Raw genomic sequence first — 57,671 nt, 5'->3', positions numbered from 1 at the left:
CCAATAATCCTGGTGCCGCTAATCTATTGCCACCCCGCATTTGTCCATCGCCCGCACTCGCCACTTTAACTAACGTCATTCGCTTAGGCTCATGCCTACACTCATATCGCTCTTGAATAGCTTGTAAAATAGCATCGGCTGTACCAAATTTACCATACCCACTCATGGCAACAACATCCCCGTCATGTAACAAACTCGCTGCTTGTTTTGCCGTAATAAACTGAACCATACCATACCCCCTCCTGTCTGTCTCCCCTTCATTATAATACAACTCTTACTAATAAGAAAAATATTTCTACGTTCTATCCCCCATAAACAGAAGAGAAAGAATATAACAAAATAGTTATATTCTTTCTCTTTTTACCCCTACATCTTCCTACATCTTATAATATATAAAATAGCTACTTTTATAAACTAACATGAAACAAAAAACAACTCCACATAACATTATTTATCACGAGAATGAACAAACACCAAATCATAAATCGTTAATGTTTTTAAATATGCTTCAATATGGTCTTGCACTTCACACAACGATTCATGCATCACACAATTATCATAAGTATCCCGATACATACAAACAAAGGAATCATTCAAACAGGAGGTAACCATATTTTCACGATCCATCACATGAATAACTTCCCATAACGTAATTTCATGCAAATCTTTTTTTAACCGGCAGCCCCCTTGGGCTCCTCGAATAACCTCAATCAACCCAGCAATTTCTAATTTTTTTGCTATTTTATAGGCAAATTGTTGTGGCATATATTCAGTTTCACATATTTCTCGAATACTTTTTAAATCTGACCTAGCCAGAGCACGTAAAATGCGAATTGCATAGTCCGTTTCTCTAGTAATAATCACAATATCCCTCCTCAAATAGACGTTATCGGTATAAATACCAATATACTGTATCTACTCTTTATCTATTATACACAATCACATACATTTTTCCACTTTTTTCTTTTTTAAGCTAAAATATATCCGATATAACCTTAATCTTGCATAAGATAAAAAAAACTTATATAATTACCTATGTATATTTTGCTTTTATTCATAAATTGAGGTGTAATATGTCTTTTCTTGATGCAATAAATTCACGTCGTACCTTTGCTATTATTTCCCATCCCGATGCAGGGAAAACGACCTTAACAGAAAAACTACTTTTATATGGTGGTGCTATTCATTTAGCTGGTTCCGTAAAAGCACGCAAAACGACAAAACACGCCGTTTCAGACTGGATGGAAATCGAAAAACAACGTGGCATATCTGTTACCAGCTCGGTGCTTCAATTTGATTATAACGGTCATCATGTAAATATTTTAGATACCCCAGGACATCAAGACTTCAGTGAAGATACGTACCGTACACTCATGGCTGCAGATAGTGCGGTAATGCTCATTGATGTTGCAAAAGGGGTAGAAGCCCAAACAAAAAAACTATTCAAAGTATGCAAAGAACGACACATTCCTATTTTTACATTTATCAATAAGATAGATCACTTTGGACGAAATCCTTTTGATTTAATGGATGAAATTGAATCTATTTTAGGCATTCACGCCTATCCTATCAATTGGCCCATTGGGTTAAATGGTAATTACCAAGGAATTTACGATCGTGCTACCGCTTCAATCGAATTATTTGAAAAAGATACCACACATGGTCAACGTAAACTCGCTTCTACCAAAGGTTCTGCCGCCGATCCCATCTTCAAAGAATTACTTGACGAAGAAGTTCATCAAGGACTCATCGACGACATTGAATTATTAGACATGGCTGGTGATAGTTTTGATATGGAAAAAGTAAAAAAAGGCGAACTTACGCCACTATTTTTTGGCTCAGCAATGACCAATTTTGGCGTAAAACCCTTTTTGGAATCGTTTCTATCCATGGCACCTAAACCCCAACCTCGACATGCTTTAGAAGGGGATGTTATGCCTGAATCAGAAGAATTTACTTCTTTCGTTTTTAAAATTCAAGCCAATATGAATCCTCATCACCATGATCGGATTGTGTTTATGCGTATTTGCTCAGGCATGTTCCAAAAAAACATGACCGTCACCCATAGACAATCAGGTAAATCAATCCGTTTAACACAGCCCCAACAATTTTTAGCAACCGAACGAACCTTAGTAGAAAATGCCTATCCCGGGGATATTATCGGCGTATTCGATACGGGGACCTTAGGGGTCGGCGATACCTTGTATAGCGGAAAGAAAAAAGTAACATTCAAAGATTTCCCTACTTTCCCGCCCGAATTATTTTCCCGTATCCGTGCCAAAGACTCTATGAAAAAGAAACAATTTCTAAAAGGTATGACTCAACTCGCACAAGAAGGTGCTGTCCAAATTTATGAAAACCTTGCATCGATGGATAGTTATATTGTCGGTGCCGTAGGTCAATTACAATTTGAAGTGCTGTCCTATCGGCTAGAACATGAGTATGGCGTTATCCTAGAAATGAATCCCTTACCATATACAGTAGCTCGTTGGTTCACCTCTATCGATCACGATTATACAGAATTAAAAAATGTCGATAGTGCAATGTTAGTAAAAGATCATAAACAACGCCTAGTATTACTCATTACAAATGAATGGCAATCGAACTGGATTGCCGAGCGAAATCCTAATTTTATTTTTTGTGCATCACCCGATGAATTACCGGAATGATAATATTCACCCTTCATGTATGAAGGGTGAATATTGCCTAAAACGCTATTAATGTGTAATCCTTTTATTTTTCCCATCACATAAACTGTACAAAAAAATCTCTTACATCCCAAATTTACGGGGTAAGAGATTTTTTTATATCATTTACTAATTCAATACACTTATTCTTTCGTATAAATAGTTCCACTTATAATAAGGGCCTTATTCGCTTCTTTTATACTATCTTCATCTAATCGAACATGCCGAAGTGTCGTAAAATCCGGCTTCCCATCATCACCTGAACAGATTTCTAAGAAACGATCTTCTTCTCCATTTACACGAAACGTGTCTACTAAAATTTTCTTGTGCGGTGCTGTCGCTGTTATTTTTATCTGTTCGTGAATCGGTTGATCTTTATGCTGAATAGAAATAAATACATCATAATCTTTAATCGATTTCATAATACCCTCTCCTTATACATAACCCCTTTATTATTTTCCCTACCCAAATAACCAAGAACGGCTAAGCCGTTCTCCTAGTTAAATTGGATGTAATGTAGACTTAACAGATTCTTTAAATTTACCGGCTTCCCGTAATAAACGATTTAATTCGTCTACATCTTCTTGTTTTATTCGCACATGGCGAACTGTCTGAAAATCTACTTTTCCTTCATCATCCGTTTTTACTTCTAAAAAACGGATCTGCGGATGCTCTCCATGCACCACATAGGTATCCACCAGCATGGTCAAATTAGGTGAGGTAGCCGTCGCTTTTACCTGCTCTTCAATCGTCTTATCATCACGTAATATGGTAATTAAAATGTCATAATCACTAATAGATTTCATAATTTCCTCCTTCTTCATTTTTAATTAATTATATACTTTTTTGGTCTTCTTTTCAAACCCTAAATAAAGTTCCAAAAGACCAAACAAATCACATGTATTAAGTATTTTATCTTATCAATACTATTTTCAACACATAAACTCGCATCAATAAAGAATTAACAAAAAAGAAAATTATGATTTCTTATAAAAAAATTTCCCCACAAACTTTTAGCAAAAATAAAAGCGGTCTATTGACTAAACATGCACGCAATAAACCGCTTTACTTAACATTTTTTGATCACCAATTTTAGCATTCTATACTAAGACTTTATTGCCCTCGATAATGATTAACTACATGTATCCGACATAATGCCCGTTTCAAAGCAAGTTCTGCTCTAGCTACATCAATATCCGAATCTTTCTTATCCTGTAACCGGTGTTCTGCTCTGTCTTTAGCACTATTAGCTCTAGAAAGATCAATATCTGTCGGTCGTTCTGCGGCGGGAGTCAAAATAGTAACCACATCATCATGAACTTCCAAAAACCCCGCGGAAACAGCCAAAATATGTCTAGTCCCATCTTGATCATATGAAAATTCTTGAATATCCAGTGCACTTATCATCGCGGTATGTCCTGGTAAAATACCAATATCTCCATCTAAAGCCCTAGCAATAATAAAATCTACCTTTTCTTGTAGTACCACTGCATCTGGCGTAATCACTTCCAACTGCAATGTTTTCTTGGTTTCAGACATTGCCTATTCTCCTTTCAGAGTCTTGGCCTTTTCATATGCTTCCTCGATATTTCCGACCATATAAAAGGCTTGTTCTGGCATATCATCACAATCACCAGAAAGGATTTTCTTAAAGCCGGCAATTGTATCCTTTAATGGTACATAACGTCCTGGTTGTCCCGTAAACTGTTCAGCAACGGCAAACGGTTGACTCAAGAAACGTTGAATTTTTCTTGCTCTTGCAACCGTCAATTTATCGTCTTCTGACAATTCATCGATACCGAGAATAGCAATAATATCTTGTAAATCATTATATTTCTGCAAAATAGCTTGTACTTCACGAGCCGTATTATAATGGTCTTCTCCTATTACATTCGGATCCAAAATACGTGATGTTGAATCCAAAGGATCAACGGCCGGATAAATACCTAATTCAGCAATTTGCCGTGATAATACAGTAGTTGCATCCAAATGTGCAAACGTTGCCGCTGGTGCAGGGTCTGTCAAGTCATCGGCTGGTACATATACCGCTTGAACCGATGTAATAGATCCATTCTTAGTTGAAGTAATACGTTCTTGTAATGCCCCTACGTCTGTCCCTAACGTAGGTTGATATCCAACGGCCGAAGGAATACGACCCAACAGAGCCGAAACTTCTGAACCAGCTTGAATGAACCGGAAAATGTTATCAATAAATAACAACACATCTTGGTGTTCTTTATCACGGAAATATTCTGCCATCGTAAGACCTGTTAAGCCTACACGCATACGTGCTCCTGGTGGTTCATTCATTTGTCCATATACAAGTGCAGTTTTACTAATAACGCCAGATTCCTTCATTTCGTTCCATAAGTCATTACCTTCACGGGTACGTTCACCAACACCAGTGAAAACAGAATAACCACCATGTTCCGTAGCTACATTATGAATCAATTCCATGATTAAAACCGTTTTTCCAACACCAGCACCACCGAACAAGCCAATTTTACCGCCTTTCGCATATGGAGCGATCAAATCAACTACTTTAATACCCGTTTCCAAAATTTCGGTTCCCGTTGACTGATCTTCAAACTTAGGTGCCGTACGATGAATTGGCCAATATTCCTGTGCTTCTACTGGTTTATCAACTTTATCTACCGCTTGTCCTAAAACATTAAAAATGCGTCCTAACACACCTGCTCCTACAGGTACTTTAATAGGGCTTCCCGTATCTTCTGCTGCCATTCCACGAACAACCCCGTCCGTAGAGCTCATCGCTACACAGCGCACAACATCATCGCCCAAATGTTGCATAACTTCTACAATTAAATCAATAGCCCGTTCACCGCTTCCGCCAGTAATACGGATAGCATTATAAATAGCAGGCAAATCTGCTTCAGAAGCAAATCGCACGTCAATAACCGGGCCGATAACCTGTACTACTTTTCCAATGTTATTACTCATGAAGAGGCTCTCCTCTCTTTCTTTTCTTACGGCCACTCTTTATTTCAGAGCATTGGCTCCACTAACAATTTCTGTTAATTCATTTGTAATTCCAGCTTGGCGTACTTTGTTATAATTCACGGTTAATTTTTCAATCAACTCACCCGCATTATCGGTAGCTGATGTCATAGCCGTCATCCGTGCGCCTAATTCACTAGCTGCAGACTGTAACAAACTATTATACACCATCATATCTAAATATTGAGGCAATAAATTTTTTAATACAGACTGTGGTTCAGGAATAAATAAATATTCCTCTTGTGGTCCCTGCTTTTCGCTTTTTGGAGCTGCCAAGGGCAACATATCCATGGTTGTTACTTCTTGGGTTAATGCCGATTTAAAGTGCGTATAAATGATTTTAACTGCATCGACTTTGCCCTGAAGAAATAATTCTGTCGCAGCTTGCGCCATCTCTTTTGCATCCGTATAGCTGGGTTTATCAGAAAAACCACTCCAATATTTATCTGCCGTAATATGCAAATGTTGCAAATATTCATTAGGCTTTCTCCCTACTACAAACAAAACAAAAGATTCTCTTGGCTGCGTTGTAATAGAAGCAGCCATCGCCTTATTAAGATTCGCATTAAAAGCACCTGCCAACCCCTTATCTGCGCCAACCACCAAATAACAAATTTTCTTTATCTCACTGCGAGCTTGCAATAACGGATTATCGCTACTACCTGCCGCAGATACACGCTTTAGCATTCCTTCTAACTTTGCAATATACGGAGCTGTTGCCAAAGCTCGTTCTTGTGCACGGCGCAGTCGTACAGAAGATACCATCTTCATTGCTTTGGTAATCTGCTGTGTATTTTTGACGGATTTTATACGTCTATTTATTTCACGTGCACTCGGCATAGCTTATTCCCCCTCTTTAATGAGTTCATGAGAAGCACCATACTGCTTAGTATATTCTTCAATCGCCTTACAAAGAGTGTCTTCTGCTTCCTTACCGAGTTCTTTCGTGTTTTTAATACTTTCTCCTACTTCTGGATAATTACTATGCATGAAAGAAATAAATCCATTTGCAAAAGCAGCTACTTCTTTTACCTGCACGGGCATTAAATAATCATGGACAGCCAAATAAATTTGCAATACCTGATCTTCAACGCTCATCGGTTTATATTGCGGCTGAATCAACAATTGCATTGTCCGTTCGCCCTTATCAATTTGTGCCTTTGTGCTTTTATCCAAATCTGAGCCAAACTGTGCAAATGCTGCCAATTCACGATACTGTGCTAAATCTAAGCGCAAGGTTCCGGCAATTTTCTTCATCGCTTTAATCTGGGCCGAACCACCAACACGTGATACAGACAAACCAACATTAATAGCGGGGCGAATCCCAGCGTTAAACGCTTCTGTTTCCAAGAAAATCTGTCCATCCGTAATAGAAATAACATTTGTCGGAACATATGCAGATAAATCGCCTGCCAATGTTTCAATAATAGGTAATGCCGTAATAGATCCACCACCTAATTCATCAGACAACTTCGCAGCCCGTTCCAATAACCGAGAATGTAGGTAAAAAACATCGCCCGGATACGCTTCACGTCCTGGTGGACGACGTAATAACAAACTCATTGCCCGATACGCTTGAGCATGTTTTGATAAATCATCGTACACACATAATACGTCTTTACCTTGATACATAAAGTATTCTGCAATGGAAACACCTGAATAAGGTGCTAAATATTGCAACGGTGCCCCATCTGATGCAGTCGCAGCCACTACAATCGTGTATCCTAAGGCTCCATGCTTTTCCAATGTGCGTACAACACGTGCTACGGTAGATGCTTTTTGACCAATAGCTACGTATACACAAATAACATCACTATCTTTTTGATTCAAAATCGTATCAACAGCAATCGCCGTTTTCCCTGTACCACGGTCACCAATGATTAATTCACGTTGACCGCGTCCAATAGGCACCATCGAATCAATTGCTTTTAACCCTGTTTGTAACGGAACTTTTACGGGTTGCCGATCCGCAATCCCTGAAGCGGTCACTTCAATTAATCGTGATTCGGTAGTATTAATTGCTCCTTTACCGTCAATTGGAATCCCTAAAGGATTTACTACACGTCCAATCATTTCTTCGCCTACAGGAACGCTCATAACTTTTCCCGTACGCTTTACTGTATCGCCTTCCTTAATTTCTGCATCATTACCAAGCAATACAGCACCAACATTATCTTCTTCCAGGTTTAATGCTAGCCCCTTTACACCATGAGGCAATTCCAGCAATTCCCCGGACATAACTTTATCTAATCCATAAATGTGCGCAATACCATCGCCAACTTCTAGAACGGTACCAACATCATCCACATTTACTTCAACATTATAATCTTGAATTTGTTTTTTGATTATCGCCGTAATTTCTTCTGGCTTCATGTTCATGGTTCGTCCGTCACCTCATTTACTGCGTCAGTATCCAATAGCTTCAGTTGCAAATCTTGTAACTGCCTTTTTATACTGCCATCAATTAACCGATCACCAATTTGCACTACAATCCCCCCAATAATAGATGGATCCGTATAATACAATACTTCGATCTTCTTACCTGTTAGTGCTTTTAAACCGGTTATCAATTTTTCTTCTTCTGCCGATGAAAGCGGTTTAACTACCCGTACCTTAGCAACTTCAATCCCTTGCGCTTGCCTTACCAAAGCGATAAACCCATCAATTGCTAACGCAATAACAGATTCCCGTTTTCGATCAATCATGACGTATAAAAATTGCATGACAATAGGTGCTACCTCGGCAGCAAAAATACTTTTTAACGTATCTTTTTTTATCTGCGGTGTAAGTAGAGGATGACAAATGAATTTTCGTAAATCTTCATTTTCTTGCCATACATCTCGAATCTGCCGCAAATCATTTCCAATGGCTTCCAACTGATGTTGTTCAGCCGCAATATCGAACATAGCTTGGCTGTATTTTTCATACACTGCTTCCGATATCATCATTAACTTTCCTTTGTTTGTTTAGGCAATGTATCTAAATAATCAGATACCCACTTTGCATTGACGTCATCATCGATATGTTTATGGAGTAGTTTTTCTGCCACAGCCATAGACAGCGTTACTACTTCTTGTCGCATCTGTTTCAATGCTATTTCACGTTCGTTTACAATTTCTGCTTGAGCGATTTCTTTTTCTCGAGCAATTTGTTCACGAATTGCTTGTACATGTGCCTGAGCTTCTTGATCCGCCACTTTTACAGCTTTATCTACAATCGCTTGTGCTTGTGCACGTGCATCTCGTAATTGCTGTTCATAATCTGCTTTTAGTTGAGCTGCATCTTCTTTAGCTTGAGCGGCTTCGTGCAAATCTGTCTCAATACGTTCTCGCCGTTCTTCCATTACTTTTAATAAAGGCTTATACGCAAACTTAGCTAAAATTAAAACCAACACGATAAAGTTGACGAATTGGAATATGAGTGTTCCATTAATATCAACCAACAGTATTCCCTCCTTGACCGCAATGGCATATCATAATTTGCCAACCTTAGAACATGGCTGCAAACGGATTAGCGAATACCAAAATAATAGCAATAACTACCATGATGATAGGTACAGATTCAATCAAGCCGATAGAAATCAACATATTAATAAACAATTTCCCCGCCATTTCAGGTTGACGAGCTGTTCCTTCCAACATCTTCGCTGCTGCTTGGCTATCCCCTAAAGCAGCGCCTAATGCCGCTAAACCTAAACCTATAAAAGCGCCTAATCCTGTAAGTGCTATTACAATTGCTTTTTCCATGATACATAACCTCCCGAATTATCAAACCACATATTTTTTCTTAATCTTGAATTGATGGTGCTAAATAAGCAGCCGTTAAAATAGTAAATACAAAAGCTTGAATCAAACCAATTACTAAGCTAAATGCGATCCACACGATAGGAATACCAGCGGGGACTAAATAATACAATACTTCTAACATGATTTCACCAGCTAAAATATTACCAAACAGACGAAATGCTAATGTAATCGGTTTTGTAAACTCTTCCATGATATTAATAATCAAGAACGGGTAAAAAGGCTCAACAAAATGCTTAAAATAGCGTTTTACGCCATGATTTTTTAATGCCAAAATATGCACTAAAAATGATGTAATAAGTGCTAATGCCACCGTAGTATTTAAATCTGTAGTTGGCGATGCTAATAACTCATGGCTTGGAATCATTCCTAACTCATTAGCAAAAAAGATGAAAAAGAACATCGTCAATAATACAGAAACAACTTGGCCATACTTAGGTCCTATGGTGGCTTTAAATTGAGTCATCAGCGCTTCAATTGCCATTTCCATCACATTTTGCATTCCCGATGGAACTAACGCTCTACCACGTGTAGTGCCGATCGAAACAAGTATGACAATAACAGCTACCAACCAGGTCACCATTATCGTATCTAGGTTGACGTGCATTCCCAGAAGTTGAACTACCCAATGATGTCCTGCATGCATTTCCATATGCTATGCCTCCTTTCTTTTCCGTACATGAAAATGTTGCCACACTGCATCCATATAAATAATAATACGATACGAAAAGCAGCCTGCCATCACACCCCCTAAGTGAATTTGAGGAAAATGAACAATAACAATCATTGCCAAGCAGATTACCAAAAAACGTATTACAAATCCCCCACGAATGCATTGAACTACATGTTCAGGCGGTAAATTTATGGCTCGTGCTGAACGACTTCCCAACATGGCAAAATAAATCATGTTGATAAGATTTCCAATACACCAGCCCGCCACAATATATGTCAACCCGGTGATATATAAAATCACCGCACCGACCAAAGTAAATGCCACAAGTTGCCATAGTGTTCGCTTAATATAGTATAATAACTCTTCCACAACTAGGTTTCTCCCTTCTTTTCCTTCGCATCTCGTTCAATTTCTCGTATAGCTTGTCTATACAATGAATAAAAGCCAAAAAAGGAACCGAAAAGGCCACCGCTAATGCTTCCCCATGGACTAATATGAAAATAGCGTTCTATTACACAGCCTAAGGCAATGCCTATACCAATAGAACCAAACAGCGTAAATCCAAATGCACTCATCGTCATGCATAAAGCTAACCATTCACTTCTGCCTTTTTGAGTTGTATTAGCCGTTTGTTTTTTCTTTTTTTCCATAGGTTTTTATCCTCCTACGGCGTGACAAATATCGGCTATAAATACATGCCGGTTCATATATCTTGTATTTACAACCATCATTGCTATCTTAGCATAGAACATTTCTAAAATCAACGCTTCTAGTTATCAATATTTTCACTAGCTAACCCTAAAAAAAATTTAATTCTCCTAAAAGAAACACTCCCTTCGCATATTCTCTTTTTATTAAATATAAAAAAAAATAAAAACAGAAATACTTTGTAATAAAAAGTTTTCTGCTTTTATTTTTTATCTTGTATTGTTTTGATATTTATTATTAAAACTAAATATAATTGTGATATTTAATTTTCTACTTAATTTCTGTTATCAACAATCATCTTAATGAAAAAGCACAATTTTTAACGCACCCCAACAAATTCATGAGGCCTTTCTTTTTGAATATGATATGCAAACAAAATCGCATCACAAATACGGGCGGCTGCCTTTCCATCGCCATAGGGATTAATCGCATGCCGCATCGCATCATATGCTTTTTGATCATGTAAAAGTTTTATTGTTTCCTTATATACGCGCTTTTCATCCGTCCCAATTAACCGTACGGTACCCGCTTCTACCGCTTCGGGACGTTCCGTTGTATCACGCAAAACCAATACAGGTTTTCCCAACGCAGGGGCCTCTTCTTGAATGCCACCGGAATCCGTAAGGATCAAATTACACCGACTCATAACATTAACAAACGGCTCATATTCCAATGTTTCAATCAAATGAACCCGTTCTTTTCCCGCTAATTCTTCTTCCACCACTTTTCGAACTTCCGGGTTTCTATGTACAGGGAAAATGATTTCCGTTTGTTCATTTTCTTTGACAACGGCATAAAGAGCTTTATAAATATGTCGCATCGGCTCACCTAAATTTTCACGACGATGCGTCGTTACCAATATTACTTTTTTATGCTGAAAGTCAATGCGTTGTAATGTAGGATCCGCAAAAGTATAACTAGATAATACCGTATTCATCAATGCGTCAATAACCGTATTACCCGTTACATAAATCTGATCATCACGTATATTTTCATGCAATAAATTCGCTTTTGCTGTTAGCGTAGGTGCAAAATGCATGGTCGCCATCGCCCCAGTCAATTTTCGATTCATTTCTTCCGGAAATGGCGAATATATATTTCCCGTACGTAGCCCTGCCTCTACATGCCCAACCGGAATTTTCTGATAATATGCGGCTAAAGCTCCTACAAACGTAGTCGTCGTATCGCCATGTACTAAAACCAAGTCAGGCTTTTCTTTTGCTAACACAACTTGTAATCCTTGTAACGCCTTCGTTGTAATATCATACAACGTTTGCCCTTGTGACATGATATCTAAATCATAATCAGGGGTAATATGAAACAAGTGTAATACCTGATCTAACATTTGTCGATGTTGGGCCGTTACCGTCACGACCGTCTGTATATGTTCAGAACAGGCCTTTAACGCCAATACCACTGGTGCCATTTTAATTGCTTCTGGTCGCGTACCAAAAACTGTCATTACCTTAATCATAAAAAATGCCTCCTACTGCTTACCTCGATCAGCTTTACTTCAAATGCGTCGTATTCGTTGTTTTTTGTAAAATGCCGATACGCTTTGCTGAATAAATAATCACCCCTAAAACAATTATTACCGTGACCATACCTATTTTATATCCCACATGAGCGACAAATAACGCGACTATCCCTAAGGCAATACTAACGCAATACATAATTAACACAACTTGCTTTTGCGAAAGCCCCAAAGCTAATAAACGATGGTGTAGATGGCCCTTGTCCGGCTGAAATACAGGTTTTCCACTCATTTTACGGCGAACAATAGCAAAGAGCGTATCTAAAATAGGTACACCTAATGCAATGATAGGTACCACAAGTGCCACCGTCGCTGCCGTTTTAACCACACCAAATACAGCGGCTACAGATAATGTATATCCAAGTAACATACTTCCCGTATCGCCCATAAAAATTTTAGCAGGATTAAAATTATATTGCAAAAAGCCTAACGCCGCTCCAGCAATAGCTGCGATAAGTAACGCTGGTGTATCTTGTCCCATACTATACGTTATAAAAAATATAGAAATCGAAGCAATAACGGAAACGCCTGCGGCTAAACCATCTAATCCGTCAATTAAATTCACCGTATTCGTAAACCCGATAATCCAAAATATCGTAAGAGGAATAGCAATAAATTCAGGTAATACCCATAACGTACCAAACGGATTATTCAACCAATCAATTTGTATACCACTCGCAACAGGAATTAAGGCGGCTATAATCTGCCCTACCAGTTTAGTGCGAGCAGGAATATTACAAATATCATCCCAAATACCTACCGCCACAATAACCGTGCAACCAATTAATATCCCTATCAATTCAGATTGCCAAGGAGCAAATAGTAGTACTGTTACTATAAAACCGATAAAAATAGCTACTCCGCCTAATCGTGGAATAACATGGGTATGTACCTTCCTAGCATTGGGTTTATCAATTGCTCCGACCCGAATGGCTATTTTCTTTACACTCGGTGTCAATGCATAGGAAATAACTAATGCTAGCACAAAAGGAACAATATATCTAATGAGCACTACACACGCCTACTTTCTTTTTTTAGTACGATTCATATCGTTTCTAATAACGCCTTTACGCGGCCTCTAAAAACACACCTATTTCTAAAATCCCTAACAAATGGTCTATCCACTTCTTATCCGTTACATTATACCATATATTGCTTTGAATATCATATCGAGAACAACTAAATTCCCTGCCCCATATTAATACTTACATTCTATTTTTGACAAGGGTTCTTTTATTCTATACAATAAACGTATTATCTATGTCAATAATAGAAAGGAGTTTCTCATGAAATATATTTCTTGGAACGTCAATGGCTTACGGGCTATCATGAAAAAAGGATTTATAGATATCTTTCAGACCTTAGATGCAGACTTTTTTTGTCTTCAAGAAACAAAGTTACAAGCCGGACAAATAGACTTAACTTTGCCCGGTTATCATCAATATTGGAATTATGCCGATCGAAAAGGATATAGTGGCACGGCTATTTTCACCAAACACGAACCCTTACAAGTAACCTATGGCATGGGTATCGACGCCCACGACCACGAAGGACGGCTAATCACATTAGAATATCCCGATCGCTATGTTGTTACCTGTTATACCCCTAACAGTCAAAATGAATTGGCCCGCTTACCTTATCGAATGCAATGGGAAGATGATTGTCGCCATTATCTTTCCCAATTAAAAGAGCAAAAAAGCGTTATTTTCTGTGGTGATTTAAACGTGGCCCACGAAGAAATTGATTTAAAAAATCCCAAAAACAATCGTAAAAATGCAGGTTTTTCTGATGAAGAGCGAGAAAAAATGACAAACTTATTAAATAGCGGCTTTACCGATACATGGCGATATTTTTATCCTGATACAGCAAATGTCTATTCCTGGTGGAGTTACCGTTTTAACGCCCGCAAAAACAATGCAGGGTGGAGAATTGACTATTTTATCACTTCGGATGATCTGAATTCTTGCTTAAAAGAAGCTCACATTTATACCGATATCATGGGCAGTGATCATTGCCCCGTAGGTTTGATTTTATAACCAAAAATAAACTATTTTATGCTATGTCCACTAAATCTTATAGTTAAGGACATAGCAATTTTATTACACCCTATTTTTTCATTCCGTATATATCATTTACGTTGTCTTTTATATATCCAAAGAGATGTAGCCAGCCAGAGAATAGTAAAAAAAACCGCGACTATCACCGTACCGGGACGATCATGTAAAATGACTTGACCCCAAGCAATAATTACCATTGCTAATAATATGGTTCGTATCATATATGTATGACCTCCTTTCTGGGTTCATCATACACAAAAAAAATTCATTTGTCGATATCCATACATAAGATCCCATCACATGTATATTACCATATTATTTTTTTAGCGAAATTCGTATATAATGTAAATAAAAAATGATTTCCCCATCTATCGATACCATTCTTAACGAGGTGATATCATGTCCGCTACAACAAAAAGGAATAAACATTTTTATTGGTTGCTATTTAAATCTACGTTTATTATCAGTGCTATAACTGTCGGCGGTGGTTTTGTCATCCTCCCGCTATTGAAAGCAAAGTTTGTTGACGAATTTAAATGGATACAAGAAGAAGAAGCCCTAGACATGGTTGCTATTGCACAATCCATCCCCGGTGTTATTGCTGCCAATGCAGCTATTTTATTAGGCTATCGCATGGCTCGCATACGTGGAGCCATCATCGCACTACTAGCTACGGTGTTACCCTGTTTAATCACCTTGACAATCGTCTTTTATTGCTATCATTCAATTATCAATAATATATATATAGAAATGATCCTAAAAGGGATGCAATGTGGTGCAACCATTTTAATTGGAAAAGTAGCACTAGCGTTACTATATAAGCAATGGAAAAAACGATACTTATTGCCACTCGGCATTCTTATCGCCACATTTATGGCCGGCATATTTCATCTACTACCGCTTATGTTGCTACTATTCATTGATGGGATCATCGGTTTTCTCGTCTTACAAGATACCAAATACAATTAGGAGTTCCTTATGATTTATTTTATCTTATACTGGGAATTTTGCCGTATCGGACTTTTTTGTGTCGGCGGCGGATACGCTTCCCTGCCTTTATTAAAACAAGTAGTAGTTGAACAATATGGATGGTTAAGCACAAGCCAATTTTTAGATGTTTTTGCCATTTCCCAAATGACACCAGGCCCGATTGGCATCAACGCAGCTACCTTTATTGGCACCCATGTCGCAGGAATGGGCGGTGCTATTGCCGCAACAATTGGCTTTGTTACACCTTCCTTTATCTTAGGCATTACCTTAGCTCGTCTCTTACAAAAATATCATCATCTTGCTGCTATAAATGGTATTTTAAATGGATTAAGACCAGCTGTAATTGCCTTAATTGCCACCGCTTTTTGTTCCTTTCTATGTGCCACTCTTTGGCAACAAGAAACGCCCCCCTCACCGCTATCCGTTCCTCATATCGGAAACATTATCTTATTAGTACTAACCGCTCTGTTTGCACATCGCTATCATAATGTCATTCTTCTCTTAGGCTTCTCCGGCTTATGTGGTCTTATACTCGGCTTATGTGGTCTATTTCCATAGGCCTTATAGTAATCCCCTACCTATTTTCTAAAAATATTTTTTTCATAAAACACTACGCCCCTCTAAGTCTATTCATCAAAAAGAACACCTCCGAAAGGGGTGTACAATAAGGGATTAAAAAACGACTGAAAGCCTTTAAGCGAGAACCCAAGAAAGCCTACCTAGTGTACATTGCACGAAGTAGGCTTTTCTTGTTTTTAATCATTACCATGATGCCTTTCGATCAATCTTACTTTCAGACATTTTTGTCGAAAAGTTCTTTGAATAAGACTTGCTATGTTCCAAATTCTGAGCAATATATGTAGTAGCAAACTTAAAGGAGCGATTGCCATGAAAGACGAACTACTAACTATTGCTAAGAAACACAACTACACTGTTAAGGTGAGAAGTGCCTTGAGAGACGAAAGGACGACTCCGAAGACTTTCTCGATATTTCAGTCTGGTCACTCCAAACCATGCTTGAGGAAGCATATGAGCTGGGGAAGAAAAGCAAAGATCCCGATCGCACAAAATAATTATTATTCACCGGCATGTTCTTCAAAGTTTTCTACTTGTTCCATCACTTTGTTAAATACTTCAGGACTGTACTGTGGCGGATAACCATTCTTAACCAAACAAATCTTGATATCAAGTTTTAACTGATTACGCACATTCAGATTATTCAGCCAGTCCGCAAAGGAAGACTTGGTATCGATGATTTCCTTAACTTTTTTAGCAAGCATCTTACATTTATCATTTAGAACAACACCGTCAACTTCTTTGTCAGTGCCATATTCAAACTTATACTTGTCACGAAGAGCAATCAAAATATCATAGAATGCCTTTTCTTCAAAGGTTAATCCTATTTTACGAAAGCTTTCACGATTTTCGTTCATCTTACGAAGTATTACTAAAGCTTGTTCAGTTGCTGCCTTAATAATATCTTCAGAGGCGGCTTCCTGTGTTGCCCCGGCTTCCTCAGCAGTAAGGTGCTTACGTCTTTCATGGTATTCAGCAATAGTCGCCTCAAGCATCTCTTGGAAAGTCTTCGATGCTAACTGATTGACCTTGCCATATTCTTTTATTTGCTTACGGAGCATTTTGACAAGTAACTCTAACTTCGTAGCGGGCATTTTTACATCGTACATTCTTCATTTCTTGAGATGTAGTTTCTACACTTCTGGAGTGTAAATTTTTCACTTCTGAAGTGTAATTTTTACACTCGGAGCGAAATACGCTCATAAAATCTTTAACATAGATGATATTGGGCTTTCCAAGACCTCGTTTCTTTCTTTCGATAAGTCCAATACCTCCCGATGTGCTATCAAGCTCATTAAGGATTTTGACTGCCGTCTTATTGGAGCTTCCTAAAGTCTCCATAATCTCTTCCACGGTGAAGATGATATATACTCTGTTTTCTTCATAAAGCCATTTATTTCTGAAAGACAGACTTGTTCGCTCTAAAAGGCAAGAATATAAAATTTTTGCGTCCGAAGATAAGTTTTTAAACCTTTCATCAGTTACTATGATTTTCGGTAACATATAGTAGCTGAAACGGTCTCCGTCCCGATTATAAAAATAATCAAATTCCACTTCTCACACCTCCTCTCTTTTTAATTTTTTGCACAAGAAAAGACGATAGATTTTTTATTTTCTATCGCCTTGTATCTTTAATATTCAGTTTTATTCAACTCGACAAACTGGAATTTGTCACTCTAGAAAACTCCTATTTTTCTTGCTAAATATGTGACGATGTGTTATACTTAATGATAAATAAAGGGAATGAAGTTCTCCCTAAGTAATATATTTACTTAAAACGCCTATTAAAGCTGATGACTTCTGCGATTAAATTAATGCAGATAGTGTCAGCTTTTTCTGCGTTTAAAGGAGGATTTTTATGTTGTTAAGTATTTCATTAATTCTTATCGTTGGTATGTCTATGGGCTGGATATGTCAGAAAATCAAACTGCCAAGTTTGCTCGGAATGCTGGCTGTTGGTATTATTCTGGGACCATATGTGCTTCATTTATTGGACAGTAGCATTCTTGGAATATCGGCAGAGATTCGAAAAATTGCACTTATTATTATTCTTACAAGAGCAGGTTTGGGTTTAGATATTTCAGGTCTTAAAAAACTTGGAAGGCCTGCTGTTTTAATGTGTTTTGTTCCTGCATCTTTTGAACTGGTAGGAATGATTCTGCTTGCACCAAAGTTTATGGGACTATCAGTCTTGGAAGCAGCTATTATGGGAGCTGTTCTTGCTGCGGTTTCTCCAGCAGTTGTAGTTCCAAGAATGGTTAGACTAATGGATGAGGGGTACGGAGTAAAAGAAGGAATCCCACAACTAATTCTTGCTGGTGCGTCAGTTGATGATGTCTATGTAATTGTTTTGTTTTCTACTTTTATTGGAATGATGCAAGGAGACGGGGTCTCGTTAATCAGTTTTGTTAATATTCCTGTTTCAATATTCTTGGGAATTGTAATAGGATTGTTGATTGGATTTCTGCTGGCATATTTCTTTAAGAAGATACATATCAGAGATACTTCAAAAGTGCTTATTATTCTTAGCATTTCATTACTGCTTGTGGTACTTGAAGACAAATTAACTACAGCAATCACATTTTCTGCCCTAATAGCAATTATGTTTATTGGAGTAGGATTACAAAAGAAAAGAGAAGTTGTTGCCAAAAGGCTTTCTGTAAAATATGGGAAATTATGGGTTGCTGCGGAAATATTCTTATTTGTATTGGTTGGTGCAACAGTCAATATTGGATATCTTGGAAAGGTTGGAGTAAAAGCGCTTATAGTGATAATAGGTGCATTGATGTTTAGAATGTTAGGTGTATTTATATGTCTGTTAGGTACGAACATCAAGGGAAAAGAAAGATTATTTATTATGATGGCATATACACCCAAAGCAACTGTGCAGGCCGCCATAGGAGGAGTACCGCTTGCTCTTGGATTTGCATGTGGTGATGCAGTGCTTACAGTGGCAGTACTTGCTATAGTACTTACTGCTCCACTTGGTGCATTTGCAATAGATATATCATATAAAAAAATGTTGCAGAGAAATAGTGGGGTTAATTAGAAGTGTAGGTAGCAAAATTGTTATTTTCTTTACACACAGAACTCGATAAGTTCCAATTTGTCTACACCGCTTTAATCTTCTCATTTATCAATTCAATAAATGCTATCACAGTTGCTCCTATCATCGGAAGCCCATAAGGACTAAATAGAAAACCGATGACCAAGCCCGATATACCTATTCCGACTTCTCCTTGAATGAAAGATGCTAACGCCCCAAATATGCAGAACACCATAACGATATACAGTAATGCTGTTCCTATGCCAAGTAAGAATGTTAGAAAAGCAGTCAGAATTGATAAAACAAGACTAATCAGAAATAAGATAATTTTTAATATCCATCGCATACACTACCTCTTTTTCTCTTTGGTTTATGTGCTGCTTACAACCATTATTTTAGTCGATAGTGGCTCTAAGCAACACATAAACCATCAGTTTCTTCAGTTTTTAACTTTGGTAGAAGCTTCAAAACCTTTGATTTTACTGAACTATTTGCCTCTGTCATTATTATGACACGAGACCCGCAGGCGGGGTCGTAAAGTGTACCTTCAAACGGTTCAATCATAGCTGCAATAAGCTTAACTACATCGTGAGGAGTATAAAATTCTCCTTCTTCTTTTGTCGCATTGACGGCAAATTCCTTAAGAAAGTATTCATACACATAGCCGATTAAATCTTTTTCTTCGCCAAAAGCCTTGTGGCTTATTTTAACTTCATCAACAAGTTTCTTGATGTCATTAGCCGCTAAATTACGGGTGGTAAATGTACCTTTTATAAAGCAACCTTTAAGCTGAGGATCTTCCTCTTCAAGTCTGCTTAATGCAGTGTCAAGTGCAACATTGAGTTTGGGAGCCGGTGTGTTGATGATGGTTGACCATCTTGCTTCTACAGGAAGATTATATGTTCCGTCTGCAAAAGTAGCATCTTCAAAGAAAGCGGCCCGAATGTTCTCATCATCAGGATCAAACCCTTGATCAATGAGTGTTTTACGAAGTGCCTCAATACCATCTTCGTATTTCTCGCCAATGAATCGCAGAAATACCAAGGTGAGCATCATATCTCTTTTTTCAAAAAATGAACCGGAATTTCGTGCCGCACGCAAGATATCTCGGCAATTAAACAAAATAGTATCTATATTTAATGTCTTTTCAGCAGTTTTCTTCTTTGCCATTACTTCCCATCCTCCGCTGTAAATTCCAAAATATCATTGGGCGTACAGTGTAAAGCTCTGCAGATACTTTCAACTTTCTCTAGGGATATATATTGCCCTGTACGCAGTTTCGTAATAATGTTGGCGGAAATATTGCTCATTTTCATTAAGTCCTGATTTGAAATGTCGTCTTCAATCATCTTATGTAAGAGTTTTTTATAACTAACAGCCATAGTCTCCTCCTGCCTTTTAATTGCATATAGCATATCACGTTTCTGTGAATATATCAACGATACTAATTGATAAGCAAAGTTCTAAATAATGAAATAAGAAGTCTCCTTATCCTTCTCATAGCGAAGCAGCTACTGCTCTTACTTCTATTCTTGCCTTTTACTGTAGTGATGACAGGGAGCAAATAGACAGTCTGTTTCGCAAGTCTGCTTTATTCCGTCCTAAGTTGGATGAATACCGAGGCTCTGACACTTACGGCAACATCATGAACTAACGGACAAGATTGCAGAACTTGAAGCCTTTGTTACTAAAGCACAAGAGGAAAGCCTTAATATAGATTCTTTCCTGAAATTAGTACGACAGTACACCGATATACAGGAACTCGATGCAGAGATCATTCGCACTTTTATAGACAAGATTTATGTTGAAAAACCGGAAAAGGTAGCAGGAACAAGAACCAAGAAACAAACCATATGAATACAGTGGAGTTACATTGGTGTAGTCGATATTCCACTCCATAAATCAGAATCGGCGTAACCAGAAACACTTCCGATTACGCCGATAAATTTCAAAGAATTAAATCCCTAAGTGAATACCCCTAATATCATTTTTTTTGATTTCTTTATCTCTACCTGGATTTATTCCCTATCTTCCTCATTTTCTCATCATGTACCCCAGAAATTAACGAATACCTTGTAACTCAAATACACTCACTTCTCTTGAACAGCCAATACGCACAGGTAACCAATCACCAGTGCCGCGATTAACATACCCATAACAATCGACATCACGATACATGCCTCGCACATACGTAAATATATGTCCTTGTACCCACGGATATAAAAAATTAATTTGTCCCCCGTGCGTATGCCCACACAAGGTTAATGGTACATGCCAGGCAAATGCTTCTTTAATAAACGCAGAATGATGTGCTAATAACAGCACAAAAGCATTATCAGGTACATGCTGCATCGCTTTTTTTATAAACCGCTCTCGCTCTAGCTGAAAATTTTTTCCTTTCGCAAAACTAAAATCTACACCGCTAACATAAAAAGGCGTTTCTCTATCCTCTATCGCACAATATGCTTCATTTTTTACAATACGCACACCAGCCCGTCGTAGCATAGCCGTAATCTTCATTACATCTCTATAATATTCGTGATTACCATAACAAAAATCAATTCCGTGCGGAATTTTTTTAGTCCATTTTTTCAACACCACTTCACATGCGGGCAAAAGAGATAATTCATCAATCAGATCACCCGTAATCGCTAACCTTTGAATTCCTTTTACAAAAAGCAATTGTATCGCTTCATCCAACTGGCGAGGACTAAAAAAATAACCCATATGAGGATCGGAAATTTGTCCAATACGATATCCCTGTAAATAAAGTGGTACCTTAGATGTACAAATGCGATGATACGTTAGTGCCAGAAAATGACTTTCTCCTTGCATGATGCCCAACGAAGCAGCACTCGTCAAAACAGGAATACCTAATGCTACGCCCCCTAAGAAAGCTTTACGCGAACATTCCTTTGACTGTATAAGTTCTCCTTTCACACCCTCACCAGTCCTATGCCTATGTTTATTCCAATATGAAAAACCATACCAAAGTGCTAATAGAGGAAACGCCAAAGCCAATCCCAAAACGATTGCTATCCCAAGTGTACCTAACCACTGCCCTTGTCTTATGAAGGCCATTGACAGCGTAGAAAAAGAAAAGGCATACCCTAAGAATATCAATTCACCTAAAATCCCCACACCTAAGACCAACCAGCACTGATATTTACGTATATCAATATAAGATAATAAAATATATGTTCCTACCATCGCTATTGATAGAATCCATAAAAACACCAGTAAAAAAAGTCCTTTCATTATAATAATGCCGTGATTTTACCATGTGGTCCTGCCCATGGAACCGTTTGATACGCTTGTATCGGTAACCACTGCCACTCCTTTCTTAAATTGGTATTACCGTGTACACACGGTATCAAATAAATACCTAGTTGCCAAATTTTATGTGAAAAAACATGTTTTCGTTTCTCTAAAAGCTCCCAAGTTGTATCAACCGTCACACCTATTTGATTTAATAATTGTGTTAACGCTCCTTTACCCTTTTTTCCACGCCCCGCTCCCATCGGAAATTCCCACATAGATGCTAACAATCCCTTGTCAGGACGTTGATGCACCAACACACAATCGCCTTGTTTAATCACCCCAACAGTCCAATATTCAATTGGCACTTTTCGTTTCTCACCTCGATAAGGAACGTCCTTTTCACAACCCCTTTGATGAGCCAAACATAACCTTCGCAATGGACAGACCGGACAAGTCGGATGTTTAGGAATGCAAACAAGTGATCCAAAATCCATTAAAGCTTCATTGAATTTTCCTGCCTGCCCCATTGGTATTTGCACTTGTGCTAATTGTAAAACCTTTTGTTTTACCGCTACCTGTAACACATTATCCTTAATATCATATAATCGTGCAAATATCCTTAAAACATTGCCATCGACAGCAACTTCATCCTTGCCATAGGCAAGACTTAAAATAGCACCTGCCGTATATTCACCAATGCCTTTTAAGGACATAATTTCTTGTTTGGTATCGGGTACTTTTCCGTCATATTGCCGAACTACTTCTTTAACAGCCTGATGTAAATTACGAGCTCGCGAATAATACCCTAATCCTTGCCATTGTCGCAACACATCCTCTTCCGATGCTGCCGCTAAGGTTTCTAATGTAGGAAACGTATCAATCCAATTTTCATAATAAGGTTTAACCGTTTCCACCTTCGTTTGTTGCAACATAATTTCCGATACCCATACCTTATAAGGGTCTCGTGCACTCTCACGCCACGGCAATTCTCGTCTATGTAGATTAAACCACTCGAACAATAACGATGCCCATTGCGTTTGATATATATTTGCTTGACATACCATACTCTATTCTCCTGCCTTATCGTTAGCTCAATAATTATTTTTATTTAATCCATTTAAAAAAACTACATTCAATGCTACAATAAACTATATACACATATAAGGAGTACCTACTATGGAGCGGAATCCCCTGGAACATTTATTGAAATATAATATGGATATTGGGAAAACGAAACCAAATACAGTTCGTAAAGCATCCACTTATTGTCCTTTTTGTGATGCCACCAATTTAAAAAACATATTAGAAAAACGTGATACCATGATTTGGTTGGAAAATGCCTATCCTGTTTTAAAAGACACGTGGCAAACCTTAGTCATCGAAAGTGACAAATGTAATGACGATTTTTCTTCTTATTCGCTTGCTTATGCAGTAAACTTGATATCTTTTTGTTTAGAGAAATGGGATCAAGTAAAAGCAATGAATAAATTTGCCTCCGTATTATTATATCGCAACTATGGACGTATGTCTGGCGGCTCAATTCATCACCCTCATAGTCAAATCATCGGCTTAAAAAACTATGATTATCACGAAGATATCAAGCATTATCATTTTATCGGTACACCACTGCTACATGAGGAATCATTAGAAATAAATCTTTCCATTCGACCCATTATCGGGTTTTATGAAATTAATTTTATTATAAAAAATCATTATGCCCTAAATTATCCTGTGTTGTATATGCAAAAAACAGCACATTATATTTTAACGCAAATCAGTCATAGCTACAATGTTTTTTATTATGATTTTCCCGGTGATACTAATTTATATGTTAAAATAGTCCCACGTTTCTTAACTAATCCTCTGTTTGTAGGATACATGGTTCCGCAAATTGCAACAGAGGAAGAAACAACTCCTTTTATTGATAAATTAAAACAAGCAATTCTTACATAGAAAGGATAAAATATGCGTTTATTTGCCATTGGAGATTTACATTTATCTGGACATCCTCCAAAAAAACCAATGGAAATATTTGGTTCTCGCTGGAAAAACCATTGGCTTCGTATTCAAGAAGATTGGAAAAATCGCGTAACAGAAAAGGATACCGTGTTAATAGCGGGAGATACCTCTTGGGCAATGCGATTACAAGAAGCACAAGAAGATTTAGATGAAATTCGTGCTTTACCAGGTCATAAAATTATAATTAGAGGTAATCATGATTACTGGTGGGAAAGTGCGGGAAAATTAAATCGCTTAGATGCAGGAAATAGAATGCAATACTTATACGGTACTACCATAGTCACACACGATGGTCGTTTTGCCATTTGTGGCACCCATGGTTGGCTTTGTCCTAACGATAAACACTTTCATCCAGAAAAAGATGCAAAGCCGTATCGCCGAGAATTATTACGCGTAGAACGAACCTTACAAGAGGCGGTTACATTAAATTGCCTATGCACCATTTTATTGCTTCATTACCCCCCTGTGCACGATTTATTTCATCCTAGCGGATTTACAGAATTACTAAAAAAATATCATGTTCCCCTTTGTATTTTCGGTCATCTCCATGGTCTAACTCCCCATTCTATATTTCCTCGAAAATATGATGAAACCTTACTACACTTAGTTTCTGCTGATTATCGCGAATGCAAACTCTTAGAGATAAAAATAAATGAAAAAGGAGTTCCTTATGAGTCAGATTGCTAAAAGTCACCTCTTATCTGGCATTATTTTTGGTGATGCCGAAACAAATGAATATGTTTATTTACCTGGAGGCGAAGTAGGTTCAACCTCTCCTATTTGCATTTTTGAACACGACAAAAAGAAAGATGATATTTCCCTCGAACAAGCAGCTTATTTAATTGAACATCTAACATTAAAGCCTTGCATTCACCCGGTTCTAGGAAAACATTCCTTTTAAAAATAAAATAAAAAAAGACTGTCATAGACAGTCTTTTTTTTTGGTGGGCCCACCTGGATTTGAACCAGGGACCAACCGGTTATGAGCCGGTGGCTCTACCACTGAGCTATAGGCCCATAGGATAAGGAAAACCTTACCCAGTTATTGTACATGATTACACCTACATCGTCAAGTCTTAAAGAAAATCTTTAATTTTTTCTCTTTTTCCCCAATTTCTTAATTTTCCTAAAGCTTTACCTTCAATCTGTCTAATTCGTTCTCTCGTAACATTGAAATATTGACCAACCTCTTCTAATGTACGCTGTCGCCCATCTTTTAAACCAAAGCGAAGATATAACACCTTTCGTTCCCGTTCAGTAAGACAGGAGAATACCTCTTCAATTTGCTCTTTTAATAAAATAAATGCTGCAGCTTCATCGGGTGCTACCGCATCTTGGTCTTCAATAAAATCACCTAAATGCGAATCTTCTTCTTCTCCAATCGGCGTTTCTAAAGAAACCGGTTCTTGCGAAATCTTCATGATTTCCCTTACTCTTTCTACGGGAATCTCCATGCGTTCAGCAATTTCTTCAGGCAAAGCATCTCTTCCCTTTTCTTGGATAAGCTGACGCGAAATACGAACTAATTTATTAATCGTTTCCACCATATGTACGGGTATCCGAATCGTTCTAGCCTGATCGGCAATCGCACGAGTGATTGCCTGCCGAATCCACCACGTAGCATATGTACTAAATTTATACCCTTTACTATAATCAAATTTATCTACTGCTTTTAATAAACCTAAATTTCCTTCTTGAATCAAATCTAAAAACAACATTCCCCGACCAACATATCGTTTCGCAATACTAACAACTAACCGTAAATTAGCATCTGTTAATTTTTTCTTTGCCGTAATCCCATTTTTAATATCCGCTTCCGTCGCATCTTCCATATTTCCCTTTTCAATAGCCTTTGCTAACGTAATTTCTTCTTCTGCTGATAATAATGGTACTCGTCCAATTTCTTTTAAATACATCCGCACCGGATCATCAATATTAATGCCATCAGGAACACTTAAATCAACATTGCGTATATCTGGTACTTGTTCTGTATTTTCCGCTTCCTCATCTAGTGCATCATGTTCTGAATTATTCGTATCTTCCCCCACAATATCGATTCCCTTATCGGCAAATACTTCATACATTTTATCGATTTGTTCCGGATTCAAATCATCTTCTTCCATAACATTCATAATCTCTGTATAGGTCAAGCACCCCTGCTTTTGCCCCAACTGAATGAGCTGAGTTATATGTTCCATTACTATTTTACGCCGATCATTTTCATTTAATGTAGCATCTACCTTAGTTTTTCCCCTTTTTACCACTTTTTTGGTGCCTTTTTTCGTACTCTCTTTTTTCGATTTCACTGTTATATTTTCTTTTTCTACTTCGTTCATTCCCTTGGCCTTTTTAGTATTTACCATAATAATTAGCTCCTTTCCTCTCTACAAGACACTTTCTTTATTTCTTCATTGAGCCGTTGACATTCTTTTAATGCTTCAATAACCTTTTGATTCCCCGTACGACTGTACTCAGCAGCACGCTTACTCCATTCAAGATATTGATTCTGCAATGCGGTTAAACGAAAACGCTTAGCATAATCTAATACTACTTGTTCATCGAGCGGCACATCTTGTAATATCATAATTCGTGCTAATTCCTCTGCTTCTTCCGGTGTTAATCGCATTTGAATATCTGATGCTGTATACGAATGATTTTCATTATAAGCACTAATAATAATCTGATATATATGACGCCGTACAGGCTGTTGAAATAAACCATCCTCAATTTGTGTAATAATCCGTTGACACTCCGAAGGATGTTCCAATAAAAAGCGCAAGATATTTTCTTCCGCCACCGCCATTGGTTCTGTCCCCCGTTTATCCGTCAATTGATAAGCTAACTTAGGCGTAATAACAACAGGCACTTGTGCCGTTTCAGGATGTTGTTTTAAATATCGATTAAATTCACTGCGTACAGCCGTTTCATCAACGTGCAACGTACGTGCCATTTTAGACAAAAAAGACTCTAATACAATACGATTATCAACAAGTGCTAAAACAGGTAGCAACATCGCCGTAATAGCCGACTTTCCTTCAAAGGTCGTACTATCATGAGTCCCTACTGCCGTCTGTAATAGATAATCTAAAGCATGCGGTGCTTCTTGTACAGCCTTTTGTAACGCCTCCGGTCCAAAGTGTTTAATGTATTCATCCGGATCTTTTCCCTGCGGCAACGATAAAACACGAATATGTAAATGCAGCCCTCTTCCTATTTCCAAGGCCCGTAATGTTGCCTTTCTCCCCGCCGCATCCATATCATATGCTAACACTAAATCTGATGCTTGCCGCTGTAATAACCGTGCCTGTTCTACCGTAAAAGCCGTTCCCAATGAGGCTACAACATTCGTAATCCCCCGATTATGTAATGAAATAACATCCATATATCCTTCTACTAAAATCGCCTGCTTTTTTTTATATATCGCTTCATGCGACAAATCCATAGCAAATAACAATTTTCGCTTATTAAAAATAGGCGTTTCAGGTGAGTTTAAATATTTCGGTTTACTATCATCCAAAACACGTCCGCCAAAACCAACGATACGGCCGCGACCATCACGAATAGGAAAAATGACACGTCTGCGAAAAGCATCATAATATCGCCCATTCTTTTCTTTCGCCAAACCTAATTGTACCAACAACGAACCGGCGATTCCTCGTTTTTGAAAAGCATCCGTTAACGTGGTCCAACCATCGGGTGCATATCCCAACTTAAATGCACGAATGGTGTCATCCGTAACTTCGCGATGATGAAAATATACTAACCCCTCCTTTCCCAAAGAAGTTTTCATTAAGCAATTATGAAAAAAATTACTAGCCATCTCATTAATTTCCAATAATTGCTTTTTCAATTCATCTCGAGCTTTTTCGGTGGGTGTTTCCTCTACTTGTGGTAACGGCATATGTACTCGCTCTGCTAATCGTTCAACCGCTTCCACAAAAGATAAATTTTCTTGCTTCATCACAAAAGAAAACACATCTCCTGCAGCATGACAACCAAAACAGTAAAAAAAGCCTTTTTCTGCAGATACACTAAACGATGCCGTTTTTTCATGATGAAATGGACAGCATGCCCAAAAATTTTGTCCCTGCTTCTTTAATGAAACATATTCTGATATAACCGATACAATATCATTTGCTTCTCGCACTTGTTCCAAAAATGCAGAAGAAAACTTTTTCATGGACCTCACCTTTCTATTCCCGTATATTGTATAATATTCTATTTACATATAAAAATTTCCTTTTTTCCAATACAAATTTACCAATCTTTCGTTTTTCCGCTAAAATACGCTATGAACACACCTCTATAATCGCACTAATTTGATATAGATTTATTAGCACACTTTAGGTATAATAAACATAGACAGAAGAAATAGGATGAGATGTATGATTCATTTTACGGTAGGACCATTACGAAAACCGACAACCTTAAGCAGTGCATTAAAAATGTCAGGCATATCGTCGACACTACGTCGCCGGATAAAACATAACGGAACATGTCGTTGTAACGGCATTATCGTTCCCCCTTACCATATGGTTCATACAGGGGATACAATATGTATAACCTTGCCTATACGCAATGCTTTTGAACCAGAATACATCCCCATTCGTATTGCCTATGAAGATGACTATCTACTTATCATCGATAAAGCGGCAGGATTACTGATGCATCCCACATCTGCACAACGTCAGGGAACATTAGCAAATGCCGTGGCTTATTATTATAACACTACCAATCAATATAGAGGCTATCATCCCGTTCATCGCCTGGACAAAAATACTTCCGGTCTTTGTCTCATTGCCAAAGAACCACATATACAATCCCTGTTTGATAAACAAAAATTATTATACAGAAGAGTATATTGGGCTATCGTAACAGGGTATTTTCCGGCTTCCTTAGCTACTATAAACATGCCCATTGCACGAGAGCCCGCTAGTATTATTAAACGTCATGTCGACAATGACGGTAAACCAGCACAATCCTATATGACAAGATTGGCCATGAATGAAACGTACAGTTTACTACAAATATTTCTGGCAACAGGTAGAACACATCAAATTCGTGTTCATTGCAGTGCCTTAGGGTATCCACTCATCGGCGATGATCTATATGGAGGCACGCAAGACAAAATATCCCGGCAAGCACTGCACGCTTGTGCAATGGAACTCATTCACCCCATCACCCACAAGCACCTATTTATTACTGCACCTTTACCGCCAGATATGCAATCATTACTAATACAAGCCCGATGGGAACATCTACTTAGACCCCTGTCACAATTTACTTAGGAGGAATGTCACATGCCATTAATAGGTACCACAGAAATGTTTAAAAAAGCATATGAAGGTCATTATGCAATCGGAGCTTTTAATATTAACAATATGGAAATCGTCCAAGGCGTCACCGATGCTGCGGCTGATTTACATTCACCAATTATTTTACAGGCTTCTGCCGGAGCAAGAAAATATGCGAGACCAGCCTATTTACGGCATCTCGTTGAAGCGGCATTAGAAGAACATGATATTCCTGTTGCCTTACACTTAGATCATGGTGCCGATTTTGAAATTTGCAAAGATTGTATCGATAGCGGATTTACTTCCGTAATGATTGATGCTTCTAAATATGACTTTGAAGATAATATCGCCTTAACTAAAAAAGTCGTAGACTATGCACACGCACACGGCGTTGTAGTTGAAGGCGAATTAGGAAAACTAGCGGGTATTGAAGACGATGTAAAAGTAGCTGCTGCGGATGCAATGTACACTCGCCCGGAAGAAGTAGAAGAATTTGTATCGCGAACAGGTGTTGATTCATTAGCCATTGCCATTGGAACCAGTCATGGTGCTTACAAATTCACCCCTGCCCAATGCAAACGCAATGCCGAAGGCGTATGGGTTCCACCAGAATTACGGTTTGACATTTTAGCCCAAATAGCCGATCGTTTGCCTAATTTCCCGATCGTTTTACACGGGGCTTCCTCGGTTGTACCCGAATATGTAAAAATCATCAATGCCAATGGAGGAAAAATGCCTGATGCCATCGGTATCCCAGAAGATCAATTACGTAAATCAGCCACCATGGCCGTATGCAAAATAAACATCGATTCCGACTTACGGTTAGGCTTAACAGCAGGCGTGCGACAACATCTAACAGCACATCCTGAACATTTTGATCCACGCGAATATTTAAAAGACGGTCGCCAAAACATTTATGATATTGTCGCACATAAAATTAAACACGTATTAGGTTCAGAAGGACAAGCATAATGGTAAGAAAAATCAATACATCTCCACCTTAGATGTATTGATTTTTTGCCTGTATTATGATAAAATCTGTTTTAGTGTTCTTATAATGCAGGGAGGTGAACCAATTGCCGCAAATAAAATCCAATATAAAAACAATGGAAAAAGATGCCGCTCGTCACGCTGCTAACTCTCAAGTAAAATCTTCTGTACATACAGCCATTCGTCGTACGACAGAAGCAATTGAGTCGGGTGATGTTACAGCTATCAAAACAGCGTTTACAAAAGCAAATAGCGTTATTGATAGTGCTGCTCGTAAAGGTGTTATTCATAAAAACACAGCTGCTCGTAAAAAATCTCGTTTAGCTGCAAAAGTAAATGCGATAGCAAAATAACATGAATGTTAATAAACCCCGTCCCCGACGGGGTTTATTTTCTATATTATCAATTAAAAGGAGTACGAATACATGTATCTCTCTTCTTCATATAAATACTTTATTACCTTATTTTTACCACTGTTACTCACCCAAGCAGCACAAGTAGGAACCAATACATTCAGCAGTATTTTCAGTGGTCAAGCGAGTACCATTGATTTAGCCGGTGTGGCTGTGGCAGTCAATATTTGGTATCCCATCTTTGCTGGTATTAATGGATTATTTTTTGGTGTTTCTCCCATTATCGCCCAATTACGTGGTGCAGAAAAAACAGAAGAAATTCCGCAATATATCATTCATAGCATTTATATTGCTATTTTTTTTACTATTTTTATTATTATTTTCGGCAGCCTGTGCTTAACACCTTTTTTAAACATTATGGGCTTAGATCCTGCCGTATATCATATTGCCAAACATTATCTCATCGCATTATCATTTGGTATTCTTCCTATATTTATTCAAGCCACTTTACGCTATATCGTAGATGCTCATGGTATGACACGTATTTCCATGGGAATTTTGCTCATTAATTTACTTTGTACACTCATTTTATTTAGACTACTTATTTTTGGTGCCGGTCCCATTCCTGCACTAGGTGGAATCGGTACAGGCTATGCCATTACCATCGCCTCCTGGATTTCTTGTTTACTATTTCTCTCTCTTTTCAAATGGTATTCACCCTTTTCTACCTATCGCATCCATCACCTATTTCCTACCTTTAAATGGTATTACTGCCTACAAGAATTAAAAATTGGCATACCTATCTTCATTGCCGTTTTTTGTGAATCCAGTTTATTTAGTATTGTCGGCTTACTCATGGCAGAATTTGGCACCGTTTACATTGCCGCTAACCAAGCTGCCATAAGTTACTCAACCTTCCTCTATACCTTCCCTTGGAGTATCAGTTTAGCTGCCACCATCTTAATCGGCTATGAAGTAGGTGCCAAACGTTATGCCGGAGCACGCCAATATGCCCGTTTATGTCAAATAACCGCGTTGGGAATGTCTGCTTTCTTTGCCATATTAACTTATCGTTTTACAATGCCCATCAGTCATTTATTCACTAACGATCCCATTACGATGCAAGCTATTTCCCACTTTCTGTTTTTTGCCATGATGTTTACTATTGTCGATGCCGCAGGCACACCCCTACAAGGAATGCTACGAGGCTATAAAGACGTAACGATTATTACCTATGTAGCCTTTATTACCTATTGGTTAATCAGCATTCCTTTAGGCTATTCCATTGCCCATTATACTCATTTTGGTCCATATGGATACTGGATTAGCTCGGTCATTAGTTTAACCATAAATGCTATTGCCTTAAATTATCGACTGTGGGGACATACGGCCTATCCTGAACGACAACTAAACGCATTAACAAAATAATCCTCATCCAACTGATGCGTTTATCCAAAAATCCTATACCAACGAAAAAAGCCTACTATATAGTAGGCTTTTTTCTATGCTCTCCCTTAGCTAATAACTGTATCACCATACCAAAAATAAATTCATTTTATTAATCAACAATATTTTTATATACTATTTATTTCTTTGTTTTACAATTATATTTTCCATTTAGCTTTTATTTACAAGGCTCCATAAGCTCACATCAACTACACCTAAAAACCCCGTTAATTAATAAACTTATTTTATTTTCATAAATTTCTATGAACTATAAAAAAGAAAAAAGCTACTTTCTAAGCGAAAGTAGCTTTTTTCTCTTATCTAAAAACGATATGTTCCTTGTATCCGTACATAATCACCAAGGGTAAATCGTTCTGCCCCATATAAACTATCTCGTTGCTGAATTCCCTTAGCGCCAAAGGTATAAAAGCCTTCTAATAACATATGCTTTGTTGCCATATATCTTGCACCCACGGTAAAGCTTTGAATGCCGTCTAAATACCGATCCGGCAATGTTTCTGTACCATTACCACCAAAGAAAGATCCATGCATAAAATACTTATAATCCAAAAAGGCGTTCCAACTCCCTTGCCTATCCATATCAAGTTGCCCAATATCTATACGATATACCATAAAATAAGGATTATCTCCTAACGAATGCTCTTTGACCCGGAATATATTACTATTCGCCGTATGATCATATATCGTTGTTCCATTTAAATATCGACCTAAGGCGGTATGATTCATCCCCCATTCGGCAGTCAAGATAACGTCTGGATACAGTCGAATTTTAGCTCCCAATCCTATCATCTCTGCTCGTGTAGCAAACAATTTATGTTTTGGTTGGAAATTAACTACTTGTGTGATCTGATATGCAGAATCTCCAGTAGAACGCAAATACCATCCTTGTACACCTAACCAATCATTAACTTGTCGTTTCACTTGTACAAAGGCAGCTCGTTGCAAAGCAGGCACCTTTGACGTTTCCAGAATAATCCCCCGTTGTTCTCGTATATATCCTTCTTGCTCTAAAAACTTCAGCGGTAAAGAACTATTGTCTTCAGGCTTCCAGGCACTTAGCAAAGTCTCTAAATTCCCCTTCATGATCGGCGAAACATGTGCCTTTGTATATCCCGTTACGACTTCATTATTCCGTAATGCATACACTTGTTCCCATGCGGTCTGGTGGTCATGAGCCGATGTCTTGGATAATTGCAATGCCTCATTACGACTCATCTGTTTAAATTGACCTTCTTTCACCTTATCCCACGGAATAACACCACGTCTTCCCATGTAGTCTATCCCTAAATCTTGTAATACTTCCTCTCCCGTATAAGTTCCATAACCATAAAATTCTGATTTGAACGTATATCTACCATTCTTAACAATTCCCGATTTACTTAGATATTTATCTCCCTGTAAAGGCTTGTTCTTAATGTTATTTTCCGTTGTGAGAAAAGCCTTTTCAAGCGTATCTTCGATTGGTTTTTTATCTCCCCATTTATCCGCATTTAAATACGCCAAAGGAATAACCGCCGCTAAGAACGTTTGCTGTTTTCCTTTGTTATGTGTATCTGTAATAGTTATTTTTTCCCACATATACGAATTAAGATAAACGCTACCTTTTCCATGGATACGAGGTTTTATAGCTGTTTCATATGAATTGTCCGAATGTCGTTCTATTATTTTTTCAAATTTAGCAAATACCTGTTTTTCTTCTTCAAACGTTTTAGCTTTACTCAATTGTTCATACAACGAGTCTTCACCTTGACTAGGAATTGTATTGTGCGTATATGTTTCTGATACAATATCTGCTTTATTATTTATTCCTAACCATTCTTTTTTCGAAAAAGTCCGTTTAAATACACCCGGTACGGCACGCGAATAAGCCGAATCTGCTACGCCTGTATGACCTGAAAAATCGCCATACCCCAGACGAACTTGCGTATCCCCTTTCGTCCATACAGCACGAACGCCATCAAAGGCTTGATTAAACCAATATCCACTAGTTCCCACCGCTTCAGCAAGACGACCGACAGAGAAATTCCACTTTTGTGCCTGATGAACCACTTCTCCTGTTGTTACTTCTTGTTTATTTATCCCACGTGAAGGACTAATATCATAGGTCGTATCCGCTTTATTCACTCCATGTGCCTTGCCACTAAGCGTAATATACGTCTGTTTACTCAGTGGAGCTGTCAACGTAATCTGAAGCTCTTGTTCAAACCCATGTTCCCCTTTTTCTATATAATTTTTATAAGCAGAACCGATCGCCGCCTGTGCCGTTACCCGTGCCTCCGTTGGTTTAATACGTCCCGTAAAAGCATTCCATCGCAACCGATAACTGCCGGTGAGTTGTAACGTATCAGCAGCTGATATGGCTCCCGTTTCTATAAACCAATAGGGATTTCCTTTATACGTAGACATCGTAACAGAAGGAATTGATTTTACCTTCCTATAATCCGTCCCCCCTAATTTCATATAAAAGCCAATTTTATAGTTTCTTTCCGCCATCGCCTGATCATCATCACGATGATTAAACAAATTATCAATTCCTGCATATACCATTGTATCGTTATTAATTTGCTTTTGTATAACTACATTCCAAACGCCAAATGTCTTTTCTTTATATGTTTGCTGTTTTTTGTTTGAAAACTTATATTCCAGTTCATGATATCCTCGTTTTCCCTTATGTTTTGGATCTGGAACCGTTGGTTCAGATAATAGTTTTTCTCGCTTGTAATCCGCTGGCGATACATGAAATTCATCAGTCAATTCCACATAATTGCCTGCACCACTCACGGTATTACTATCGAGCATATGGATATAATAATCCCCCCATAGCGATACTCGCCACTGCTTGTTTGTATACGTAATACTAGCATCAATTTTATGAGAAGGCTTATTTAATAATTTTTTAGGCATATCGGCATCACTCTTATTGCGTGCCTGCAAATAAGTATAACCCAATTGACTTTTCCAATGCTCATTCCACCGATGTGTTACCGACGCTTCTACGCCCGTAATCTCCGCTCTCCCAATATTTTTAAAACTATAAATCATATCGGGTGGATTCATCCAAGTATAAATATCTTGTTTTCTAAAATGCATCAATTTGCCCGTAAAATATACACTCATATAATCGCTAATGCGGTTATGAAAAATCGTAACTTTTGTGGATGTATCTTTCGTATCCTTTTCCCATGAAGCATCAACATTAATTGACCTTTCCGGCTTTAAATTAGGATTCCCAATCCAATAAAATCCTAATTTACCTACCCCCATATCATAAGGCACGCCACGATACATTTCCCAGTTATAATACAGCTCTCCCATCCCCGGCTCTGTATACCCAGTGCCAACATTTGCTTTAAACTGAGTATGTCCATCCTTGCTAAGCTGCTTTGTCATACCGACATTAAAAGTCACCGTCGAACCAAACACACTACTGTGATCTAGACGAATAGAAGGTGATATGATCATGCCCTCATTAACTTGCCACAGGTCTTGCAAAAAAGCATATTTTTTCGAAATAGAAGCTTCTCCGATGGTAATCCTATTTTGACGTAATTTATTTTCTTCCCTAAACTTCTTTCCATGCCAGGTTAACGGGAAATTTTCTTCATCTTCACCCAGTAAGTCAAAATCATAGGCATAATACCGACGCATCATCTTATCGTCATCCCAATCATCAGCGTCTAATATGTCACTGTTTCGTTTTCCATTTTCATTACGAAGCTCCATCGCAAATTGCTTTTTTCGCTTTTCTCGATCTGCTTGTATCTCTTGTGATTCAACTATATCGTGTTCCTCTTTTTCATAATCATCAATCGTATAGGCAGGAGCCACACCTTTATTTCCCTTGCGATATCCATAATATTCAAAATTCAAATCCACACCCGGTATCCCTTCTTCGTCCCTAGAAAAAGCCCACTCATGGATACGCGAAGAGGGAGATCCTGTCCCTTTGACCGTATACAAATTTTTATCATAATCCCATGGATCAATTTGTCGTGAAAATTGTTTCGGTGCATTTTTCACCCGTGCTCCCGAGCCATTCTCTACGCTAGAGCCAATCCCATATGTCAACATATGCTTAGCATTTAATTGTGTATTGGCAAATATCTTCACCTGTTTTTGCGTATGTTTTAATGTATCTAAATATGCTAACGTATTTTTCCCTTCATACTTAGAAAAAGCTTCATTTGAACCAATGGCTAAATCAGTCTCCCGTAAATCAGCAAAATTCATTTCCACATGCCAATCCGTTTTTTGCAAATGGTTATCATCATATCGCAATTGATAAGTATTTCTCTTGATATTACGAGTATACGTTACAACAGGCTCCGGACTATCCTCCGTATGCTTAACCAACCGTTTCATATCTTCCCGTACCGTATCCGTAGAAAGATGAAGTGTTCGCCCCGTACCGACATCATATGTAGCCAATGCCCCCGCTGTTTTAATATCCCCATAGTACCGTAAGGACGAACGAAAATCGCCGTCCCAATTCATAGCCCCCCGAAATATCTTTTCACTATATACGGGTGCAATATCGCGGCGGCTACTATAAATCGCCGTACGCCATTTCCCATGTATACCACTATCGGCACGCAAAAAATAGTTTTTATAAGGAAATACCTTTTCACCAGCTATGCGGCGACCTTCTAAGCGCACGGTCAACCCTGCCTTTTTACTCGCTCCTTTCGTAACTACATTGATGACACCTCCAATAGCATCTGAACCATATTTAGCTGAAGCAGCTCCTTGTATATACTCTATATGATCCACATTATCTGTGCCTAAACGAGATAATTCATCTCCAGCTCCCATGTACTTAGATAAATCCCCTAAGACAGGTTGCCCATCCACTAAAATTAATGTATGCCGTGGTTCAGCACCACGAATAGATAAGGTTACTCGCCCCATCGCATCTACCGAACGAACGGCTCCCGGTTCGCTAAAAATAATATCTTCCACGGATTTTGCCGCTTTCTGCATGATATCTGCCTGCGTAAGAATTGTCGTCTGTTGCGATTCTTGCTTAGCTGTTTCCAATATCGGATTGGTGTGTACGAAAACATCCGTTGTCTTGCCTACATCAACCCCTTGTGCATGTACAAGATACGCCGTTCCACTTAAATAAGATAATATAAAAAAAGATAAAAGAGAATTTTTCCATTGTTGTGTATTAAAAAAATATTTCATAACTACTCCTTTCTATATTGATAAATATTTTTAACATTAAACTAATTCATTTTTATCATAACTGATAACAATTGTCAACTCATTGTATCTTGTTTATAACGTATTATTTTTCTTCTTTATTAACTATAAATAAAAAAAAAGCTGCACAACTTACGTGCAGCTTTTGTTATCAGCTATTAATCTATATCCGTATACAATAAATCATTAATAAACAAAGTTCGTGTCGCATTTAAAATAGCAATAATCATGACGCCTACATCCGCAAAAATAGCTAACCACATATTGGCTACCCCTAATGCACCTAGTAGTAAGCAAAGTAATTTGATACCAATAGCAAAATAAATATTTTGATAAACAATACGTAGACACTTCTTAGCAATTCCGATTGCCGAAGCGACTTTTCGCGGATCATCATCCATTAATACCACATCGGCCGCTTCAATCGCCGCATCCGATCCCATGGCACCCATTGCAATTCCTATATCAGCTCGCGATAAAACAGGTGCATCATTAATACCATCACCAATAAAAGCTAATTTACCTTTACCTTGAAGAGGTTGCAACAATTCTTCCACTTTCTGTACTTTATCAGCTGGCAACAGATCACTGTATACTGCATCCATCCCCAACTGTGTAGCCGTTTTTTCAGCAACAGGACGAATATCACCGGTTAACATAACCGTCTTCTTTACGCCTCTTTGTTTCAATGCATCAATTGCCATTTTAGATTCTACTTTTATCGTATCCGAAATCACAATATGACCAGCATATTCACCATTAATAGCCACATGAATAATCGTGCCAATAGCATGACATAAAATCGCCTTTACCCCAATAGCATTCATCATTTTTTCATTACCTATAGCTACGGGTATACCATCTACAATGGCTGTTACACCGTTACCACTAATTTCTTCAATTTGTGTAACCCGTTTCATATCAATTACTTTTCCGTATGCCTTTTTCAAGCTAAGACTAATCGGATGAGAAGAAGCACATTCAGCCAATGCCGCAAATTCCAGTATCTTATTATCTTCTAATGTCGAATGATGAACCCCTTGAACTTCAAAAGTTCCTGCCGTTAACGTCCCTGTTTTATCAAATACGGTAATTTCTGTTTTTGCCAATGTTTCTAAGTAATTAGATCCTTTGATCAATATCCCGGCCTTACTAGCACCCCCGATACCGGCAAAAAAACTCAACGGAATACTAATAACCAACGCACAAGGACAGCTAATAACTAAAAAGGTCAGTGCACGATAAATCCATTCTGTCCACATAGGTTCTATGCTTAAAAACAAGACCCGAATAAGCGGTGGCAAAATAGCTAATGCTAACGCACTATAACAAACAGCAGGAGTATACACACGAGCAAATTTAGAAATAAATGCTTCTGACTTCGACTTGCGGGAGCTTGCATTTTCTACTAATTCTAAAATCTTCGATGCCGTTGATTCTTCAAATTCTTTAGTCGTTTTTATTTTTAATGGGCCCGTTAAATTAATACACCCACTCATTACTTCAACATCTTTACTAGCTTCGCGTGGTACACTTTCCCCCGTAAGAGCACTCGTGTTTAACATGGACTTTCCTTCTACGACCACACCATCTAAAGGCACTTTTTCCCCTGGGAAAACAATAATATATGAACCGATAGCAACTTCATCAGGATCAACCTTACAAATTTCCCCATCTTTTTCAATATTAGCGTAATCAGGAAGAATATCTATTAAATCACTAATATTTTTCCGGCTTTTCCCCACTGCATATCCCTGAAATAAATCACCCACTTGATAAAATAACATAACCGCTACGGCTTCAGTATAATCACCAACTCTATATACAGCCAAAATAAATGCCCCAATAGTAGCTACAGCTAATAAAAAGTTTTCATCAAAAACTTGTCGGTTACGAATTCCTCGCAAGGCCTTACAGACAATATCGCCCCCGATAATAATATAAGGAATAATGTACGCAAATAACCGTGCTATCCCCGTGATAGGTACAATATGAAGTCCTATCAAGCAAATAGCCGTAACAATAATCCGTACAACCATCTTTTTTTGTTTACTATTCATATTTTTCTCCTTTATATCGCCTAATATGAATGTTTGTTCATATATTAAATTAAAGAAAAATGCGGTTATACCGCGTTTTCCTTATTACAACAAAATTTCACCATCTGAAGTGGCTTTCTTACAGTTAATAACAGCATCTTGCATAACGTCTTGCGGATTTGATCCATCTTCAAATTCAACTTTCAGTTTTAAGGTCATGAAATTTAAAACCGCATCTTTAACTCCTTTAGTGTTCTTTACAGCATCTTCCATCTTATTTGCACAGTTTGCACAATCAACATCAACTTTATACGTTTTTTTCATTTTGATAACCCCTCTCATTTTATATGTTGATATGAACATATGATTACTTGTTCATCTGTTATTTATAATATACCAAATCCCTTATACCGTGTCAAGAGGTAAAAACAAAAAGCCGGATCTCATAGTGAGATTCGGCTTTTTCTTATTAACGTCCGACTGAACTTAAGCTTTTACTACATTAGCAGCTTGTGGTCCACGTGCTCCTTCAACAACTTCAAATTCAACTTCTTGCCCTTCAGCTAAAGATTTGAAACCGTCTTCTTGGATAGCTGAAAAATGTACAAATACATCACCGCCACCGTCTTTTTCAATAAAACCATAACCTTTTTCTGCGCTAAACCATTTTACTTTACCGTGCATGTTACATCCTCCTAAAAAAACATTTCCAGCTATCTTGTAGCTCTTGTTTAGTGTACCATACCCACTGTATAATGTCAAACAATAATATATATAAAATATACCACCATTGACTTTCAGTCATGTCTAAAGTTAGGGTTTTTCCCTATTTTTTTTTTCATAACGGACAAAATCAAACGCATATTTATGATTTTGATCAACCCCAAAATGTTCCCGTTGTACTTCATGCCACATCCTTTTATCAATAGAAGGGAAAAAAGTATCTGCTGCAAAGACAGCCTCTATTTCCGTTAACAATAATACATCAGCTTTCGATAAAAAAGCCTTGTATAAGCTACTTCCACCAATAATAAAATAATCTTCCTCCGCCCGTAACAACGGCATCAACTCACTTATGGAATGACAAATACTAACCGCCGGATTGTCGACTTTATATGTATGTTGCCCCGTTAAGATGATGTGTTTTCTCCGGGGCAGCACACGAGGCAAACTTTCCCATGTTTTTCGCCCCATAATAATCGTATGTCCCGAAGTACATTGTTTAAATCGTTTCAAATCCGCCGGCAAATGGCAAAGTAACTGATTATCCTTGCCAATACCACCATTTTTATCTACGGCTGCAATAATTTGTATCATTATACGGCGACCTCCATAGGTAATTTTCCTAGATGCTGATAATGTACTAGATTTATATCATCTGGCGTAAATTGATAAAAATCATGTATATCCGGATTAACGGATATCGTTGGAGCAGCAAAAGCACTGTTCCTTCGTTGGAGTTGTTTTTGCAGTGCCTCTACATGATTTTCATAAATATGAGCATTATTAATGACATGGGTAAAAATGCCCGGCTGAAACCCCGTTACTTGTGCAATCAAATAGATCAGTACGGCATACTGAGTCATATTAAATGGCACGCCAAGACCCATATCTCCGCTTCTTTGAATTAACATACAATTCAACCTACCATCATTAACATCCCATAACGTTTCGTACGCACAAGGTTGCAATGCCATATCAGATAAATCATCAATATTCCATAATGTAACGATCATACGCCGACTTTGCGGATCTTTCCGTAACGTATCTAACAGCCGATCCACTTGTTTATATTTACGAATTTGATATCCATAGGCCTTACCAATCGTTCCATCGGGACGCATCCACTCATCCCATACATGACAATTCATGCGTTGCAAATCTCGCACATCATTACTTTGTAGTTGCCAAATCCATAATAATTCCTTGACGGCTGTTTTAAATGCGACAAACTTCGTTGTTAAAATCGGAAATTCCTGAGCTAAATCGAATTGCATTATCTGATGCGGCAATTTATAAGTACAAATACCCGTACGATTATTGTCATAATATCCATGTTGTAAAATATTATCTACCATCGTTAAATATTGATCATCGGCTAAACTCAATATACTTACCTCCCATCCATGTCATTCATTATAACCTCTAAAAATGCTTTGCCATATTTATGCAATTTAAATGTGCCTACCCCTTTAATCGTTTCCATTTCTTCAAAGGTACGCGGTTTCTTACGTGCCATTTCCCATAAGGTCGCATCTGAAAAAATAACAAAAGGAGGAATATGGGCTCGTTTAGACCATTCATACCGCACGTTACGTAATTTTTCAAAAAGATATTCTTGTGCTTGCGTTTTTACAGGTATTGCCTCATTAGCGATAGAACATGATCCCCTACTCCGCCTTTGTAAAAATGACTGCCGGCTATTCATCGCTTCTCGTCCTGCGCGGCTCAATGATAAGGTCGGATATCGACCTACCGATTTGATAATATAGCCATCCTCACAAGCTTGTTGAATCAACGCTTGTAAATCCGCCACGTCCATATCGGCTAACAATGCAAATGTCGCATTCCGTTCAAATCGGTATTGCCGCACTTTAGCACTAGCCTTTCCTCGTAAAATATCGCATACCATCGTACTACCAAAACGTCCATTTAATTCATCAATACAAAGAAGCATATTTCTGACTTCTTTCGTATAATCTTCTTGTATCCATTCTTGCTGACAATTACTACACTTTTCACATCGTTGCCACGTTGGATGTTCACCAAAATAAGTCAATAAAGCATATCGCAAACACCCTGTCTGCTGTGCATATACTTCCATTGCCCGTAACTGACATAGGTCTTTTTCTATTTGTGCCGGACTACTTTCTCGTTGCTCCAACATATATTGATGCAACATAATATCTTGCCGATTAAATAGTAATATGCATTCAGCATACTCCCCATCACGACCAGCTCTACCTGCTTCCTGATAATACGATTCTATATTTTTCGGCATTTGATAGTGAATAACAAAGCGAACATTACTTTTATCAATACCCATTCCAAATGCATTTGTCGCAACGATTATACGCACCTGATCATATGAAAAAGCATCTTGAGCCTGCCTCCGTTCTAACGGATCCACGCCGGCATGATATCTGCCAACACTATACTTATGACGCTGAAGAAGACTATATAACCGCTCCACTTCTTTACGAGTTGCCGCATAAATAATTCCACTTTCCGTAGCATGTTTCTGTAAATACCCCAATATAAATCGATCTCTGTCCGCAGCCTGAACCACGCGAAAATATAAATTAGGCCTATCAAAACTGCTCGTAAAAACCTTAGGATTATTCATCCCAAGTAATTCCAACATATCCTTTTTTACCGGTTCTGTTGCCGTTGCCGTAAAAGCTCCTATTACCGGTCGTTTTGGTAATTTTGCGACCCACTGCTTGATTTGTGCATAGCCGGGACGAAAATCATGTCCCCATTGGGAAACACAATGCGCCTCATCTACGATAACCATGCATACGGGCATTTTCTGCATAAGGGATGTAAAAAAATCAACTTGTAATCGTTCGGGCGAAACATATAAAAGGCGAACACGACCTTCATAGATTTCTTTTATCCGGCAACGGTACTCTTCTATATCACAATCACTGGTAATATAAGTAGCTGGAATTTGTTGGGCTGTGAGTGCATCCACTTGATCTTTCATAAGCGAAATCAAAGGAGATATAACAAGCGTAATACCTCGACTCATTACCGCAGGTATTTGAAAACATAAGGATTTTCCCGCTCCTGTCGGCATAATTGCTAAACAATCTCGTCCTCCTAATAACGTTTTAATAATCTCTTCTTGACCGGGACGAAATGAGTCATAGCCAAAATATTGTTTTAATATTTTTTTTAGTTCCATATTAAATCGCTCTCTTACCCCTATAATGTACATACTAGTAATTATTTTATCATAAACAAAAGAATCCGCAATATTAGACCTCAATAAAACCAATGCTACTTCCTATATAAGGTCTCCTTATAAAAAGCAAAGCCCTTTTGTCTTTTTCCCTGTAATAAAAGAGAGGAACCCATTCTAGGTCCTCTCTTTTTATTTGCTACTATAAATACACACGTCTAACCGCTGCTCATAAAAAAAACAAGGTCAATACTTTAACATTGACCTTGTTTTATACTTATTTAAGTTTCGCCACTTCTTCTTTTAATACTTCGGCTAACCGTTTTACGCCTTCTACAATGCGATCATCAGGCATATTAGAATAATTTAAACGGAAGTGATTTCTATGTCCACCATTAGGATAGAATGGGCCACCCGGTACATAAGCTACTTTCTTTTCTAATACTTTAGGCATCATTTCAGTAGCATCCATTCCTTCCGGTAACGTAACCCAAGTAAACAAACCGCCTTCAGGATAGGTAAAGGAAACTTCTTTCGGGAAGTATTCTTTCATCGTATTATACATAAGTGTACGACGTTTTCCATATACTTCAACCAAGTTTTTAACATGTGCATCAATATCATACATCGTCATATAATAATAAGCTTGACGCTGTGCGAAAGTCGACGACTGTAAATCAACGGCTTGTTTTAATTTAATTACTTTATCAAGAATAACAGGATCTGCTACCATCCATGCTACACGCAAGCCCGGCAAAAAGATTTTAGAGAAAGATCCCAAGAAAATAACTTGTCCTTTTGTATCTAAAGACTTCAAGGACGGTACTTTTTCACCATCATACCGTAATTCACCATACGGATCATCTTCAAGAATCGGGAAATCATACTGTTCAACTAATTTCAAAAAGGCTTTTCTACGTTCTAATGGCCACGTAATGCCCGTAGGATTTTGGAATTCAGGAATAACATACATAAGACGTACATTTTTACCATGTTCCTGTAAAATCTTATCTAACTCTTCCGGAATAATTCCTTTTTCATCCGTCGGAACGGCAATAAATTTAGGTCCTTGCAAAGAAAATGCATTAAGCGCACCTAAATAAGTTGGACTTTCTACTAACACAACATCATCTGCATCTAAGAACACTTGGGACAATAACGATAACCCTTGTTGTGAGCCAGATGTAATAATAATTTCTTCCGCGGTACAGTCCACGCCAAAAGAAGACTTCATGTGTTCTGCAATTTTTTCACGTAACGGTAAGTATCCTTCCGTTGTGCTATATTGCACTGCTGCACGACCATCTTTTTCTAAAACTGCCACATCAACCTTTTTCAATTCTTCAATAGGGAAAAATTCGGGTGCCGGTAACCCCCCTGCAAAAGATATAATTTCTGGCTGTGTTGTCAATTTCAAAATTTCACGAATCTCCGATGCTTTTAATCCACTAGCAAGCTTTGAAAACTTCATACCGTTCACTCCTTCTTAAATGACATATTCAGTATGTATTATACTTTAATTATATCATTGTTATGATATTTATACAACTTTAAAACTTATCAACTTATAATCTATAAGTTTTTGTTGTATTGGTATTCATTATACTTTTATTTACTTTTTTTTGCAACACTTAGTGTGGTTTTTATATAAATTTACATAAGAAAAAAATGACGGCAATCAAAAAACATAAAACAGTACTTTCAAAGCACGTTCTCGCAAAATCACTTTTACTACTTACTTAACTTTTCCCATGTATGAGGAAAGCCATTTTCAAGTAACCATTCCTGTTGTTTCTTTTCAATGGCTTCTTTCAATTCTTTGACACACAAATTTTCCATTTGCACAGCACTTTTGGTTGATGTTAAATACTTTGTTTCTTCAAATAAATACGCATCTAATTCGTCTTGTTCAACCACAGATGATAATAAAAAGATAATATCTTCCGACTCCTGTTGTTGTGCTAATATGTCCTGCCAATACTTGTATTCCGCTTCAGTCATACAAAAAGAGCCATACTCATCCGTATCCAATTGTTCTTGTGCACAAACCAAAATTTTAGCATAGTCTTTTTCTTGCTTGCGATCGTAGACATGTAGTTCCCGCTCTTGTCCATTAACATAAACGTACATATGACACCTCCCAAAATAAAAAAAATCCCACAGAATACTCTGCAGGATTTTATTATATTACGCTTCCGCTTCTACGGGATATACACTAATTTGACGATTATAACGGCCAGCTCGTTCAAAAGCTACACGACCTGAAACTTTAGCAAATAATGTATCATCTTTTCCAATGCCAACATTGGTTCCCGGATGAAAATGCGTTCCCCGTTGGCGAACAAGAATATTACCTGCTTTTACGACAACACCATCATGGCGCTTTACGCCTAATCGTTTAGATTCACTATCACGACCATTTCGCGTAGACCCTGTCCCTTTTTTATGTGCGAAAAGTTGTAAATCAAATTTAAACATTACGTCCACCTCCTGACGTCTTAATATGCATCTCAACATATTGGTTATACTGTGCTACGAGTTCTTGTAATCCCAAATACATCGTATCAATAATAATTTGTGTATATTCACTACTCTGTCCTAGCGTTACAGATAAATTTCCCTCCTGTACTGCATACTGCACATCTTTCCCTGCATACTTCAACAACCCCAATAAGGCAGTTTGACTCAACATAGATACGGCAGCACACACAATATCCTGTCCCGAAGCAGCATAATCAGCATGCCCTTGGACAGAAAAGGATGTAAATTGACCTGCTTTATTCTTACCTAAAATAACACAAATCATTAGCCTTCAATCTTTTCAATAACAACCTTTGTAAAAGGTTGACGATGTCCTTGGCGACGACGATAATTCGATTTTGCTTTATATTTAAACACGAGAATTTTCTTTTCTTTCCCTTGCTTTAATACTTTAGCAGTAACCTTTGCCCCCGCTACAACAGGAGTTCCGAACGTAACATCTCCATCTTTCACAACTGCCAACACTTGATCGAATACAACTTCAGAATCAACTTCACCGGCGATTTTTTCAACAAAAATACTATCGCCTTCTTGTACACGATACTGTTTTCCACCTGTCTTAATAATAGCGTACATAGTGACACCTCCTCTTAATATACTCGCTGAATACGGCGCCTTACGGACTTACTTGCCTCTTCATGCGGCTTATCCTAGCCACCTATGCTACGACTATTCTAGTTTATCAAAATTTATATAGAATAGCAAGAAAAAAATGGTGTTTCTCCATAAAAATTACATTCCGTGACAAACTAATTCCGCTGCCGTTTCCTGCAAAGACTGTAACCCATATACGCGATAAGCTTCTTCCCATGGCAAATACGCCTGTTCCAACTGCGGCATATCTTCCTGCGAAAAGATATACCTTAACGCATGTTCTAACGTATCTTCTTTACCGTTTATTTCTACTTTAACAGCTGGCGGCGTATCTAATTCAGACCATCGCTCAAGAGACTCTTTAATATCCTGACATTTGCTTTTCCAGACATTAACTCCTTCTCCTACCAATTGTCCATCTAAACTCATAAATTCAAATTGTCGCCGCTGTACATCTAATAAAGCAAATATCTCTGAATTAGCCGGAAAATAAGCCCCTGCTGCTCGACGATATACATATAATACACTAATAAAAATAGACGTAATTCCCGATGATGGCAAGAGTGGTTGCTGCAATAAGGCTAAGACCCTATCCATATTCAGTTGATCCTCAGCCGTTAATTCTTCCCGTTTGACAAAATGCCCACCCAGACGAAAATTATTATCTTCATACTGTACAACTAGTTTATCTGACCGCCGTCCTAAGCGATAAAGTATGATGCTTTGCCCATCTTTTTCTACCTGTGCCCGTACACCCGCTTGCATTAATCGATGCACCGTTGGCAACACATCTTCTCGCGACACTGTAATACAATCCATATTTTCCTTACTCCTTTATGCTCCCCACGCGTAACTATTACATAGTATCCTTAACCCCAACAGCAACCATACGTGCCTTTGCCCGTAATTCTCCCTCCACTTCCATCTGCATCAACACAATTACCTTTCGTGCTCCTATTTCTTCTGCTTGCGAAGTAATAGTAATTTCCTTTTTCATTGGCAGCGGTTTTTTAAAGTCAACTTCTAAACGAGCCGTAATAAAGCGCCCAATAATAGTATCCCCTGTCAACGTAAGTCCTTTATGATGATGTGCAAAATACGCCGCTGATGCCGTACCATGACAATCAAACAAAACAGCCATCATACCGCCAAATAAATTTTCCGGCACACCACCAGTATAACATTCCCCCGGGGTCAGGCGACAAATGCACCGAGATCCATCTTCCGTTGGATAAGATTTGAGATGAAGTCCCGCTTCATTTTTTGCCCCACAGCCCCAACAATGCTGAAAACGCTCACCATACGTATCTTGTATCGCTATCTTTTGCTCCATATATATCACCTTTTTCTCTAAATAACTATCGGCTCTCATTTACACGCTTTATAGTAAAAGCGAATAATTAATGTATCCATTATCAAATAAATTATACCATTCTCTGCATTTATTTTCACCCTCTAACGGGCCACCGTTCGATATCCATATTATTCCCTACCCATCCATTTAGCCAAAATACAATCTCACTTCATATAACCACGAGAGCGATATTTCTTTTCTCTAAGCCGCTCTCCCTTCACGGCGCTGATACAGATGTCTTCATTTTCGCTTTAAATTCTTCTATTTCATTTTTCTTTATTTTATGAAATAAAATAACCGCATTACTCGTGCGATTGCTATATATCAAGACATCATTTTCATCTCTGTACGTATAGCTGACTAAATTAAGTTTATGATCGACAACCAAGCGACCTTGTACTATACTCCCCGTAACCGTAGGTAATATATCATTTTTCCACACAAACTGTCCGGCCGCATTTTTTTGCCAATATGCATCTTCAACGGAAATAAGATATCCCTTTTCCTGTTTTTGAATTTTTGTAATGTAAATAACATGAGGTTTAGCAGCATAATATCCCACCCACGTACCGGCATATGAATCTCCCTGACCACACCCGGCCAAGAGCATACTTACACACGTGACTATTCCCATGAGCATGAATGATATTCTTTTTTTCATCCCTATTCCTCCTCCCTATTTTTCTATCATAACAATACACGCTCACCATGTCCACAACCAAAAAAACGACTACACGATTATCGTGTAGTCGTTTTTGATAAGCTATATAATTATGCTTCAAATCCCTGTTGGAAACGAACATATGTATCGCGTCTAGCTTTTGCATCTGCTTCTGTCTTAGCATACAAGCCTGCCGCTTCTTCCGGGAAGGATTTTTGTAATGAAGCATACCGTACTTCCCCTTGTAGGAAGTCTTGGAATTTACTATAATCAGGTGTCTTAGAATCAAGATGGAACGGATTCTTGCCTTGTGCTTTAAGGTCAGGATTATACCGATAGAGATCCCAATAACCGCATTCAACAGCCAATTTTTCTTCCAACTGACTCTGACCCATACCTTTGCGAATACCATGGTTGATACATGGAGCATAGCAAATCAATAAGGATGGACCATGATAAGCTTCTGCTTCTGTAAAGGCTTTCATAAGCTGATTCTTATCTGCACCCATAGCAACCTGTGCTACATACACATAACCATAAGAAATAGCCATCATACCCAAGTCTTTTTTCTTCGTACGTTTACCGGATGCAGCAAACTGTGCAATCGCTGCCGTTGGTGTAGCTTTAGAGGATTGTCCACCTGTATTAGAATATACTTCTGTATCAAGAACAAGAATGTTTACATCATAATCAGAAGCTAATACATGGTCAACACCGCCGTAACCAATATCGTAAGACCAACCGTCACCACCGATAATCCATTGCGAACGTTTTACAAAGAATTTCTTCTTGCCGAGGAATTCTTCTAAAACAGGCTTACCAGCAGCTTCTTTTTCTAACAATGCCGTTAATTTATCAGCACGTTCACGTGTGCCTTCACCTTCATCCACATTAGCAGCCCAATCGCTCAATGCTTCTTGTAATTCAGGAGAAGCCACTGCCTTTGCTTCATCTACGCGAGCCACTAAGTCATGACGAACTTTATAAACACCCATGAACATACCGAAACCATATTCAGCAGCATCTTCAAACAAGCTATTTGCCCAAGAAGGACCATGTCCATGTTCGTTCATTGTATACGGTGATACAGGAGCTGATGCACCCCAAATAGAGGAACAACCTGTTGCATTAGCAATCATCATGCGATCACCAAACAATTGTGTTAACAATTTAGCGTACGGAGTTTCACCACAACCTGCACAAGCACCGGAGAATTCAAGTAACGGCGTTTCAAATTGAGAGCCGATAACAGTAGTCTTCTTCTGCGGATTTTCTTTTGGTGTAACCGTTTCCGTTGCATAATACCAAAGATCCATCTTAGCTCGTTCCGAATCTGTATTCGGTACCATCGTCAATGCATTTACCGGACATACATCTACGCAAGATCCGCATTCCAAGCAGTCAGCCTGATCGACAACAATGGCAACATCATATTGTTTACCCGAGCGAGCTTTTGGAGCTACCTTATAACCAGCAGGTGCTGCTGCCGTTTCTTCTTTAGTCGTCAAAGAAGGACGAATGGTAGCATGCGGACATACGAATGAACATTGCATACAACCAATACACTTTTCAGCATCCCACGAAGGAACATGCAATGCAGGAGCTGCTTTTTCATATTTGGATGTACCTGAAGGCATCGTACCATCTTCACGTCCTAAGAACGCAGATACAGGCAAATCGTCTCCCACTTGACCAAGCATTGGAGCTGCAACATTTTTGAAGTAATCTGTCGTAGGACGAGATTCAATCACTTCATCTACTGCATCTGCCCATGCTGCAGGATAATGAACTTCCTTAAATTCACCAATACCGGCATCAACAGCTGCCCAGTTCATATCAACAATTTTTTGTCCTTTTTTACCGTAACTCTTTACGATAGAATCTTTCAAGTATTTAACAGCGTCTTCCAAAGGAATAACTTTTGCTAAAGCAAAGAATGCTGCCTGCATAACCATGTTAATACGTGTGCCTAAGCCTAATTTTTGACCAATAGCATCACCATTTAATGTATAGAATTTTACATGATTACGTGCAATATCACGTTTGATTTTTGCCGGCAATTCATGTTCTAATTCTTCTTCTGTCCACGTACAGTTCAACATAAATGTGCCGCCGTCTTTAATTCCTCTTAATAAATCAAAACGATTTACATAGGATTGTCTATGACAGGCAATATAATCAGCGTTCGCAATCAAATAAGGCATTTCAATTGGTTTCGTACCAAAACGCAAGTGAGACATCGTTACGCCGCCGGATTTCTTGGAGTCATATGCAAAATATGCTTGTGCATACAAATCAGTGTGGTCACCAATAATCTTAATAGCCGATTTATTAGCACCAACCGTACCATCGGAACCGAAGCCCCAGAACTTACAGGATGTAAGACCGGTCGTATCCAATGCCATACGAGGTGCACGAGGCAAGCTGAGATTCGTTACATCATCAACGATACCTAACGTAAAGCCGTTCAATGGATGTTCTTTCTTGAGTTCTTCAAATACGCTGAGCATATCTTCCGGTAATACGTCTTTAGAACCCATACCTGCACGACCACCAATAACTTGAATGTCTAATTTTTCTTCTGTTACAAAACCGACAATATCAAGATATAAAGGTTCGCCTAAAGAACCGGGTTCTTTTGTCCGATCGACAACAGCAATTTTCTTTACTGTTTTAGGCAAAACATTGAGCAAATATTTGCTGGAGAATGGACGATACAAATGAACATTGATTGCCCCTACTTTTTCTCCTTTACTTACTAAATATTCAACCGTCTTCTTTGCTACGTCTGACAAGGAGCCCATAGATACAATTACATATTCTGCATCAGGTGCACCTACATAATTAAACGGTTTATAAGTACGTCCCGTAATTTCAGAAATTTTATCCATGTAATCTGCTACGATATCCGGCATAGCATCATAATATTTATTGCTTGCTTCCGTGTGTTGGAAATAAATATCCGGGTTTTCTGCAGTACCACGAATTTCCGGATTATCCGGATTTAATCCACGTTCACGGAATTTTTTGATAGCATCCCAGTCAACTAATTTTTTCAAATTTTCAAAGTCCATTACTTCTACTTTTTGAATTTCATGAGATGTACGGAAACCATCAAAGAAATTAATAAAAGGCAACGAACCTTTAATTGCTGCCAAGTGAGCAATACCGCCGATATCCATTACTTCTTGTACGTTGGATTCGGCCAAAAGACAGCAGCCGGTAGCACGAGCAGACATAACGTCTTGGTGATCGCCAAAAATGCTTAATGCGTGATTAGCTAAAGCACGAGCTGCTACATGAAATACCCCGGGAAGAAGCTCGCCTGCTACTTTGTACATCGTTGGAATCATGAGCAAAAAGCCTTGTGATGCCGTATACGTAGACGTCAATGCCCCTGCTTGTAATGATCCGTGAAATGTTCCTGCGGCACCTGCTTCAGATTGCATTTCTACAACCTTTGCGGTGTGCCCAAAAATGTTTTTCATACCTACTGCAGACCAATCATCCACATGTTCAGCCATAGGTGATGACGGCGTGATCGGATAGATAGCTGCAACTTCAGTAAATGCATAGGAGACCCATGCAGCTGCTTCATTACCATCCATGGTTTTAAATTTACTCATAGATAAAACACGCTCCTTCAAAAAATAATAATATGATAATGAAGAGATAACCTCTTACCAGAATGAAGAGATAGCCTCTTGCAATGAAACCATTAAGCACATAAACTATATTCAGTCACACTGAATGAATCCCGAACAAATGCCCGCGACTCAAAAAACAATTTGCATTCTACCCCATATGCAAAAAAGTAAAGAATGAGCAATAATTGCTTCTAATATTCAAAAAAGGTATTGCTATTACAGCAAATGTGTAATACTATATACTATAAGATTACCATATTACAAACCTTTACTCTGACCCAATATAGTCAATCTACTTTTTAACTTTCTTCTTACAGTTTCATTATATTCTTTGAGAAGATGAAATTCAATAGATTTGGCTTGCTATTTTGAGAATTGATTTGTGCTATTTAGTAAACATATACCGTATGAGTATCTATTTATACAGGAGGTGTCCTATGGATTTTCATCATCTAAAATACTTTGTGGAAGTAGCTGATAAAAAGTCATTCAGTAAGGCGGCGCGCACGTTGCATATTTCACAATCCGCTATTAGTCGTACTATAAAAGCATTAGAAGAAGAACTGGGGGTAGTGCTTTTTATGCGGAATGCAAAGGCCGTAGAATTAACAGATGCGGGAACTATTTTTCTTTCACATGCAAAACGGGTTGTATTTATGTTCGAACATCTAAAGACTGATTTTGAGAATGAGTTTAAATTGGAACAAGGTACAGTATTAATTGGCCTGCCCCCCATCACGGGTGCTCCCATTTTTGCCAATTTACTAGGTGCCTTTAAACAAGAATATCCTCAAATTGAATTAGACTTATATGAACACGGTTCAAAAAAAGTCGAAGTCAGCGTCCAAGAAGGTCTTATCGATCTGGGCATTGTTTGTACCCAACCAAAGGAAAAAGAATTTGAATCTTTCTTTTTAACACAAGATCCCATGAATGTTATCATTCATAGAGATAATTCTTTAAGTAAAGAGAAACATATTTCCTTAAAACAATTAGCCTCTGAATCATTAGTATTATACCGCGATGACTTCAATTTACATGATGAAATTATTCAACAATGCAAAAAAATCGGCTTTCAACCTAAAATTGTCTTTGAAACAAGTCAACGTGACCTCATGATTCAAACAGTTGTAGCCAATTTAGGGGTAGCACTACTGCCTAGTCGCCTTTGTCCCACACGTGAAACCAATCCACGTACAACAGAATCAGTGGTCGTCAGACCCTTAACAGATCCGGAAATCATGCATGTTGTCTATGTTATCTGGAAACGTGGTCATTATCTTTCTCATGCAGCACAATTATGGTTAGACTTTGTACGTAATAAATCACGTGTTATTTCCAATCTCTAATCTATAAAAAGCGGTTCTTCTCTTTTACCAAAAGATAAGAACCGCCTTTTTTCAACATATTTTCGTAGTTACGAAATGACGTGCCAGTTTACGTACGCAACCACATATACGCCTATGCGTGACATAATATCTGCCGCTTCAAATAGGCAAAGCCATATAATAAAGAATATATTTGTTGAGCCATCGCTTGGCAACCGCCCACTTTTTTACTTTCCAAATTCAAAGGCATTTCTGCATCATGTAACGACATCCGCAATAAAGCCCAGCCCTCAGGAAAAATCAATCGCACGCCTTCATAAGAAGGCGTAGCGATAGAAATATGTTGTTCCCTTGCCCGTTGAGCAAGAACAGCTAATACCAAATTACCATACCCTACGGGATCATCCGTTTCTGTAATAGGCAATCTATATTCCCTGCTTTCTACCGGCTGTTGTAAGCGACTAATATAATGATATAACGTTCTTCCTTCTTGTTTTGCCCGTGCGGCCGCAATAACCAATTTAACAGCCAAATACGCACCATCATCTAAATAATAGTTTTCCTTTAACGCTCCATGTCCCGACGTTTCAATAGCTAAAGGGGATATAATACCTTCTTTATTTAGACGCTTGCACTCATTAATTACATTTTTATAGCCGCGCATATACCGATGATGAACTAAACCTAGCTCTTTTTCCAAAAAAACAGTCAATTCATCTGATGTTACGGAATCGGTTACAATGGTACTGCCTGGATATTCAGCGGATAAAATAGCAGCCATCATGGCAATCAACCCATTTCTATTGATTAACTTACCATCCGCAAGCACAGCACTCATGCGATCAACATCCGTATCGAAAATAAAGCCTATATCACAACCGGAACGTATGACCGCTTGTTGAATAGCCTGCATAGCCGTTTCATCCTCCGGATTGGGAACATGATGCGGAAAATATCCATCCGGTTCTAAATATTGACTTCCTTCTATATTAGCCCCTAACGGTGCTAACACGGCGGTCGCAAAAAAACCGCCTGCCCCATTACCGGCATCCACCACCATGTGCATGCCTTGCAAAGGCTGACGCTTTCCACCCAAAGCTGACGTAATGTTATCTCGCAAAAATTGAGCATATCGTTCCATCAAAGGCAATGATTGTACCTTGTCCGAACGTTCTGATGCGAATGAAAGAGATGCGGCCCTACGCAATATGTTTTTAATATCTTCCTTTTCTAATCCCCCTTCTCCGGTAAAAAACTTTAATCCATTGCGATTATACGGTAAATGACTCGCCGTAATCATAATCGCACCATCCATCGCAATATCCGGAAAAACCGTACTCATAAACATAGCCGGCGTTGATGCCATACCGCATGTAAACACAGAAACCCCCTGTTTTTGCAACCCAACTACGGCTGCTTGCATCAAGTCCTGTGCGGAAAGCCGCGAATCATGCCCAATAGCCAGATGAATATCTGTTACCGCTTTATGTAAACGCATGCCAATCCATTCAGCAAAGGCTGCACTTATCCGTTGTACTACATCAGACGTTAAATTAACGGCTTCTCCCTCTACACCTTCTAATGCAATCCCACGAATATCACTACCATTCTGCAACTTCAAAAATTCATGTATCGTATTCATTACGTATCCTCCTAAATTTCCTACTACGTACTTATAGTACGTGAAAACACAAGAAAATACAAGAAAGGAATATACTATGAAACCTTATAAACTAATTGCCTGTGATATGGATGAAACACTATTAAGTAGCGATGCATCCATTTGTCAACGTAATATCACCGCTATCAAAAAAGCCCTCCACGAGGGCATCTATTTTGTGCCTTGCACAGGACGTGGTTTTCACTCCATTGATCATATACTAAAAACGCTTCACTTATACGGGCAGAAAAATCAATATGTCATTTCCTTTAATGGCAGTTGTATTACAGAAAACAAAGATTTTTCCTCTTCTTATTGGCTTCCCTTAGCCTTCGATCTTGCTAATGAAATATACCGTTTCTGTACTAAATATTCATTATGTCAACATATTTACACGAAAAATAATGTATATATCCGAAACATTACCCCCGCTGAAAAAGCATTTTTACATAATCGGATGACCTATACCTTAACCGATGAAGTAGACTTACAATTTCTGCGTGGAAAAGAGGAAATTGCCAAACTAATCATTACTCATACGGATACGGCTGTACTCCACTCCATTGTAAACGAAATGGCTTCATTACTACACAATGTAACTACCACCTATTCTAGCAATCGCTATTTAGAATTCATGCCCGCCGGTGTAAACAAGGGTAATGGACTGGTAAAACTAGCCGAATTATTACATATTGCACCAGAACATACCATGGCCATAGGCGATAACATCAATGATATTGAAATGCTGCAAGCCGCCGGGCTTGCCGTTGGTGTCCACAATTTAAACCCGGCTATACGTACATATTGCGATGTAATAACCAACGCTACTAATAACGAAGGTGCCGTTGCAGAAGCAATTGAACGATTTATCCTTACCCCCTGAGTACGAGTAAAAAATGTGCTAACTAAAAGCGATTTACGAAAAGCCCCTGCAATACGACAAAAACAAACGTCATGGAACCCATTAAAGACGCAGAAACATAAAACTAAATAAAAAGCACGCTTTTTAAAAACGTGCTTTTTTATTATAGATAAAGATAGGAATTATCTATTTTTCAATGCTTCTATTTCTTGCCTCTGACGAGCTATTTCATCTTGCAATTTACCAACAATGTCATAGAACTCAGTCGCAGAAATCATTCCTTCCGCTGCACCCGACATTTCCTTATGCCCGGAGCGACCCACACGGATAGATGCCCCAACTGTATACGCATCATCACCACCGGATACCGTTCCTGCAAAACTCAAGAGCACATGCCGATTCGGTTGGAAGAAAGCTCCCATAGCGATGGCATTTTCACTTTTATAATGCCCCGTAGCCACAGAAATATTCCACTTGCTCGCTGCATCATATCCTAAGGGATGAAGACCGGACAAAGCAGTCACCTTTGCCAACCCTTTATTTGTATACCCTTCCATGCGTGCCAATTTATCGCCAAAAGTTTTTTCCACTTCCTTAATCCGCGCTTCCGGATTAGCCAATTTCGTCACCTTTTCATCTACAGTCTTAATCGTCTTTTCCAAATCCGTTTTTGTGTTATCAATTTTCTGATCCAATGCATCTGCCTTATTCGCTTTTTTCTTTACCTGATCATAATCAACTAACTTAGCTTCTAAATCACCAACCTTATTAGCAGCTGAATCTGCCTTACCGGAAATAGCCTTCACTTTTTCATCCGTTTCCGTTTTTGCCTGCCGTAACTGTCCTGCAATGCCTTCTTGAAACTCTTGATTCCCGTCTTTTATTTTGGTAATCTCTTCATTGTGACTTTTCACAGTAGTATCAATCTGTGTTACGTTTTTCTCTAAATCACCGACCTTATCAGCTTTCTGCTTTAAATCAATAATATCCGCTTTATTTTGAACTGCATTCGCTGCATTTGTTTTAACGGTATCATAATCTTGAAGCTTATTTTCTAAAGTATCCGTCTTTCCTTTATATGTAGTTAAATCGGTTTCCATATGTTGCACTTTTCCATCTACATCATTTACTTTATTAAGTGCTTCCTCTGCTTTCTGCTTTGCTTCCTTAGCATTCTGATCTACGCCTTGTCCCACATTACGGAAAACTTCTGCCTGTTTATTCAAATTAGTCTCAGCAGCCTCTACCTTCTTCTCAGCCGCTGCTACCTTCTGCTTTAAATCAGTAATATCCGTTTTATTTTGAACTGCATTCTCTGCATTTGTTTTAACGGTATCATAATCTTGAAGATCTTTTTCTAACTTATCCGTCTTTCCTTTATATGTAGTTAAATCGGT

General features: G+C 38.3%; 59 protein-coding genes, 1 tRNA gene, 2 pseudogenes and 1 riboswitch (1 of these 63 only partly in view). Of the genes and pseudogenes, 17 read left to right on the top strand and 45 right to left on the bottom strand.

What is annotated here, in order from left to right:
- Positions 1 to 229, bottom strand: partial view of a CoA-transferase gene (locus HMPREF3182_RS03465; protein ID WP_062485468.1) — the 5' end (the start) only. Its footprint begins 1,316 nt before the window's first position; only the first 229 of its 1,545 coding nucleotides appear in the window; its start codon is at positions 227 to 229; the stop codon falls past the left edge of the window.
- Positions 230 to 447: 218 nt separating this feature from the next.
- On the bottom strand, positions 448 to 864 hold the full coding sequence (locus HMPREF3182_RS03460) for an RrF2 family transcriptional regulator (protein WP_007393109.1): 417 nt from the start codon (positions 862 to 864) through the stop codon (positions 448 to 450).
- Positions 865 to 1,073: 209 nt separating this feature from the next.
- Between HMPREF3182_RS03460 and HMPREF3182_RS03455 the strand changes: the two genes are divergently transcribed.
- On the top strand, positions 1,074 to 2,669 hold the full coding sequence (locus HMPREF3182_RS03455; RefSeq protein ID WP_007393093.1) for a peptide chain release factor 3: 1,596 nt from the start codon (positions 1,074 to 1,076) through the stop codon (positions 2,667 to 2,669).
- 161 nt (positions 2,670 to 2,830) lie between these two features.
- Here the strand turns inward: HMPREF3182_RS03455 and HMPREF3182_RS03450 are convergent, their stop codons facing one another.
- The 14 genes from HMPREF3182_RS03450 to HMPREF3182_RS03385 form a co-directional block, all read right to left on the bottom strand.
- A complete protein-coding gene (locus tag HMPREF3182_RS03450) occupies positions 2,831 to 3,109 on the bottom strand; it encodes a hypothetical protein (RefSeq protein WP_062485466.1) in 279 nt (92 codons plus the stop codon).
- A 78-nt stretch (positions 3,110 to 3,187) separates the two neighbouring features.
- Entirely contained in the window at positions 3,188 to 3,493 is a 306-nt protein-coding gene (locus tag HMPREF3182_RS03445; protein ID WP_007393094.1) for a hypothetical protein, read from the bottom strand.
- A gap of 307 nt (positions 3,494 to 3,800) precedes the next feature.
- Entirely contained in the window at positions 3,801 to 4,226 is a 426-nt protein-coding gene (locus tag HMPREF3182_RS03440) for a F0F1 ATP synthase subunit epsilon (protein WP_007393114.1), read from the bottom strand.
- Between the two features lie 3 nt (positions 4,227 to 4,229).
- On the bottom strand, positions 4,230 to 5,648 hold the full coding sequence (gene atpD, locus HMPREF3182_RS03435) for a F0F1 ATP synthase subunit beta (RefSeq protein WP_007393130.1): 1,419 nt from the start codon (positions 5,646 to 5,648) through the stop codon (positions 4,230 to 4,232).
- 39 nt (positions 5,649 to 5,687) lie between these two features.
- Positions 5,688 to 6,545: an ATP synthase F1 subunit gamma gene (atpG, locus tag HMPREF3182_RS03430; RefSeq protein ID WP_062485464.1), complete on the bottom strand. Its 858-nt coding sequence runs from the start codon at positions 6,543 to 6,545 to the stop codon at positions 5,688 to 5,690.
- A 3-nt stretch (positions 6,546 to 6,548) separates the two neighbouring features.
- Entirely contained in the window at positions 6,549 to 8,084 is a 1,536-nt protein-coding gene (atpA, locus tag HMPREF3182_RS03425) for a F0F1 ATP synthase subunit alpha (RefSeq protein WP_007393096.1), read from the bottom strand.
- Complete coding sequence (locus tag HMPREF3182_RS03420; protein WP_007393077.1) at positions 8,081 to 8,653, bottom strand: F0F1 ATP synthase subunit delta; 573 nt, start codon at positions 8,651 to 8,653, stop codon at positions 8,081 to 8,083. Before HMPREF3182_RS03420 ends, atpA begins: the two co-directional genes overlap by 4 nt.
- Complete coding sequence (gene atpF, locus HMPREF3182_RS03415) at positions 8,653 to 9,147, bottom strand: F0F1 ATP synthase subunit B (protein WP_007393127.1); 495 nt, start codon at positions 9,145 to 9,147, stop codon at positions 8,653 to 8,655. The genes HMPREF3182_RS03420 and atpF overlap by 1 nt, the downstream gene beginning before the upstream one ends.
- Before the next feature lie 46 nt (positions 9,148 to 9,193).
- A complete protein-coding gene (atpE, locus tag HMPREF3182_RS03410; protein ID WP_007393126.1) occupies positions 9,194 to 9,451 on the bottom strand; it encodes a F0F1 ATP synthase subunit C in 258 nt (85 codons plus the stop codon).
- A 40-nt stretch (positions 9,452 to 9,491) separates the two neighbouring features.
- Positions 9,492 to 10,160, bottom strand: a complete 669-nt coding sequence (gene atpB, locus HMPREF3182_RS03405; protein WP_007393103.1) for a F0F1 ATP synthase subunit A — start codon at positions 10,158 to 10,160, stop codon at positions 9,492 to 9,494.
- A gap of 3 nt (positions 10,161 to 10,163) precedes the next feature.
- Positions 10,164 to 10,550 carry an ATP synthase subunit I gene (locus HMPREF3182_RS03400; RefSeq protein WP_007393095.1) on the bottom strand — a complete coding sequence of 129 codons (387 nt, stop codon included), beginning with the start codon at positions 10,548 to 10,550 and terminating at the stop codon, positions 10,164 to 10,166.
- A 2-nt stretch (positions 10,551 to 10,552) separates the two neighbouring features.
- Positions 10,553 to 10,831: an AtpZ/AtpI family protein gene (locus HMPREF3182_RS03395; protein WP_007393113.1), complete on the bottom strand. Its 279-nt coding sequence runs from the start codon at positions 10,829 to 10,831 to the stop codon at positions 10,553 to 10,555.
- Positions 10,832 to 11,208: 377 nt separating this feature from the next.
- The gene (gene wecB / locus HMPREF3182_RS03390) at positions 11,209 to 12,363 is read right to left on the bottom strand and encodes a non-hydrolyzing UDP-N-acetylglucosamine 2-epimerase (RefSeq protein ID WP_062485462.1); all 1,155 of its coding nucleotides are present in this window, start codon (positions 12,361 to 12,363) and stop codon (positions 11,209 to 11,211) included.
- Between the two features lie 34 nt (positions 12,364 to 12,397).
- A complete protein-coding gene (locus HMPREF3182_RS03385; RefSeq protein ID WP_007392485.1) occupies positions 12,398 to 13,435 on the bottom strand; it encodes a glycosyltransferase family 4 protein in 1,038 nt (345 codons plus the stop codon).
- Positions 13,436 to 13,709: 274 nt separating this feature from the next.
- Between HMPREF3182_RS03385 and HMPREF3182_RS03380 the strand changes: the two genes are divergently transcribed.
- Positions 13,710 to 14,459, top strand: coding sequence for an exodeoxyribonuclease III (locus HMPREF3182_RS03380; protein WP_007392474.1), 750 nt, complete (start codon positions 13,710 to 13,712; stop codon positions 14,457 to 14,459).
- Between the two features lie 92 nt (positions 14,460 to 14,551).
- Here the strand turns inward: HMPREF3182_RS03380 and HMPREF3182_RS07545 are convergent, their stop codons facing one another.
- Entirely contained in the window at positions 14,552 to 14,701 is a 150-nt protein-coding gene (locus HMPREF3182_RS07545; protein WP_156439307.1) for a hypothetical protein, read from the bottom strand.
- A 178-nt stretch (positions 14,702 to 14,879) separates the two neighbouring features.
- Here HMPREF3182_RS07545 and HMPREF3182_RS03375 point away from each other — a divergent pair, with 178 nt between their 5' ends.
- The 3 genes and pseudogenes from HMPREF3182_RS03375 to HMPREF3182_RS07840 form a co-directional block, all read left to right on the top strand.
- A complete protein-coding gene (locus HMPREF3182_RS03375) occupies positions 14,880 to 15,449 on the top strand; it encodes a chromate transporter (RefSeq protein WP_062485460.1) in 570 nt (189 codons plus the stop codon).
- A 9-nt stretch (positions 15,450 to 15,458) separates the two neighbouring features.
- Entirely contained in the window at positions 15,459 to 16,028 is a 570-nt protein-coding gene (locus HMPREF3182_RS03370; protein ID WP_007392482.1) for a chromate transporter, read from the top strand.
- A 404-nt stretch (positions 16,029 to 16,432) separates the two neighbouring features.
- Positions 16,433 to 16,543, top strand: a pseudogene (locus tag HMPREF3182_RS07840) (DUF6900 domain-containing protein); the annotation flags it as partial.
- A gap of 3 nt (positions 16,544 to 16,546) precedes the next feature.
- On the opposite strand, the gene HMPREF3182_RS03365 reads toward HMPREF3182_RS07840, so the two are convergent.
- Both HMPREF3182_RS03365 and HMPREF3182_RS07750 read right to left on the bottom strand, forming a co-directional pair.
- Positions 16,547 to 17,155 (bottom strand): type I restriction enzyme endonuclease domain-containing protein, encoded by a 609-nt coding sequence (locus tag HMPREF3182_RS03365; RefSeq protein ID WP_082718192.1) that lies wholly within the window; start codon positions 17,153 to 17,155, stop codon positions 16,547 to 16,549.
- Positions 17,097 to 17,600 carry a replication initiator protein A gene (locus HMPREF3182_RS07750; protein ID WP_235808638.1) on the bottom strand — a complete coding sequence of 168 codons (504 nt, stop codon included), beginning with the start codon at positions 17,598 to 17,600 and terminating at the stop codon, positions 17,097 to 17,099. The genes HMPREF3182_RS03365 and HMPREF3182_RS07750 overlap by 59 nt, the downstream gene beginning before the upstream one ends.
- Before the next feature lie 176 nt (positions 17,601 to 17,776).
- A riboswitch (Fluoride riboswitch) is annotated at positions 17,777 to 17,856 on the top strand.
- Between the two features lie 48 nt (positions 17,857 to 17,904).
- Between HMPREF3182_RS07750 and HMPREF3182_RS03355 the strand changes: the two genes are divergently transcribed.
- Positions 17,905 to 19,095, top strand: a complete 1,191-nt coding sequence (locus HMPREF3182_RS03355) for a cation:proton antiporter (protein ID WP_062485456.1) — start codon at positions 17,905 to 17,907, stop codon at positions 19,093 to 19,095.
- 61 nt (positions 19,096 to 19,156) lie between these two features.
- Here the strand turns inward: HMPREF3182_RS03355 and HMPREF3182_RS03350 are convergent, their stop codons facing one another.
- The 3 genes from HMPREF3182_RS03350 to HMPREF3182_RS03340 form a co-directional block, all read right to left on the bottom strand.
- Positions 19,157 to 19,438 carry a CD1845 family protein gene (locus tag HMPREF3182_RS03350; RefSeq protein ID WP_062485453.1) on the bottom strand — a complete coding sequence of 94 codons (282 nt, stop codon included), beginning with the start codon at positions 19,436 to 19,438 and terminating at the stop codon, positions 19,157 to 19,159.
- Between the two features lie 65 nt (positions 19,439 to 19,503).
- A complete protein-coding gene (locus HMPREF3182_RS03345; RefSeq protein WP_235808637.1) occupies positions 19,504 to 20,262 on the bottom strand; it encodes an N-6 DNA methylase in 759 nt (252 codons plus the stop codon).
- Positions 20,262 to 20,474, bottom strand: coding sequence for a helix-turn-helix domain-containing protein (locus tag HMPREF3182_RS03340; RefSeq protein WP_062485452.1), 213 nt, complete (start codon positions 20,472 to 20,474; stop codon positions 20,262 to 20,264). Before HMPREF3182_RS03340 ends, HMPREF3182_RS03345 begins: the two co-directional genes overlap by 1 nt.
- A 128-nt stretch (positions 20,475 to 20,602) precedes the next feature.
- On the opposite strand from HMPREF3182_RS03340, the pseudogene HMPREF3182_RS07835 reads away from it, so the two are divergent.
- Both HMPREF3182_RS07835 and HMPREF3182_RS07410 read left to right on the top strand, forming a co-directional pair.
- Positions 20,603 to 20,746, top strand: a pseudogene (locus HMPREF3182_RS07835) (phage NrS-1 polymerase family protein); the annotation flags it as partial.
- Between the two features lie 8 nt (positions 20,747 to 20,754).
- Positions 20,755 to 20,949, top strand: coding sequence for a DUF4368 domain-containing protein (locus HMPREF3182_RS07410; RefSeq protein WP_082718198.1), 195 nt, complete (start codon positions 20,755 to 20,757; stop codon positions 20,947 to 20,949).
- Between the two features lie 204 nt (positions 20,950 to 21,153).
- Here HMPREF3182_RS07410 and HMPREF3182_RS03335 read toward each other — a convergent pair whose 3' ends face one another.
- Together HMPREF3182_RS03335 and mutY are read right to left on the bottom strand one after the other, a co-directional pair.
- Positions 21,154 to 22,302 (bottom strand): metallophosphoesterase, encoded by a 1,149-nt coding sequence (locus HMPREF3182_RS03335; RefSeq protein WP_235808636.1) that lies wholly within the window; start codon positions 22,300 to 22,302, stop codon positions 21,154 to 21,156.
- Between the two features lie 47 nt (positions 22,303 to 22,349).
- Positions 22,350 to 23,417 carry an A/G-specific adenine glycosylase gene (gene mutY / locus HMPREF3182_RS03330; protein WP_007392484.1) on the bottom strand — a complete coding sequence of 356 codons (1,068 nt, stop codon included), beginning with the start codon at positions 23,415 to 23,417 and terminating at the stop codon, positions 22,350 to 22,352.
- A 112-nt stretch (positions 23,418 to 23,529) separates the two neighbouring features.
- Between mutY and HMPREF3182_RS03325 the strand changes: the two genes are divergently transcribed.
- From HMPREF3182_RS03325 to HMPREF3182_RS03315, 3 genes are read left to right on the top strand one after another with little or no spacing between them, the layout of a single operon-like run.
- Positions 23,530 to 24,306, top strand: coding sequence for a DUF4931 domain-containing protein (locus HMPREF3182_RS03325; protein ID WP_062485449.1), 777 nt, complete (start codon positions 23,530 to 23,532; stop codon positions 24,304 to 24,306).
- 12 nt (positions 24,307 to 24,318) lie between these two features.
- Positions 24,319 to 25,059, top strand: coding sequence for a metallophosphoesterase (locus HMPREF3182_RS03320; RefSeq protein WP_062485447.1), 741 nt, complete (start codon positions 24,319 to 24,321; stop codon positions 25,057 to 25,059).
- Positions 25,043 to 25,273, top strand: a complete 231-nt coding sequence (locus HMPREF3182_RS03315) for a hypothetical protein (RefSeq protein ID WP_007392476.1) — start codon at positions 25,043 to 25,045, stop codon at positions 25,271 to 25,273. Before HMPREF3182_RS03320 ends, HMPREF3182_RS03315 begins: the two co-directional genes overlap by 17 nt.
- A gap of 41 nt (positions 25,274 to 25,314) precedes the next feature.
- Here the strand turns inward: HMPREF3182_RS03315 and HMPREF3182_RS03310 are convergent.
- The 3 genes from HMPREF3182_RS03310 to dnaG all read right to left on the bottom strand — a co-directional run bounded on the left by HMPREF3182_RS03310 (position 25,315) and on the right by dnaG (position 28,552).
- Positions 25,315 to 25,389, bottom strand: a tRNA-Ile gene (locus HMPREF3182_RS03310).
- Positions 25,390 to 25,448: 59 nt separating this feature from the next.
- A complete protein-coding gene (gene rpoD / locus HMPREF3182_RS03305; RefSeq protein ID WP_407942946.1) occupies positions 25,449 to 26,735 on the bottom strand; it encodes an RNA polymerase sigma factor RpoD in 1,287 nt (428 codons plus the stop codon).
- Positions 26,736 to 26,740: 5 nt separating this feature from the next.
- Positions 26,741 to 28,552, bottom strand: a complete 1,812-nt coding sequence (gene dnaG / locus HMPREF3182_RS03300; RefSeq protein WP_062485445.1) for a DNA primase — start codon at positions 28,550 to 28,552, stop codon at positions 26,741 to 26,743.
- A gap of 205 nt (positions 28,553 to 28,757) precedes the next feature.
- On the opposite strand from dnaG, the gene HMPREF3182_RS03295 reads away from it, so the two are divergent.
- The 4 genes from HMPREF3182_RS03295 to HMPREF3182_RS03280 all read left to right on the top strand — a co-directional run bounded on the left by HMPREF3182_RS03295 (position 28,758) and on the right by HMPREF3182_RS03280 (position 32,437).
- The gene (locus tag HMPREF3182_RS03295) at positions 28,758 to 29,660 is read left to right on the top strand and encodes an RluA family pseudouridine synthase (protein WP_062485443.1); all 903 of its coding nucleotides are present in this window, start codon (positions 28,758 to 28,760) and stop codon (positions 29,658 to 29,660) included.
- A gap of 12 nt (positions 29,661 to 29,672) precedes the next feature.
- Positions 29,673 to 30,638, top strand: coding sequence for a class II fructose-1,6-bisphosphate aldolase (fba, locus tag HMPREF3182_RS03290; protein WP_007392477.1), 966 nt, complete (start codon positions 29,673 to 29,675; stop codon positions 30,636 to 30,638).
- A 104-nt stretch (positions 30,639 to 30,742) separates the two neighbouring features.
- On the top strand, positions 30,743 to 31,009 hold the full coding sequence (gene rpsT / locus HMPREF3182_RS03285) for a 30S ribosomal protein S20 (protein WP_007392478.1): 267 nt from the start codon (positions 30,743 to 30,745) through the stop codon (positions 31,007 to 31,009).
- Positions 31,010 to 31,081: 72 nt separating this feature from the next.
- A complete protein-coding gene (locus HMPREF3182_RS03280; protein ID WP_007392473.1) occupies positions 31,082 to 32,437 on the top strand; it encodes an MATE family efflux transporter in 1,356 nt (451 codons plus the stop codon).
- A gap of 339 nt (positions 32,438 to 32,776) precedes the next feature.
- Here HMPREF3182_RS03280 and HMPREF3182_RS03275 read toward each other — a convergent pair whose 3' ends face one another.
- From HMPREF3182_RS03275 to nifJ, 16 genes are all read right to left on the bottom strand, one after another.
- On the bottom strand, positions 32,777 to 37,663 hold the full coding sequence (locus HMPREF3182_RS03275) for a TonB-dependent receptor plug domain-containing protein (protein WP_062485441.1): 4,887 nt from the start codon (positions 37,661 to 37,663) through the stop codon (positions 32,777 to 32,779).
- Between the two features lie 176 nt (positions 37,664 to 37,839).
- Positions 37,840 to 39,741 carry a heavy metal translocating P-type ATPase gene (locus HMPREF3182_RS03270; protein ID WP_062485439.1) on the bottom strand — a complete coding sequence of 634 codons (1,902 nt, stop codon included), beginning with the start codon at positions 39,739 to 39,741 and terminating at the stop codon, positions 37,840 to 37,842.
- An 84-nt stretch (positions 39,742 to 39,825) separates the two neighbouring features.
- On the bottom strand, positions 39,826 to 40,044 hold the full coding sequence (locus HMPREF3182_RS03265) for a cation transporter (protein ID WP_007392295.1): 219 nt from the start codon (positions 40,042 to 40,044) through the stop codon (positions 39,826 to 39,828).
- 162 nt (positions 40,045 to 40,206) lie between these two features.
- A complete protein-coding gene (locus HMPREF3182_RS03260) occupies positions 40,207 to 40,404 on the bottom strand; it encodes a cold shock domain-containing protein (RefSeq protein WP_007392293.1) in 198 nt (65 codons plus the stop codon).
- A gap of 129 nt (positions 40,405 to 40,533) precedes the next feature.
- On the bottom strand, positions 40,534 to 41,037 hold the full coding sequence (locus tag HMPREF3182_RS03255) for a dihydrofolate reductase (RefSeq protein WP_062485437.1): 504 nt from the start codon (positions 41,035 to 41,037) through the stop codon (positions 40,534 to 40,536).
- Positions 41,037 to 41,828, bottom strand: a complete 792-nt coding sequence (locus HMPREF3182_RS03250) for a thymidylate synthase (protein WP_062485434.1) — start codon at positions 41,826 to 41,828, stop codon at positions 41,037 to 41,039. The genes HMPREF3182_RS03255 and HMPREF3182_RS03250 overlap by 1 nt, the downstream gene beginning before the upstream one ends.
- 5 nt (positions 41,829 to 41,833) lie before the next feature.
- A complete protein-coding gene (recQ, locus tag HMPREF3182_RS03245; RefSeq protein WP_062485432.1) occupies positions 41,834 to 43,630 on the bottom strand; it encodes a DNA helicase RecQ in 1,797 nt (598 codons plus the stop codon).
- A gap of 274 nt (positions 43,631 to 43,904) precedes the next feature.
- The gene (locus tag HMPREF3182_RS03240) at positions 43,905 to 45,098 is read right to left on the bottom strand and encodes an aminotransferase-like domain-containing protein (protein ID WP_007392300.1); all 1,194 of its coding nucleotides are present in this window, start codon (positions 45,096 to 45,098) and stop codon (positions 43,905 to 43,907) included.
- A 260-nt stretch (positions 45,099 to 45,358) separates the two neighbouring features.
- Entirely contained in the window at positions 45,359 to 45,757 is a 399-nt protein-coding gene (locus HMPREF3182_RS03235; RefSeq protein ID WP_062485430.1) for a hypothetical protein, read from the bottom strand.
- Positions 45,758 to 45,814: 57 nt separating this feature from the next.
- On the bottom strand, positions 45,815 to 46,105 hold the full coding sequence (gene rpmA / locus HMPREF3182_RS03230; RefSeq protein ID WP_062485428.1) for a 50S ribosomal protein L27: 291 nt from the start codon (positions 46,103 to 46,105) through the stop codon (positions 45,815 to 45,817).
- The gene (locus HMPREF3182_RS03225; protein WP_007392297.1) at positions 46,098 to 46,433 is read right to left on the bottom strand and encodes a ribosomal-processing cysteine protease Prp; all 336 of its coding nucleotides are present in this window, start codon (positions 46,431 to 46,433) and stop codon (positions 46,098 to 46,100) included. Before HMPREF3182_RS03225 ends, rpmA begins: the two co-directional genes overlap by 8 nt.
- Entirely contained in the window at positions 46,433 to 46,744 is a 312-nt protein-coding gene (gene rplU / locus HMPREF3182_RS03220; protein ID WP_007392296.1) for a 50S ribosomal protein L21, read from the bottom strand. The genes HMPREF3182_RS03225 and rplU overlap by 1 nt, the downstream gene beginning before the upstream one ends.
- 156 nt (positions 46,745 to 46,900) lie before the next feature.
- The gene (locus tag HMPREF3182_RS03215; protein ID WP_062485426.1) at positions 46,901 to 47,581 is read right to left on the bottom strand and encodes a hypothetical protein; all 681 of its coding nucleotides are present in this window, start codon (positions 47,579 to 47,581) and stop codon (positions 46,901 to 46,903) included.
- Positions 47,582 to 47,618: 37 nt separating this feature from the next.
- Complete coding sequence (locus HMPREF3182_RS03210) at positions 47,619 to 48,095, bottom strand: thioesterase family protein (RefSeq protein ID WP_007392292.1); 477 nt, start codon at positions 48,093 to 48,095, stop codon at positions 47,619 to 47,621.
- Between the two features lie 238 nt (positions 48,096 to 48,333).
- Complete coding sequence (locus HMPREF3182_RS03205) at positions 48,334 to 48,777, bottom strand: hypothetical protein (RefSeq protein ID WP_007392286.1); 444 nt, start codon at positions 48,775 to 48,777, stop codon at positions 48,334 to 48,336.
- 110 nt (positions 48,778 to 48,887) lie between these two features.
- The gene (nifJ, locus tag HMPREF3182_RS03200) at positions 48,888 to 52,403 is read right to left on the bottom strand and encodes a pyruvate:ferredoxin (flavodoxin) oxidoreductase (protein WP_062485424.1); all 3,516 of its coding nucleotides are present in this window, start codon (positions 52,401 to 52,403) and stop codon (positions 48,888 to 48,890) included.
- Between the two features lie 458 nt (positions 52,404 to 52,861).
- Here nifJ and HMPREF3182_RS03195 point away from each other — a divergent pair, with 458 nt between their 5' ends.
- A complete protein-coding gene (locus HMPREF3182_RS03195) occupies positions 52,862 to 53,773 on the top strand; it encodes a LysR substrate-binding domain-containing protein (protein ID WP_007392299.1) in 912 nt (303 codons plus the stop codon).
- 112 nt (positions 53,774 to 53,885) lie between these two features.
- Here HMPREF3182_RS03195 and HMPREF3182_RS03190 read toward each other — a convergent pair whose 3' ends face one another.
- Positions 53,886 to 55,394, bottom strand: a complete 1,509-nt coding sequence (locus HMPREF3182_RS03190; RefSeq protein ID WP_062485422.1) for a phosphohexomutase domain-containing protein — start codon at positions 55,392 to 55,394, stop codon at positions 53,886 to 53,888.
- A 76-nt stretch (positions 55,395 to 55,470) separates the two neighbouring features.
- On the opposite strand from HMPREF3182_RS03190, the gene HMPREF3182_RS03185 reads away from it, so the two are divergent.
- The gene (locus HMPREF3182_RS03185; RefSeq protein ID WP_062485420.1) at positions 55,471 to 56,295 is read left to right on the top strand and encodes a Cof-type HAD-IIB family hydrolase; all 825 of its coding nucleotides are present in this window, start codon (positions 55,471 to 55,473) and stop codon (positions 56,293 to 56,295) included.
- A gap of 161 nt (positions 56,296 to 56,456) precedes the next feature.
- Here HMPREF3182_RS03185 and HMPREF3182_RS03180 read toward each other — a convergent pair.
- Positions 56,457 to 57,671 (bottom strand): YadA C-terminal domain-containing protein (locus HMPREF3182_RS03180; protein WP_062485418.1); only part of this gene is annotated, 1,215 nt, incomplete at its 5' end.

This window comes from Megasphaera hutchinsoni, from assembly GCF_001553405.1.
In the GTDB taxonomy this organism is placed as follows: Bacteria; Bacillota; Negativicutes; order Veillonellales; family Megasphaeraceae; genus Megasphaera; species Megasphaera hutchinsoni.
This window is presented reverse-complemented; position numbering and strand designations above follow the sequence as displayed.

What these genes read in the sequence shown, in the direction of transcription:
- HMPREF3182_RS03455 (WP_007393093.1), top strand. Translation starts at nt 1,074, where the DNA reads ATGTCTTTTCTTGATGCAATAAATTCACGTCGTACCTTTGCTATTATT.
- HMPREF3182_RS03450 (WP_062485466.1), bottom strand. Translation starts at nt 3,109, where the DNA reads ATGAAATCGATTAAAGATTATGATGTATTTATTTCTATTCAGCATAAA.
- HMPREF3182_RS03445 (WP_007393094.1), bottom strand. Translation starts at nt 3,493, where the DNA reads ATGAAATCTATTAGTGATTATGACATTTTAATTACCATATTACGTGAT.
- HMPREF3182_RS03440 (WP_007393114.1), bottom strand. Translation starts at nt 4,226, where the DNA reads ATGTCTGAAACCAAGAAAACATTGCAGTTGGAAGTGATTACGCCAGAT.
- atpD (WP_007393130.1), bottom strand. Translation starts at nt 5,648, where the DNA reads ATGAGTAATAACATTGGAAAAGTAGTACAGGTTATCGGCCCGGTTATT.
- atpG (WP_062485464.1), bottom strand. Translation starts at nt 6,545, where the DNA reads ATGCCGAGTGCACGTGAAATAAATAGACGTATAAAATCCGTCAAAAAT.
- atpA (WP_007393096.1), bottom strand. Translation starts at nt 8,084, where the DNA reads ATGAACATGAAGCCAGAAGAAATTACGGCGATAATCAAAAAACAAATT.
- HMPREF3182_RS03420 (WP_007393077.1), bottom strand. Translation starts at nt 8,653, where the DNA reads ATGATGATATCGGAAGCAGTGTATGAAAAATACAGCCAAGCTATGTTC.
- atpE (WP_007393126.1), bottom strand. Translation starts at nt 9,451, where the DNA reads ATGGAAAAAGCAATTGTAATAGCACTTACAGGATTAGGCGCTTTTATA.
- atpB (WP_007393103.1), bottom strand. Translation starts at nt 10,160, where the DNA reads ATGGAAATGCATGCAGGACATCATTGGGTAGTTCAACTTCTGGGAATG.
- HMPREF3182_RS03395 (WP_007393113.1), bottom strand. Translation starts at nt 10,831, where the DNA reads ATGGAAAAAAAGAAAAAACAAACGGCTAATACAACTCAAAAAGGCAGA.
- wecB (WP_062485462.1), bottom strand. Translation starts at nt 12,363, where the DNA reads ATGATTAAGGTAATGACAGTTTTTGGTACGCGACCAGAAGCAATTAAA.
- HMPREF3182_RS03380 (WP_007392474.1), top strand. Translation starts at nt 13,710, where the DNA reads ATGAAATATATTTCTTGGAACGTCAATGGCTTACGGGCTATCATGAAA.
- HMPREF3182_RS07545 (WP_156439307.1), bottom strand. Translation starts at nt 14,701, where the DNA reads ATGATACGAACCATATTATTAGCAATGGTAATTATTGCTTGGGGTCAA.
- HMPREF3182_RS03375 (WP_062485460.1), top strand. Translation starts at nt 14,880, where the DNA reads ATGTCCGCTACAACAAAAAGGAATAAACATTTTTATTGGTTGCTATTT.
- HMPREF3182_RS03370 (WP_007392482.1), top strand. Translation starts at nt 15,459, where the DNA reads ATGATTTATTTTATCTTATACTGGGAATTTTGCCGTATCGGACTTTTT.
- HMPREF3182_RS03365 (WP_082718192.1), bottom strand. Translation starts at nt 17,155, where the DNA reads ATGTACGATGTAAAAATGCCCGCTACGAAGTTAGAGTTACTTGTCAAA.
- HMPREF3182_RS03355 (WP_062485456.1), top strand. Translation starts at nt 17,905, where the DNA reads ATGTTGTTAAGTATTTCATTAATTCTTATCGTTGGTATGTCTATGGGC.
- HMPREF3182_RS03350 (WP_062485453.1), bottom strand. Translation starts at nt 19,438, where the DNA reads ATGCGATGGATATTAAAAATTATCTTATTTCTGATTAGTCTTGTTTTA.
- HMPREF3182_RS03345 (WP_235808637.1), bottom strand. Translation starts at nt 20,262, where the DNA reads ATGGCAAAGAAGAAAACTGCTGAAAAGACATTAAATATAGATACTATT.
- HMPREF3182_RS03340 (WP_062485452.1), bottom strand. Translation starts at nt 20,474, where the DNA reads ATGGCTGTTAGTTATAAAAAACTCTTACATAAGATGATTGAAGACGAC.
- HMPREF3182_RS03335 (WP_235808636.1), bottom strand. Translation starts at nt 22,302, where the DNA reads ATGGTAGGAACATATATTTTATTATCTTATATTGATATACGTAAATAT.
- mutY (WP_007392484.1), bottom strand. Translation starts at nt 23,417, where the DNA reads ATGGTATGTCAAGCAAATATATATCAAACGCAATGGGCATCGTTATTG.
- HMPREF3182_RS03325 (WP_062485449.1), top strand. Translation starts at nt 23,530, where the DNA reads ATGGAGCGGAATCCCCTGGAACATTTATTGAAATATAATATGGATATT.
- HMPREF3182_RS03320 (WP_062485447.1), top strand. Translation starts at nt 24,319, where the DNA reads ATGCGTTTATTTGCCATTGGAGATTTACATTTATCTGGACATCCTCCA.
- HMPREF3182_RS03315 (WP_007392476.1), top strand. Translation starts at nt 25,043, where the DNA reads ATGAGTCAGATTGCTAAAAGTCACCTCTTATCTGGCATTATTTTTGGT.
- rpoD (WP_407942946.1), bottom strand. Translation starts at nt 26,735, where the DNA reads ATGGTAAATACTAAAAAGGCCAAGGGAATGAACGAAGTAGAAAAAGAA.
- dnaG (WP_062485445.1), bottom strand. Translation starts at nt 28,552, where the DNA reads ATGAAAAAGTTTTCTTCTGCATTTTTGGAACAAGTGCGAGAAGCAAAT.
- HMPREF3182_RS03295 (WP_062485443.1), top strand. Translation starts at nt 28,758, where the DNA reads ATGATTCATTTTACGGTAGGACCATTACGAAAACCGACAACCTTAAGC.
- fba (WP_007392477.1), top strand. Translation starts at nt 29,673, where the DNA reads ATGCCATTAATAGGTACCACAGAAATGTTTAAAAAAGCATATGAAGGT.
- HMPREF3182_RS03280 (WP_007392473.1), top strand. Translation starts at nt 31,082, where the DNA reads ATGTATCTCTCTTCTTCATATAAATACTTTATTACCTTATTTTTACCA.
- HMPREF3182_RS03275 (WP_062485441.1), bottom strand. Translation starts at nt 37,663, where the DNA reads ATGAAATATTTTTTTAATACACAACAATGGAAAAATTCTCTTTTATCT.
- HMPREF3182_RS03270 (WP_062485439.1), bottom strand. Translation starts at nt 39,741, where the DNA reads ATGAATAGTAAACAAAAAAAGATGGTTGTACGGATTATTGTTACGGCT.
- HMPREF3182_RS03265 (WP_007392295.1), bottom strand. Translation starts at nt 40,044, where the DNA reads ATGAAAAAAACGTATAAAGTTGATGTTGATTGTGCAAACTGTGCAAAT.
- HMPREF3182_RS03260 (WP_007392293.1), bottom strand. Translation starts at nt 40,404, where the DNA reads ATGCACGGTAAAGTAAAATGGTTTAGCGCAGAAAAAGGTTATGGTTTT.
- HMPREF3182_RS03255 (WP_062485437.1), bottom strand. Translation starts at nt 41,037, where the DNA reads ATGATACAAATTATTGCAGCCGTAGATAAAAATGGTGGTATTGGCAAG.
- recQ (WP_062485432.1), bottom strand. Translation starts at nt 43,630, where the DNA reads ATGGAACTAAAAAAAATATTAAAACAATATTTTGGCTATGACTCATTT.
- HMPREF3182_RS03240 (WP_007392300.1), bottom strand. Translation starts at nt 45,098, where the DNA reads ATGAAGTTTTCAAAGCTTGCTAGTGGATTAAAAGCATCGGAGATTCGT.
- HMPREF3182_RS03235 (WP_062485430.1), bottom strand. Translation starts at nt 45,757, where the DNA reads ATGTACGTTTATGTTAATGGACAAGAGCGGGAACTACATGTCTACGAT.
- rpmA (WP_062485428.1), bottom strand. Translation starts at nt 46,105, where the DNA reads ATGTTTAAATTTGATTTACAACTTTTCGCACATAAAAAAGGGACAGGG.
- HMPREF3182_RS03225 (WP_007392297.1), bottom strand. Translation starts at nt 46,433, where the DNA reads ATGATTTGTGTTATTTTAGGTAAGAATAAAGCAGGTCAATTTACATCC.
- rplU (WP_007392296.1), bottom strand. Translation starts at nt 46,744, where the DNA reads ATGTACGCTATTATTAAGACAGGTGGAAAACAGTATCGTGTACAAGAA.
- HMPREF3182_RS03215 (WP_062485426.1), bottom strand. Translation starts at nt 47,581, where the DNA reads ATGGATTGTATTACAGTGTCGCGAGAAGATGTGTTGCCAACGGTGCAT.
- HMPREF3182_RS03210 (WP_007392292.1), bottom strand. Translation starts at nt 48,095, where the DNA reads ATGGAGCAAAAGATAGCGATACAAGATACGTATGGTGAGCGTTTTCAG.
- HMPREF3182_RS03205 (WP_007392286.1), bottom strand. Translation starts at nt 48,777, where the DNA reads ATGAAAAAAAGAATATCATTCATGCTCATGGGAATAGTCACGTGTGTA.
- nifJ (WP_062485424.1), bottom strand. Translation starts at nt 52,403, where the DNA reads ATGAGTAAATTTAAAACCATGGATGGTAATGAAGCAGCTGCATGGGTC.
- HMPREF3182_RS03195 (WP_007392299.1), top strand. Translation starts at nt 52,862, where the DNA reads ATGGATTTTCATCATCTAAAATACTTTGTGGAAGTAGCTGATAAAAAG.
- HMPREF3182_RS03190 (WP_062485422.1), bottom strand. Translation starts at nt 55,394, where the DNA reads ATGAATACGATACATGAATTTTTGAAGTTGCAGAATGGTAGTGATATT.
- HMPREF3182_RS03185 (WP_062485420.1), top strand. Translation starts at nt 55,471, where the DNA reads ATGAAACCTTATAAACTAATTGCCTGTGATATGGATGAAACACTATTA.